This window comes from Ruania alba, from assembly GCF_900105765.1.
Classification (GTDB): domain Bacteria; phylum Actinomycetota; class Actinomycetes; order Actinomycetales; family Beutenbergiaceae; genus Ruania; species Ruania alba.
In genome coordinates this window covers 912,553-968,690 of record NZ_FNTX01000002.1, presented here as the reverse complement: position 1 = coordinate 968,690, position 56,138 = coordinate 912,553, and the positions used below count along the sequence as shown (strand labels likewise).

The 56,138-nt window shown below is 70.1% G+C and carries 57 protein-coding genes and 1 tRNA gene (1 of these 58 running past the window's edge); 23 read left to right on the top strand and 35 right to left on the bottom strand.

Going from position 1 to position 56,138, the window contains the following annotated elements; all coding sequences use genetic code 11:
- Window positions 1-23: 23 nt before the first annotated feature.
- The 3 genes from nrdI to BLU77_RS14890 all read right to left on the bottom strand — a co-directional run bounded on the left by nrdI (window position 24) and on the right by BLU77_RS14890 (window position 2,517).
- Window positions 24-425, bottom strand: a complete 402-nt coding sequence (nrdI, locus tag BLU77_RS14900; RefSeq protein ID WP_089773870.1) for a class Ib ribonucleoside-diphosphate reductase assembly flavoprotein NrdI — start codon at window positions 423-425, stop codon at window positions 24-26.
- Between the two features lie 85 nt (window positions 426-510).
- Window positions 511-768, bottom strand: a complete 258-nt coding sequence (gene nrdH, locus BLU77_RS14895) for a glutaredoxin-like protein NrdH (RefSeq protein ID WP_089773869.1) — start codon at window positions 766-768, stop codon at window positions 511-513.
- A 519-nt stretch (window positions 769-1,287) separates the two neighbouring features.
- Window positions 1,288-2,517 carry a CehA/McbA family metallohydrolase gene (locus BLU77_RS14890; protein ID WP_139177790.1) on the bottom strand — a complete coding sequence of 410 codons (1,230 nt, stop codon included), beginning with the start codon at window positions 2,515-2,517 and terminating at the stop codon, window positions 1,288-1,290.
- A 162-nt stretch (window positions 2,518-2,679) separates the two neighbouring features.
- Between BLU77_RS14890 and BLU77_RS14885 the strand changes: the two genes are divergently transcribed.
- Together BLU77_RS14885 and BLU77_RS14880 are read left to right on the top strand one after the other, a co-directional pair.
- Window positions 2,680-2,964: a ribbon-helix-helix domain-containing protein gene (locus BLU77_RS14885; RefSeq protein WP_089773867.1), complete on the top strand. Its 285-nt coding sequence runs from the start codon at window positions 2,680-2,682 to the stop codon at window positions 2,962-2,964.
- Window positions 2,961-3,275 (top strand): type II toxin-antitoxin system RelE/ParE family toxin, encoded by a 315-nt coding sequence (locus tag BLU77_RS14880; protein WP_089773866.1) that lies wholly within the window; start codon window positions 2,961-2,963, stop codon window positions 3,273-3,275. Before BLU77_RS14885 ends, BLU77_RS14880 begins: the two co-directional genes overlap by 4 nt.
- A 115-nt stretch (window positions 3,276-3,390) precedes the next feature.
- Here the strand turns inward: BLU77_RS14880 and BLU77_RS14875 are convergent, their stop codons facing one another.
- Both BLU77_RS14875 and BLU77_RS14870 read right to left on the bottom strand, forming a co-directional pair.
- A complete protein-coding gene (locus BLU77_RS14875; protein WP_245708884.1) occupies window positions 3,391-4,734 on the bottom strand; it encodes an MFS transporter in 1,344 nt (447 codons plus the stop codon).
- Window positions 4,735-4,846: 112 nt separating this feature from the next.
- Window positions 4,847-5,107, bottom strand: a complete 261-nt coding sequence (locus BLU77_RS14870; protein WP_089773865.1) for an SHOCT domain-containing protein — start codon at window positions 5,105-5,107, stop codon at window positions 4,847-4,849.
- Window positions 5,108-5,322: 215 nt separating this feature from the next.
- On the opposite strand from BLU77_RS14870, the gene BLU77_RS14865 reads away from it, so the two are divergent.
- Window positions 5,323-6,447: a sensor histidine kinase gene (locus BLU77_RS14865; protein ID WP_175477127.1), complete on the top strand. Its 1,125-nt coding sequence runs from the start codon at window positions 5,323-5,325 to the stop codon at window positions 6,445-6,447.
- The gene (locus BLU77_RS14860) at window positions 6,444-7,097 is read left to right on the top strand and encodes a response regulator (protein WP_089773863.1); all 654 of its coding nucleotides are present in this window, start codon (window positions 6,444-6,446) and stop codon (window positions 7,095-7,097) included. Before BLU77_RS14865 ends, BLU77_RS14860 begins: the two co-directional genes overlap by 4 nt.
- 89 nt (window positions 7,098-7,186) lie before the next feature.
- Here BLU77_RS14860 and BLU77_RS14855 read toward each other — a convergent pair whose 3' ends face one another.
- From BLU77_RS14855 to BLU77_RS14810, 11 genes are all read right to left on the bottom strand, one after another.
- Window positions 7,187-8,869 (bottom strand): FAD-binding oxidoreductase, encoded by a 1,683-nt coding sequence (locus BLU77_RS14855; protein WP_089773862.1) that lies wholly within the window; start codon window positions 8,867-8,869, stop codon window positions 7,187-7,189.
- On the bottom strand, window positions 8,866-9,621 hold the full coding sequence (locus BLU77_RS14850) for a lysophospholipid acyltransferase family protein (protein ID WP_089775844.1): 756 nt from the start codon (window positions 9,619-9,621) through the stop codon (window positions 8,866-8,868). The genes BLU77_RS14855 and BLU77_RS14850 overlap by 4 nt, the downstream gene beginning before the upstream one ends.
- A gap of 172 nt (window positions 9,622-9,793) precedes the next feature.
- Window positions 9,794-10,597 carry an SDR family NAD(P)-dependent oxidoreductase gene (locus tag BLU77_RS14845; RefSeq protein WP_089775842.1) on the bottom strand — a complete coding sequence of 268 codons (804 nt, stop codon included), beginning with the start codon at window positions 10,595-10,597 and terminating at the stop codon, window positions 9,794-9,796.
- Window positions 10,594-12,861, bottom strand: coding sequence for an HAD-IB family hydrolase (locus BLU77_RS14840; RefSeq protein WP_245708883.1), 2,268 nt, complete (start codon window positions 12,859-12,861; stop codon window positions 10,594-10,596). Before BLU77_RS14840 ends, BLU77_RS14845 begins: the two co-directional genes overlap by 4 nt.
- Window positions 12,862-12,899: 38 nt before the next feature.
- Window positions 12,900-13,694 carry a hypothetical protein gene (locus BLU77_RS22745; RefSeq protein ID WP_245708882.1) on the bottom strand — a complete coding sequence of 265 codons (795 nt, stop codon included), beginning with the start codon at window positions 13,692-13,694 and terminating at the stop codon, window positions 12,900-12,902.
- 109 nt (window positions 13,695-13,803) lie between these two features.
- Window positions 13,804-14,598, bottom strand: a complete 795-nt coding sequence (locus BLU77_RS14835) for a ferritin family protein (RefSeq protein WP_089773860.1) — start codon at window positions 14,596-14,598, stop codon at window positions 13,804-13,806.
- Between the two features lie 142 nt (window positions 14,599-14,740).
- Window positions 14,741-15,280, bottom strand: a complete 540-nt coding sequence (locus BLU77_RS14830) for a TetR-like C-terminal domain-containing protein (protein WP_175477126.1) — start codon at window positions 15,278-15,280, stop codon at window positions 14,741-14,743.
- A gap of 46 nt (window positions 15,281-15,326) precedes the next feature.
- On the bottom strand, window positions 15,327-15,593 hold the full coding sequence (locus tag BLU77_RS14825) for an HPr family phosphocarrier protein (protein ID WP_089773858.1): 267 nt from the start codon (window positions 15,591-15,593) through the stop codon (window positions 15,327-15,329).
- Between the two features lie 57 nt (window positions 15,594-15,650).
- Window positions 15,651-16,670, bottom strand: coding sequence for a PHP domain-containing protein (locus tag BLU77_RS14820; protein WP_245708881.1), 1,020 nt, complete (start codon window positions 16,668-16,670; stop codon window positions 15,651-15,653).
- Window positions 16,671-16,716: 46 nt separating this feature from the next.
- Window positions 16,717-17,187 carry a hypothetical protein gene (locus BLU77_RS14815; protein WP_089773856.1) on the bottom strand — a complete coding sequence of 157 codons (471 nt, stop codon included), beginning with the start codon at window positions 17,185-17,187 and terminating at the stop codon, window positions 16,717-16,719.
- Window positions 17,178-17,720: an RNA polymerase sigma factor gene (locus BLU77_RS14810; RefSeq protein WP_089773855.1), complete on the bottom strand. Its 543-nt coding sequence runs from the start codon at window positions 17,718-17,720 to the stop codon at window positions 17,178-17,180. The genes BLU77_RS14815 and BLU77_RS14810 overlap by 10 nt, the downstream gene beginning before the upstream one ends.
- Window positions 17,721-17,839: 119 nt before the next feature.
- On the opposite strand from BLU77_RS14810, the gene BLU77_RS14805 reads away from it, so the two are divergent.
- The 5 genes from BLU77_RS14805 to BLU77_RS14785 all read left to right on the top strand — a co-directional run bounded on the left by BLU77_RS14805 (window position 17,840) and on the right by BLU77_RS14785 (window position 20,404).
- On the top strand, window positions 17,840-18,316 hold the full coding sequence (locus BLU77_RS14805; RefSeq protein ID WP_089773854.1) for an Asp23/Gls24 family envelope stress response protein: 477 nt from the start codon (window positions 17,840-17,842) through the stop codon (window positions 18,314-18,316).
- A gap of 343 nt (window positions 18,317-18,659) precedes the next feature.
- On the top strand, window positions 18,660-18,836 hold the full coding sequence (locus tag BLU77_RS14800) for a DUF2273 domain-containing protein (protein ID WP_089773853.1): 177 nt from the start codon (window positions 18,660-18,662) through the stop codon (window positions 18,834-18,836).
- Entirely contained in the window at window positions 18,829-19,155 is a 327-nt protein-coding gene (locus BLU77_RS14795) for a hypothetical protein (protein ID WP_089773852.1), read from the top strand. Before BLU77_RS14800 ends, BLU77_RS14795 begins: the two co-directional genes overlap by 8 nt.
- A complete protein-coding gene (locus BLU77_RS14790) occupies window positions 19,152-19,829 on the top strand; it encodes a DUF6286 domain-containing protein (RefSeq protein ID WP_139177789.1) in 678 nt (225 codons plus the stop codon). Before BLU77_RS14795 ends, BLU77_RS14790 begins: the two co-directional genes overlap by 4 nt.
- Window positions 19,826-20,404, top strand: a complete 579-nt coding sequence (locus BLU77_RS14785; RefSeq protein ID WP_089773850.1) for a hypothetical protein — start codon at window positions 19,826-19,828, stop codon at window positions 20,402-20,404. Before BLU77_RS14790 ends, BLU77_RS14785 begins: the two co-directional genes overlap by 4 nt.
- A 12-nt stretch (window positions 20,405-20,416) precedes the next feature.
- On the opposite strand, the gene BLU77_RS14780 is transcribed toward BLU77_RS14785, so the two are convergent.
- Both BLU77_RS14780 and BLU77_RS14775 read right to left on the bottom strand, forming a co-directional pair.
- Window positions 20,417-21,232 carry an HAD family hydrolase gene (locus tag BLU77_RS14780; protein ID WP_089775840.1) on the bottom strand — a complete coding sequence of 272 codons (816 nt, stop codon included), beginning with the start codon at window positions 21,230-21,232 and terminating at the stop codon, window positions 20,417-20,419.
- A gap of 50 nt (window positions 21,233-21,282) precedes the next feature.
- A complete protein-coding gene (locus BLU77_RS14775) occupies window positions 21,283-22,125 on the bottom strand; it encodes a formate/nitrite transporter family protein (RefSeq protein ID WP_089775837.1) in 843 nt (280 codons plus the stop codon).
- Window positions 22,126-22,249: 124 nt separating this feature from the next.
- Here BLU77_RS14775 and BLU77_RS14770 point away from each other — a divergent pair, with 124 nt between their 5' ends.
- Genes BLU77_RS14770 through BLU77_RS14755 form a run of 4 tightly spaced genes read left to right on the top strand, consistent with a single transcriptional unit; the run spans window position 22,250 to window position 25,020 of the window.
- Complete coding sequence (locus BLU77_RS14770; RefSeq protein ID WP_089773849.1) at window positions 22,250-22,801, top strand: phosphoribosyltransferase; 552 nt, start codon at window positions 22,250-22,252, stop codon at window positions 22,799-22,801.
- Window positions 22,801-23,745: an NAD-dependent epimerase/dehydratase family protein gene (locus BLU77_RS14765; RefSeq protein WP_089773848.1), complete on the top strand. Its 945-nt coding sequence runs from the start codon at window positions 22,801-22,803 to the stop codon at window positions 23,743-23,745. Before BLU77_RS14770 ends, BLU77_RS14765 begins: the two co-directional genes overlap by 1 nt.
- The gene (locus BLU77_RS14760) at window positions 23,745-24,671 is read left to right on the top strand and encodes a phosphotransferase (protein WP_089773847.1); all 927 of its coding nucleotides are present in this window, start codon (window positions 23,745-23,747) and stop codon (window positions 24,669-24,671) included. Before BLU77_RS14765 ends, BLU77_RS14760 begins: the two co-directional genes overlap by 1 nt.
- A gap of 25 nt (window positions 24,672-24,696) precedes the next feature.
- Window positions 24,697-25,020: an EF-Tu/IF-2/RF-3 family GTPase gene (locus BLU77_RS14755; protein WP_089773846.1), complete on the top strand. Its 324-nt coding sequence runs from the start codon at window positions 24,697-24,699 to the stop codon at window positions 25,018-25,020.
- Window positions 25,021-25,029: 9 nt separating this feature from the next.
- On the opposite strand, the gene BLU77_RS14750 is transcribed toward BLU77_RS14755, so the two are convergent.
- From BLU77_RS14750 to BLU77_RS14740, 3 genes are all read right to left on the bottom strand, one after another.
- Window positions 25,030-25,791: an SDR family oxidoreductase gene (locus BLU77_RS14750; RefSeq protein WP_089773845.1), complete on the bottom strand. Its 762-nt coding sequence runs from the start codon at window positions 25,789-25,791 to the stop codon at window positions 25,030-25,032.
- A 175-nt stretch (window positions 25,792-25,966) separates the two neighbouring features.
- Complete coding sequence (locus BLU77_RS14745) at window positions 25,967-27,364, bottom strand: threonine/serine exporter family protein (protein WP_089773844.1); 1,398 nt, start codon at window positions 27,362-27,364, stop codon at window positions 25,967-25,969.
- A gap of 274 nt (window positions 27,365-27,638) precedes the next feature.
- Entirely contained in the window at window positions 27,639-28,241 is a 603-nt protein-coding gene (locus BLU77_RS14740; RefSeq protein WP_089773843.1) for a biotin transporter BioY, read from the bottom strand.
- A gap of 174 nt (window positions 28,242-28,415) precedes the next feature.
- Between BLU77_RS14740 and BLU77_RS14735 the strand changes: the two genes are divergently transcribed.
- A complete protein-coding gene (locus tag BLU77_RS14735; RefSeq protein WP_089773842.1) occupies window positions 28,416-29,396 on the top strand; it encodes a hypothetical protein in 981 nt (326 codons plus the stop codon).
- 17 nt (window positions 29,397-29,413) lie between these two features.
- On the opposite strand, the gene BLU77_RS14730 is transcribed toward BLU77_RS14735, so the two are convergent.
- The 9 genes from BLU77_RS14730 to BLU77_RS14690 form a co-directional block, all read right to left on the bottom strand.
- Window positions 29,414-30,535 (bottom strand): sialidase family protein, encoded by a 1,122-nt coding sequence (locus BLU77_RS14730; protein WP_089773841.1) that lies wholly within the window; start codon window positions 30,533-30,535, stop codon window positions 29,414-29,416.
- 10 nt (window positions 30,536-30,545) lie between these two features.
- Window positions 30,546-32,318: a beta-L-arabinofuranosidase domain-containing protein gene (locus tag BLU77_RS14725; protein WP_089773840.1), complete on the bottom strand. Its 1,773-nt coding sequence runs from the start codon at window positions 32,316-32,318 to the stop codon at window positions 30,546-30,548.
- A gap of 13 nt (window positions 32,319-32,331) precedes the next feature.
- Window positions 32,332-33,006 carry a YesL family protein gene (locus BLU77_RS14720; protein ID WP_089773839.1) on the bottom strand — a complete coding sequence of 225 codons (675 nt, stop codon included), beginning with the start codon at window positions 33,004-33,006 and terminating at the stop codon, window positions 32,332-32,334.
- On the bottom strand, window positions 33,006-33,914 hold the full coding sequence (locus tag BLU77_RS14715; protein ID WP_089775835.1) for a carbohydrate ABC transporter permease: 909 nt from the start codon (window positions 33,912-33,914) through the stop codon (window positions 33,006-33,008). Before BLU77_RS14715 ends, BLU77_RS14720 begins: the two co-directional genes overlap by 1 nt.
- Before the next feature lie 5 nt (window positions 33,915-33,919).
- A complete protein-coding gene (locus BLU77_RS14710; protein WP_245708880.1) occupies window positions 33,920-34,906 on the bottom strand; it encodes an ABC transporter permease in 987 nt (328 codons plus the stop codon).
- Window positions 34,907-34,995: 89 nt separating this feature from the next.
- Window positions 34,996-36,621, bottom strand: coding sequence for an extracellular solute-binding protein (locus tag BLU77_RS14705; RefSeq protein ID WP_089773837.1), 1,626 nt, complete (start codon window positions 36,619-36,621; stop codon window positions 34,996-34,998).
- Window positions 36,622-36,673: 52 nt separating this feature from the next.
- Complete coding sequence (locus BLU77_RS14700; RefSeq protein WP_245708879.1) at window positions 36,674-38,584, bottom strand: glycoside hydrolase family 127 protein; 1,911 nt, start codon at window positions 38,582-38,584, stop codon at window positions 36,674-36,676.
- Between the two features lie 507 nt (window positions 38,585-39,091).
- Window positions 39,092-40,102 carry a LacI family DNA-binding transcriptional regulator gene (locus BLU77_RS14695; RefSeq protein WP_089773836.1) on the bottom strand — a complete coding sequence of 337 codons (1,011 nt, stop codon included), beginning with the start codon at window positions 40,100-40,102 and terminating at the stop codon, window positions 39,092-39,094.
- Window positions 40,099-41,064, bottom strand: a complete 966-nt coding sequence (locus BLU77_RS14690; RefSeq protein ID WP_245708878.1) for a LacI family DNA-binding transcriptional regulator — start codon at window positions 41,062-41,064, stop codon at window positions 40,099-40,101. Before BLU77_RS14690 ends, BLU77_RS14695 begins: the two co-directional genes overlap by 4 nt.
- Window positions 41,065-41,220: 156 nt before the next feature.
- Here BLU77_RS14690 and BLU77_RS14685 point away from each other — a divergent pair, with 156 nt between their 5' ends.
- Window positions 41,221-42,687 (top strand): AAA family ATPase, encoded by a 1,467-nt coding sequence (locus tag BLU77_RS14685; protein WP_175477125.1) that lies wholly within the window; start codon window positions 41,221-41,223, stop codon window positions 42,685-42,687.
- A 39-nt stretch (window positions 42,688-42,726) separates the two neighbouring features.
- Window positions 42,727-43,842, top strand: a complete 1,116-nt coding sequence (gene rlmC / locus BLU77_RS14680; RefSeq protein WP_089773834.1) for a 23S rRNA (uracil(747)-C(5))-methyltransferase RlmC — start codon at window positions 42,727-42,729, stop codon at window positions 43,840-43,842.
- 126 nt (window positions 43,843-43,968) lie between these two features.
- Here the strand turns inward: rlmC and BLU77_RS14675 are convergent, their stop codons facing one another.
- The 5 genes from BLU77_RS14675 to BLU77_RS14655 form a co-directional block, all read right to left on the bottom strand.
- Window positions 43,969-44,379 carry a type II toxin-antitoxin system VapC family toxin gene (locus BLU77_RS14675; protein WP_175477124.1) on the bottom strand — a complete coding sequence of 137 codons (411 nt, stop codon included), beginning with the start codon at window positions 44,377-44,379 and terminating at the stop codon, window positions 43,969-43,971.
- A complete protein-coding gene (locus BLU77_RS14670; protein ID WP_139177787.1) occupies window positions 44,376-44,645 on the bottom strand; it encodes an antitoxin in 270 nt (89 codons plus the stop codon). The genes BLU77_RS14675 and BLU77_RS14670 overlap by 4 nt, the downstream gene beginning before the upstream one ends.
- 181 nt (window positions 44,646-44,826) lie before the next feature.
- A complete protein-coding gene (locus BLU77_RS14665) occupies window positions 44,827-45,684 on the bottom strand; it encodes a cytochrome c biogenesis CcdA family protein (RefSeq protein ID WP_217632469.1) in 858 nt (285 codons plus the stop codon).
- 8 nt (window positions 45,685-45,692) lie between these two features.
- Complete coding sequence (locus BLU77_RS14660) at window positions 45,693-46,319, bottom strand: redoxin domain-containing protein (protein ID WP_175477122.1); 627 nt, start codon at window positions 46,317-46,319, stop codon at window positions 45,693-45,695.
- 127 nt (window positions 46,320-46,446) lie between these two features.
- Window positions 46,447-46,530, bottom strand: a tRNA-Leu gene (locus tag BLU77_RS14655).
- 321 nt (window positions 46,531-46,851) lie between these two features.
- On the opposite strand from BLU77_RS14655, the gene BLU77_RS14650 reads away from it, so the two are divergent.
- From BLU77_RS14650 to pknB, 7 genes are all read left to right on the top strand, one after another.
- Window positions 46,852-47,559, top strand: coding sequence for an FHA domain-containing protein (locus BLU77_RS14650; RefSeq protein ID WP_089773830.1), 708 nt, complete (start codon window positions 46,852-46,854; stop codon window positions 47,557-47,559).
- Window positions 47,556-48,038, top strand: coding sequence for an FHA domain-containing protein FhaB/FipA (locus tag BLU77_RS14645; RefSeq protein ID WP_089773829.1), 483 nt, complete (start codon window positions 47,556-47,558; stop codon window positions 48,036-48,038). The genes BLU77_RS14650 and BLU77_RS14645 overlap by 4 nt, the downstream gene beginning before the upstream one ends.
- Window positions 48,039-48,044: 6 nt before the next feature.
- Complete coding sequence (locus BLU77_RS14640; RefSeq protein WP_089773828.1) at window positions 48,045-49,415, top strand: PP2C family protein-serine/threonine phosphatase; 1,371 nt, start codon at window positions 48,045-48,047, stop codon at window positions 49,413-49,415.
- Window positions 49,415-51,010 carry an FtsW/RodA/SpoVE family cell cycle protein gene (locus BLU77_RS14635; RefSeq protein ID WP_089773827.1) on the top strand — a complete coding sequence of 532 codons (1,596 nt, stop codon included), beginning with the start codon at window positions 49,415-49,417 and terminating at the stop codon, window positions 51,008-51,010. Before BLU77_RS14640 ends, BLU77_RS14635 begins: the two co-directional genes overlap by 1 nt.
- The gene (locus tag BLU77_RS14630) at window positions 51,007-52,464 is read left to right on the top strand and encodes a peptidoglycan D,D-transpeptidase FtsI family protein (RefSeq protein ID WP_089773826.1); all 1,458 of its coding nucleotides are present in this window, start codon (window positions 51,007-51,009) and stop codon (window positions 52,462-52,464) included. The genes BLU77_RS14635 and BLU77_RS14630 overlap by 4 nt, the downstream gene beginning before the upstream one ends.
- Entirely contained in the window at window positions 52,461-53,687 is a 1,227-nt protein-coding gene (locus BLU77_RS14625) for a serine/threonine-protein kinase (protein ID WP_089773825.1), read from the top strand. Before BLU77_RS14630 ends, BLU77_RS14625 begins: the two co-directional genes overlap by 4 nt.
- Window positions 53,688-54,176: 489 nt before the next feature.
- Window positions 54,177-56,138, top strand: partial view of a Stk1 family PASTA domain-containing Ser/Thr kinase gene (gene pknB, locus BLU77_RS14620; protein WP_089773824.1) — the 5' portion only. 6 nt of this gene lie beyond the right edge of the window; 1,962 of the gene's 1,968 nt are visible here — the first part of the coding sequence; the start codon lies at window positions 54,177-54,179; its stop codon lies off the right edge, out of view.

Here is a 56,138-nt window from a genome sequence, read left to right as displayed (position 1 = left end):
GTCGATCTCGGTCGCGTCGTCGATCACTGCCTGAGCCAAAACTGTCCCAATCCCTCGCGGACGCGCATGACGTCCTCAGTGGTTCCTAGTAGTTCGAAGTTGTAGAGGTGCGGCACCTGACACTTGCGGGCCACGATGTTGCCCGCGAGGCAGTAGCCCGAACCGAAGTTCGTGTTCCCTGCGGCCACCACCCCACGGATCAGTGAGCGGTTCTTCTCGTCGTTGAGGAACCGGATCACCTGCTTGGGTACTGCTCCTCTGCCGTTCCCACTGCCGTAGGTGGGCGTGAACAGCACGTACGGCTCGTCCACGTGCAGCGCATCCTCCCCGGGGCGCAGCGGGATCCGCCGCGCCGGAAGATCGAGCCGGTCGATGAACCGGCGCGTGTTCTCCGACGTCGAGGAGAAGTACACGATGCCCGTCACTGCTGTGACACTCCCACTGGGTGATACGTGCGGTTCGGCGATGCAGTGATGGCGGCCGAGCCGTTGCCCGGCCCCCATCGTCGGATCAGGCCAGTGCGGAGGAGGTCTGCGAGACCCCCACAGCCGCGAGCGCCTTGATCTTGTCCGGACGGAAGCCGGACCAGTGGTCCCCACCGGCGAACACCACGGGGGCCTGCTGGTAACCGAGCGCCTTCACCGACTCCAGGGCCTCGGCATCGGTGGAGATGTCCACCACCTCGTAGTCAAGACCGTGCTTCTTGAGCGCGCGGTACGTGGCGTCGCACTGCACACAAGCCGGCTTGCTGAAGACGGTGATAGTCATGATCGGCGTCCTTCCTCGTCATTTCTGTGCTCGTTCTCGGCGATGTCCCCCTGGACTTTCCGCCATGTAACTACATCCGTGTCATTCGTCGGAGCCGCTGCGTCGGCCTCGACGTCGTGCGACTAGAGAGACACTACACCTTGTGGTGGCTGATCCGTGAGACCCCTAGTGGTTGTGTTGGCGTGTCGGGTCACATGCGTGTCATCCACAGCCTGACGGCGTGTTGCTGTGGACTTCTGGGCCCCATCTGTGTACGACCTGGGGGTCACCCTGTGGGTAATCGGTGGCCGGTCCGAGTTGTCCACAGAACAGCCCCTCCCCATCCACACCCCCGACGGCGGAGCACGTGTCCGGGAGGTGACGAGTCCCCTGGTCTGTGCACACCCGGGTGGGGTTACCCACACCCGCCACACCTCGTATCGCTCTCCCCTGTCCGACTCTTCGTCCGACACAGGTTCGGCGGTCTGACTCTTCCGCCACGGCGTGTCGGACCGCCGACCGTGGTTCGCAACGGGCGTGTCACGGGCTGATCGCGAGGAGGCGACGATCCGGTGCCGTGAGTCGGAAGGGCCCGCGCCCTGCTCGCTCCCGCGGGATGCGGGCGAGGTCGCCGGTCACCAGCTGCTGGCGGCCGTCGATATCGGTGAGCACGGCGCCCTCGGCGCCGATGGCGACCAGTTCCTCGCCCACGCGCAGCAGCACCGCTGAGTCCGGGCCAGGGTGGGAGATCGCGGTGCGCCCGGCGGCCATCCCGGCCAGGATCGCCTCGGGCGCGGCCGACTCTGCCGCGACCCAGGTGGTGGGGGTACCCGGCAGGTAGCCGTGATCGGGATTGTGGTAGTCGCTGCCACCCAGGAGCACGGCGTCCTGCCGCCAGGTGGGCCACAGCCCCCAGGGTTCGGTGGAGCGCAGGTCCCGGAACCAGGTGATGTGCCACAGTTCGACGGCCTGCGGGAGTGAGGGGACCCGGTGCTGCCACGCCCACTCACCCTCGAGGGGGTGGTTGATGCTCACCAGGCCGCCACGGGCCTGCGCGTCGGCGATCCACTCGTCGGCAGGTCGGCGGAAATCGATCCATCCGACGTCGCCGAAGACGTTGGCATGCCCACGCGCGGTGGTCACCTCCTGCCCGGGCAGGAGCGTGAGGTCGAGTGCGGCGCCCAGGTCCGGGAGCAGTCCGTGGTGCGAGACCGTGTTGTGCTCGGTCACGGCCAGGAAGTCCAGTCCGGCCGTGACGGCGAGCGCGGCCAGCTCGGCCAGGGACTGCTCGCCGTCGGAGTGGGTGCTGTGGGCGTGCAGATCGCCCGCGTACCAGGTCAGGCCCGGCTCGGCAGGCAGCAGGCGGGTACTCCCCCAGGGTGCCGCCTCGCTGGGCGGCATCGGTGCGGGCTCAGGGTCGATCGGCGACTCCGCCGGACTGATCACCGTCACCGTGACCTCGATCGGGTCGGCGGGGAGCCGGTAGAGGCCGAGCTGGACGGACCACTCCCCCGGTTCCAGCTCGCCGGGCAGATATCCCGGCGTGGCGACGGTCGGGCCGATGACGAACCGGTCGCGTGCCCCGCCGGACCAGCCGCGCCAGCCTGCCGGGCCTTCGCAGCCCAGGTCGATGACGCCGGCCTCGGTGTCGTAGGCCAGGCGCACCTCGACGGTGTCGGCCCCGGGAGGCAGGTCGAAGGGAACGGTGGGATAGGGCGTCGCGATCAGGTCGGCCAGGCCGAGCCGGAGGCGATGGACGGTGCGAGGCACGCTCACCACCCTGCCACGAGGAGGCCCAGGCTGTCCGGGTCGCGATCCCGTGCGAGGGTCATCCGTCTGGCGATGACGAGCCACGTAGCCGGTAACCCCGCTATGGCTCATTTCTCTCTTGCGCTGCACGAGTAGGATTTAGTCATATCGAAAGGGTGCACTATGCGCACGACGAAGCAACTCAGCATCACACTTCCGAACACCATGGCCGACGCTCTCCGCGAACGCGTCGCCTCCGGCGCGTATGCCAGTGAGAGCGAGGTTGTCCGCGACGGTCTACGCGCCCTCTTCGCGCGTGACGAAGCCGTCGAGACGTGGCTGCGCACCGAGGTCACAGCTGCCTACGACGAGCTGCGGGCCGACCCGTCGCAGGCGATCAGTTCCGAGCAGATGCGCAGTCACCTCGCAGAACTCCACGCTCAGCGGCTGTCCGAAAGTGACACGTGACCCGCAGCATCGTCTACTCACCGCGAGCCAGACAGCAACTCACTGACCTCTACCGCTGGATTGCCGCGGCGTCAGGGTTCCCCGACCGTGCCGAAGGATACGTCTCTGCGATCGTCGACTACTGTGACGGCCTTGCGAGCTTTCCCTTCGTCGGTGTGGCCCGCGATGACCTCAGGCCGGGCATACGCACGATCGGGTTCCGCCGCCGCGTGGTCATCGCGTTCGCTGTGACCGAGGAGTCCGTCGAAATCCTCGGCGTCTATTACGGCGGCCGCGACTACGAAACCTTGCTGCGCACCGACACTGACTGACGCGAGTCACTACGCAGTCACGCTCGTGATGAGCGAGGCCCGGGCAAATGAAGGATCTCCTCGGTGGTGGCCGCCTCGCGCCCGAAGTCGTCGGCTGTCAGGACCAGAGACCGGGTCACTGCGCTGTCCCTGCCTCGGGGACCTTGATGAAGCGGGAGGCGACGGCGCCGATCACGGTCAGGGCGAACGGGTAGACGGTGAGGTAGATGCGGAATGCCTGGCCCGGATTGCTGCCCGGGTCGTCACCGGAGTTGTAGCCGAAGAACACTCCGAGCGAGGTGAGCGCGAGTCCGGTGATCACCCCGTTGAGGCGCCCGAAGAACCCGAACGCGGAGAGGAACAGGCCCTCGCGGTGCTCCCCGTGGGTGGCCGCGTCGCCGTCGAGCACCCGCGCGACGATCAGGTCGTTGGTGGCGAGCATGCCCGACCAGCCGAGACCGAGCACGGCGCCGGCGAGGATGCCGGTGACCAGGTCGGTGGCGAAGAACAGCGCGACGAATCCTGCGGCCAGCACCAGGAACGCGATCCGCCACATCCGTGGGGCGCCGAACCGGGCCACCAGGCGGGTCCACCCCAGCAGGGCGAGGGCCGTGACGGCGATCACGGCTCCCTGCAGGTAGAGGGCGTTGGCGACCGGAAGACCCAGGCTGTAGCGCACGTACAGCTGCACACCGCTGAGCACGAGGGCCATCGCGATGCCGTAGCAGGCTCCCACCAGACCGACCTGCCAGAACAGCGGGTTGCGCAGCACCGAGCCGATCGCGGGCAGGAAGCGCGGCCGCTCCCGGGTGGAGTAGCGCGGGTTCTCCCGGACCGACAGGGCCATGAAGACGATCACCACGACCGCGATCCCGCCGTAGATGATCGCGGTGGTGGTGAACCCCTCGGTGGTGGTCTCGGTGCCGAGCACCTGCGTGGTCAGCAACGGCGTCACGGCGAGAGAGATCACCAGAGCCACGAGCTGGAAGCCCTGCCGCAGCGAGTTGGCCACCGCCCGACGGCGTTCGGCCGGGAAGAGCTCGGGGAGCAGGGCGCCGTAGTTGGCGTTCAGGAGTGAGTCGAACGCCTCACACAGGATCGCGAAGACGGCGAACCACAGCACTACGCCGATGCCGTCCAGCGAGTCCGGTGCGGAGAAGAACGCCACCATGCAGGCGGCCAGCATCGGCCCGCCGACCAGGAGCCACGGCCGGCGGCGGCCGAACCGGGTGCGGGTGCGGTCGGAGAGGAAACCCAGGACGGGGTTGTCGATGGCGTCGATGATCGCGTAGACGACCATCACCGCCCCGTAGGCACGTACGTCCATCCCGAGGATGTCGACGTAGTACAGGATCATCGATCCCTTGATCAGGTTGATCGGGATCGAGGTGCCGAACATGCCGATGGCATAGCGCCACGGCGGAGTGGGGCGCACCGATGCACCGGTCGTGTGGGTCGCCGGGACCTCCGAGTGGGTCACATCTGCAGTCAAGGGCAATCCGCCGTCGTGGGCAAGGCCTTCCTGCTCGCCGAGCGCAACCTGGTGCGGCGTCTACGCGAAGAACGCCGCACAAGGTTGCGCCCGGCCGGGGTTAGGTGCGCTCGCGCAGCTCGGCGAGCATCCGGCGGTACTCGGTGGCGTCGATCTCGCCCTGGGCGAATCGCTCGGCGAGTACCCGTTCGCCGGCGCGGGCGCCGGCGGTGCGCATGTGCTTGCGCCGGCTCAGGATGACGGCGGTCGCGATCCCGCCGATGACGACGAGCCAGAACAGCGGAATGAGGAAGAAAGGGAACGGCGGGCCGTAGCCGCCGTGCCAGGGTCCGTCTGCGAAGACGTGTCCGATGAGCTCCATGAGGGGCCTCCTTGTTCGGTGGTGGGACGTCCTCCAGGCTTCTCCGCCGGCGAGCCGACGGCGTCCGCTCCGGGACGTGACTGTGGCTACGCCCTCGTGCGTAGCCGAGCGGTGGGCCACCCCGTTCGGTGGCGCCCGGACTACGACACCGGACGTAGCCGAGGATGCGACGGGGAGCGGAGGCAGGCGCCGGTGATCGGGGTGAGGATGGGCGCATGCGAGAACGGTGGCGTGCGCGCGAGATCGTGCCGGCCGCCCTGGGCGTGGGCGCGATCGGTCCGCTGACGCTGATGGCCCAGCGCTACTCCCCCGGGAGCCGCGATCTCGACGCCGGCGGCATCGCTCTGATCATCGTCGCTGCCGCCGTGCTGCTGCTGCGTCGGCGCCGGCCGGTCCTCACCCTCGCGGTCACGAGCGTCGCGGTGGCCGGCTACCTGGCGGTCGGGTATCACATCGGACCCATCCTGGCCGCGTTCTTCCTGGGCATCTACTCCGTGGGTCGGCACTGCCGACTGCGGATCGCGGCGATCGCCGCCGCGGGAGGGCTGCTGGTGCTCGCGAGCAGCGCGCTGGTGCGCGACAGTGTGACGCCCTCACTCTCCGGCCTCGGATTCCTCGGGGCGTGGACCGCCCTATGGCTGGCGATCGGCGTGGCGGTCCGCCAGCGTGGGCGCGCCGTGCAGCGGGACCGGGCGGCCGAGGTGCAGGCCCTGGTGGACACCGAACGCCTCCGCCTCTCCCGGGACGTGCACGACGTGGTCGGCCACGGGCTGGCGGCCATCAACCTGCAGGCCTCGGTGGCGCTGCGAGCCGCTGGCCGGGACGACGAGCGCGGGCGCGCACGGGTCCAGGAAGCGCTGAGCGCGATCGAGACGACGAGCTCGGCCGCGCTCGACGAGCTGCGCTCGGTGCTGGCCGGGATGCCGACGACTCCTGGCACGTCCCTGGCGCCGTCCCCTGGGCTGGACGGTCTCGCGGACCTGGTGGAGCGGATCAGTACACCGACACGGCCGGTGCGCCTGCACGTGGAGAAGGCGCCGGCCGCTCTGCCCGGCGCAGCGGACCTGGCCGCCTACCGGGTGGCGCAGGAGGCGCTCACGAATGCCGTGCGGCACGGAACCGGAGAGGTGGATGTGACCCTCGCGCAGACCGAGGGTGCCGTCCGGCTGACGGTGAGCAACGCCGTCGGGCCGGACTCCGACGACGGGACCGAGCGCACCGGGATGGGCCTGCCGGGCATGCAGGACCGGCTGGCAGCCGTGGACGGCACACTGACGACCAGCGTGGCCGACGGTAGATTCTGGCTCGTCGCCACGATCCCGACCCCGGAGGCGCCATGATCTCGGTACTCGTCGTCGACGACCAGGACCTGGTGCGTCGTGGCCTGACCGCCCTGCTGGAGGACGAGGACGACTTCGAGGTCGCCGGCGAGGCTGCAGATGGTCTGGACGCCGTGGCCGTGGCGCGGCGAGCGCGTCCGGACGTGGTGCTGATGGACATCCGGATGCCCGGAGTCGACGGCCTGGAGGCGACCCGGCGGATCGGCGCGGACCCGACGCTGAGCGCCACCCGGGTGATCGTGCTGACCACCTTCGAGACTGACGAGTACGTGCTCGAGGCGCTGCGCGCCGGGGCCGGCGGGTTCCTGCTCAAGGACGCGGGCGCCGAGGAGATCCTGCACGCGATCCGGCTGGTGCACGAGGGGCAGGCCCTGCTCGCACCGTCGGTGACCCGGCGGGTCGTGCGCGAGCTGCTCTCCACCCGGGCGCGGCCGCTCGCCCCGCACCCGCGGATCGACGACCTCACCAGCCGCGAGCGGGAGGTGGTGGCGCTGGTCGGGCGCGGGCTCTCGAACGCCGAGATCGCCGAGGAGCTCGTGCTCAGCCCGGCCACGGCGCGCACCCACGTGAGCCGGGCAATGATCAAGCTCGCCGCCCGCGACCGGGCGCAGCTCGTGGTGTTCGCCTACCAGTCCGGCCTGGTCGACTGACCCTCCGCCACACGCGCTGCCGAACGCAACGTTGTGCGGCGTCTACGCGAAGAACACCGCAGAACGTTGCGTTCGGCGAGGGGGTCGGGTTACCACTCCCGGTCGGGCGGGAGCAGGGTGCCCGGGTTGAGGTGCCGGCCCGGGTCGGCGGACTGCAGCAGCCCCACCATCAGGTCCACACCGGCCGGCGAGATGTCCTGCTCCATCCACGGGGCGTGGTCGGTACCGACGCCGTGGTGGTGGGAGAGCGTGCCGCCGTGGTCGATGAAGGACTGCTGGATCGCGGACTTGACCACGTCGTACTGCTCCAGCTGCGGGGAGTCCTCGCGCGGCGGGAACGCGAAGGTGAAGTACAGGCACGCCCCCGAGTGATACGAGTGCGAGAGGTGGCACATGATGAAGCCCTGCACGTCCAGCTCGGCGAACGCCTTCCGCGCGGCCCGCACCGTCGCCACGTATACCTCGCCCAGGCGGGACCACGGGGTCGCCGTCTCGGAGACGTCCCCGAGTGCCCCCCGGTCGAGCAGGAAGTCGCGCAGGTACGGGGTGTCGAACTTCTTCTGGTCGTACATCGAGCCCGGGCCCTTGCCCAGCTTGATGCCGCCGTGACGGCCCACGATCCGGCCCACCTCGGACTTGTCGGCCCGGACCTTCGCGGACCCGCCCTCGTAGCCGATGTAGGAGATGCAGACCTTGTTCAGGTCCCAGCCCCGGCGGCGGAGCAGCTCGAAGAGCCCCTCGCCTACCTTGGACGACAGGCCCTTGGACTCCTTGCGGGTGGCCAGGGAGAACGCCGTCTCGTTCGCGTCCGAGACGCGCGTGATGCTCGGCGTGGCGTCGGAGACCGAGATCTCCTGCATGGCGGCGATCCCCGCCGCCCAGTTCGGGAACAGGTAGGCGATCACCTCGCGGTTCTCCGGCAAACGGTGCACGTGCACCCACGCCTCGGTGATCACGCCGAGGCGCCCCTCGGAGCCGAGGATCATCTCCCGCACGCTCGGACCGGTGGAGGTGCTCGGCAACGGCCGCAGCTCGACCACCTTGCCCGGCAGCACCACCCGCATCCCGCGCGTGATGTCGGCGATATCTCCATACTTGTCGGACTGCATGCCCGAGGAGCGGGTCGCGATCCACCCGCCCAGGGTGGAGTGCTTGAACGAGTCCGGCTGGTGTCCCATGGTCCAGCCCTGCTCGGTGAGCTGGGCCTCCAGGTCCGGGCCCAGGCCACCGGCCTGCACCCGCGCCAGACCGGCATCGGAGTCGATCTCGAGTACCCGGTTCAGCCGGCCCAGGTCGAGCGAGACGACCGGGCGGTCCTCCCCCGCCTGCGGGGTCAGCGAGCCGGAGATGTTGGACCCGCCGCCGAACGGGATCAGCACACCGTCGGCTGCGACCACCTGATCGACGATCTGCTGCACCTCAGCCTCGTTGGCCGGGTAGACCACGACGTCCGGCAACCGCGGCAGGTCACCGGCGCGGACCCGCACCAGGTCCCGCAGGCCCTTGCCGTAGGTGTGCACCACCCGGTCCATGTCGTCGGTGGTGATGTGGTGGTCACCGACGATCCGGCGCAGGCTGCCGCCGAGGTCGTCGGGCAGCCGGGACGCGGGCACGTCTAGCTCCTCGAACGCCGGCGGGCTCCCGGCCGGTCCGGACACGTCGATCCCGAGCACATCGTGCACGAACGGGGCAAAGCCAGGCTTGTCGTCAGGGTTGAAGGCCACCCCTTCGACACCCCAACCCCACCACTTCTGGTGCACGACGTCGGTCATGAGATCCCTTCCTGCGCATCCGGCATGTCGTTCTCCGCCCGGCCGGTCTCTCCGGACTCGGCGCGGTCGTCCTCGGTCACCAGCACGTACGACGTCTGCATCGTGTGCATGGCACGTACCCGCGCCGTCAAGCGAGCGTTCAGATCGGCCAGCGCCTCCCGCGGGCGCACCCGCACGGGCTTACCGATCAGCACCTTCACCGGCATCCGCCCCGACTTGGGCCAGAACGTCCCCGGCGGCATCGCATCGTGCGCCCCCACCAGCGCCACCGGCACGATCGGCACCCGCAACGCACGTCCCAGCGCGGCGGCGCCCGGGGTGAAGTCGGCCATCTCCCCGGTCCGCGAACGTGTGCCCTCCGGGAAGATCAGCAGCGGCACCCCCTGCCGCAGCAGCGTCACCGACAAGCCGGCCGACTTGCCTCGCGACTTGCCGCGCTCCACCGGGTAGGAGTTGAAGAACAGCGACGTCAGCATGCTGCGCCACGTGGAGGAGTAGAAGTAGTCGGCCGCCACCGCGGTGGCGACGTTCTTGGTCACCGAGTACGGCAACGCAGTGATGCACAGCGGGGCGTCCAGGTGGCTGGAGTGGTTCGCCACCACGATGAACGGACCGTCCAGGTCGGCCACGTGCCGCTCCCCCTCCACGGTGACGCGCACGTTCGAGAAGATCACCGACCGCAGGATCAGCCGCTGCGCGAAGTACCGCGCCCAGCGGTGCAGGGGCGAGTGGTAGCGGGAGGTCTTGCTCATCCGTTCCCCCTCTGGTCTGAGCACTGCGGTGCCTCGCTCCGCCGCCACTCGTTCCTCGCGCCAGCTACGCGGGGGCTCCTCGTACTCAACTCTTCCGCCCGGTCTGAGCACTGCGGTGCCTCGCTCCGCCGCCACTCGTTCCTCGCGCCAGCTACGCGGGGGCTCCTCGTACTCATCCGCGCCCCTTCCTGATCCCCGCTGTCGCGCGTCGCACCACGGCCCGCGGGAAGTGGTCGGCACACCAGGAGAGAACCTTGAACCGTTTGGATGGTACCGACCAGGTGCGGCCACGCTCCAGGTCGGCCAGGCAATCAGCCACCAACCGGTCCGCGTTCAGCCACAGGAACTCCGGGATCGCGGAGGTCTTGATCTTGGCCCGCTCGTGGAACTCGGTCCGCACCCACCCCGGCATCAGAGTGAGCACCTGCACCCCGGTGCCCTCTAGCTCCAGGCTCAGGCTCTCCGACCAGGTCGCCACCCATGCCTTGATCGCGGAGTAGTTGCCCATCGCCACCTGGCTCGCCACCGAGGCGACGTTGACGATGATGCCGGTGCCGCGCTCCTCCATCGCCCGCCCGGCCGCCCCGCCGAGCACCAGGACCGCCCGAAGCATCACGTCGATCGCCTGCTCGTGCACGGTCACGTCCCGCAGGGTCAGCGGTGCGTGCAGACCGCTCCCGGCGTTGTTGACGAAGATGTCCACCGGCGCCGACTCGTCCTCGAGCCGGCGTGCGACGACGTCCACGTCCGACCGCACGGACAGGTCCGCCACGATCGTGTGCACGGCGATCCCGTGCGCGGCGCGCAACTCCTCGGCGCGTTCGTCCAGGCGCTGCCGGTTGCGGGCCACCAGCACCAGGTCGCACCCGCGGGCGGCGAGCGCCCGCGCGAAGGCGAGCCCGATCCCCGAAGTACCCCCGGTGATCAGCGCGGTCCCGGTGATCGGGACCGGGGTGGTGTGGGTGCTGCCCTTCATCGGCGGCCCCCCGTGACCGACCGCACCACCGGGGAGAGTCGACCCTCCGCCGTCGTGGTCCACGTGTGCACCGGCCAGCGCTTCTCCCGGGCGAACCGGTACAGGCTGGCGTCCGGGTTCACCACGTTCGCCTGACCCACCACCTCCAGCCACGGGCGATCGGCGTAGGTGTCCCCGTAGGCGTAGGAGCCGGCGAGGTCCATCCCCTCCTCGCGGGCGTACCGACGCAGCCACGAGGCGCGGGCCTCGTCCACCAGCGGGGAGGCAGCCAGGTGACCGGTCCACTTCCCGGCCGAGTCCTTCTCCATCTCCCCGGCCACGATCACGTCGAACATGTCCGCCAGCGGCTCCACGAAGACGTCGATCTGACCGCTCACCAGCACGGTGCGGTGCCCGGCGGCGCGGTGCAGCGCGATCCGCTCGGTGGCCTCGGCGAGCAGCCGGGCCCGCAGCGACGGCGTCACCTTCGTGGCGATGATCTCCCGCAGCTCCGCCTCGTCCACGCCGGCGTAGCGGCGCATGAAGGAACGGATGAAGTCACCACGGTCGCGCCACTCGGCCTGCAGGTACGTGCCCGAGGAGGCCACCATCCCGCCAAGACCCTTCAGCGCCGGCACCACACCCTTGGCGGCCAGCTCCACCCAGACGTAGTGCTCGATCAGGCTGGCCGCGGCCACCGTGCCGTGCAGGTCGAAGACGGCGAGCACGTCCTCGCGCTGCGGCAACGACTTCGCGCTGGTGCTCGGCGTGGACTTCGGGCGACGGGCACGCATCAGCCCGGGCACCTTCGGTACATGCACTTCTTGCATGTAGTACGTCCAGTCGATGGCGGTGACGTCGAACCCGTGCTCGTCACGCCGCTCGGCAGGCAGCGCCTCGTGCAACGCGTGCGTGTTGGTGTCGTCGAAGACCACCTCGGTCTGCGTGTACGCCTGGTACAGGTCGGTGAACTTGCGCAGCGTGCCCAGGTTCCGCTTCGCCTTGTACACCGAGGAGATCCAGCCGCGGGTGGTGTCGTTCGCCGGGAGCCGGCCCACCAGCGAGTCGGCCACGTCCACGGCCACCTCACGTCGCCGCAGCGACCGCTGCACTGCGGGACCGTTCGGGAACGTCCAGTTCGGCACCTGCACGAAGGAACCGTCGTCGTCAGTGAGCGGGTGCTCCTGGAAGTACCCGCGCAGCAGCCGCAGGATGGTGCCGAACCGCAACGGGTTCCGGCTGCCGGAGGCCACCTGGTAGTAGGCGGCGTCCTTCGGCTCCGGCGGGCTCGCCGCCGCGGCGAGGATCGCGTTCACCACGTGGTCCACCGGGATGACGTCCAGGACCGAGTCCGCGAGCGCCGGGAACTCCGGCAGCATGCCGCGCCCATAGGCGGCGATCAGCGGGTCGGCCACCTTGAACCCGTCGATCCAGCCCGGGAACGGGTGCTGCAAGGAGCTCTCGATGATGGTGGGGCGCACGATGGACAGACGGTGCCCGCCACCGGCCCACAGGTCCTCAGCCACCCGTTCGCCGAGGGCCTTGGTGAAGGTGTACACGTCGGGCCAGCCCACCGAGGTGGCGCGAGTGCGGCCGGCGTTGACCAGCTGAGTGTTCACCCATGCCTTGCGGGCTTCCTCAGCGGCCTGGGACACGGCCTGCGCACCGGCGCGACGGTGCGTGGCGCGCGCCTTAGCCAGGATCTTGTCCAGCACCTGCGGACGGCGGGAGGCCGCCTCGGCGGACTCGCGGGCGCGCAGCGCGCGGGTCATCTCGACTTCACGGTCCACCGAGTGGTCCAGGCTGCGTTCCTCGGCCAGCCCCTTGCGCAGCCCCGCCACATAGCAGGTGGACACGTGCACCACGTGCGGGTCGGCGCCGGTGGCCTCGAGTGCCTCGTACAGGCTCACCGGCCCACCGACGTTGGCGGCGAACGCCTCGTCGATGGGCAGGTCAAAGGAGACCGTGGAGGCGGAGTGCACCACGTGGGTGAGGTCCTTCGGCAGCGGGGGCACATCGCCGAGGTCACCGGGGATCACGGTGATGCGGCGGGCCGCCTCGGCGTCCGCGGCCTCAGCTCCCAGGCTCTCCCGCCAGGGTCCGAACACGGGCTTCTTGAGCAGCTTGGTCACCCGGTCCTGTGCCGTGAGTGCACCGCGCGGGCGCACCAGCAGCGCGATCCGCGTCGTCGGGTAGGCGGCGAGGAGTTTCTCCACCACGGCCTGGCCAACGAATCCAGTGGCACCCGTCACCAGGACATGGGCGTTCTTCAGAGGGTCCGACACCTCGGATACTGTACGCGGCCCGAGCGCTTCCTGTGGCCTCAGCGCAGGAATTGACCCAAGGCCGAGCGCAACGGGGCCGCCCCGGCGAGCCCGGGCAGGCTCGCGACACCCCGATCGACGGCGTGCACACCCTGGCGTGCCGACGGGTCGGCGAGCAGATGCACCACGGCCGGGCGGACCGCCGTCGGGCCTGCATAACGCACCCCCGGCCAGGTCCAGCGGCGCACGGTACGCAGGGCGCGCCGACGTGCTCCGGCGGAGGCCTCGAGCCTGGCCTGAGCCTCGTCCGCGTAGAACTCCAGGTGGCGGGCCTTCACCACCCCGACGGCGGCCGTCAGGTCCTGCAGGCGCGGTTCCAGCTGGCCGAGGCGCCGGTAGGCGAGGTCCATCACGGCCGTGCTGAGCCATCCGACGCTCATGTGTGCGGCCACCACGTCGGTGCCGAGCAGGTTGGTCCCGATCGCGTCCACCGTGGGGCGGGCGCGTTCGTCCCACGCCCGGCGCAACCGCCCGAACGAGGTGTCCGGTGGGTCGGCGAGGTCTTCCGGTGCGGCCCCGCCGGCGTCCAGGACCGCGCGCAGGGACTGCCCGATCCAGTACTGCTCGTAGGCCCACGTGGTGAGGAACGCCGTCACCCGGGCCTCGGCGTGCGTGGGGGTGACGAGCAGGTCGCGCATCAGGTCCAGCAGGGTCCGCTCGGTCGACCACACATGTGCCAGCGTGTGCAGCACCGGCCGGGGGAGGTCTGCCAGGGCGGTCAGGTCGAGGTCGGCGGGGCGCAGGTCGTCCGGGGCGGAGGCGTAGGCACGGACGTCGAAGGTTCTGCTGGTCATCGTGTGCTCACGCGGCACCTCATGCTGCGCTCCTTGTGCATGACCCCCTGCGGTGCCTCGCTCCGGTATACCTCGTCCCTCGGCATCCCTCCGCGGGGGCTCCGCGCGCTCATGCTGCAATCCCACGGGAGTCCAGCGAGTCCGCCACGATCGTCAGCCCATCCATCCCGGGCAGCTTCGCGATGTGGGAGTCGATCGCGCGGATCTCCTTGCGCCCCTCGGCACCGCCGAACAGGTGGCCCATCACGTGGGTGACCTCCTCGTCGGTGGCGATCCCCGAACCCACCGGCCGCCACGCCGTCGAGAGCGCCAGCCGGGCCAGCTTCTGCGCCTTCGGGTTGCCCTCCAAGCGCGTGCGCGCCTGGGTGGCGTAGAACGCCACGTGCCGGGCCTCCTGAGCAGCGATCCGCTTGAGCAGCACCGCGAGCGACGGATGCCCCTCGAGGGCGGCCAAGCGCTTGTACGCAGCGGCCGCGGTCCACTCGTTCACCGCACCCCAGATCATGTGCACGGCCACGAAGTCCTTGCCCACCACATTGGAGAGGAACGCCTGCTTCACCGGGGCGATCCGGTCCCGCCAGCCGAGCTTGACCCGCTTGGCCTTCAGCTCGTCGTAGCTGACCGTGATGCCGTGCAGCTCGAGCACGTGGGCGAGCGCCTCACCGTGCCAGAACTCCTCCCGGTTCCACATGGTCATGAAGGCGTTCACCTCACCCTCGCCACGCGACGGCGTCACCAGCATGTCCCGCAGGTAGCAGACCGTGTGGTACTCCACATCGCACATGTACCGGAGGGTGCGCAGGGACTCGGCGGGCAGCGGGTCGTGGGAGAAGACCTCGAGGTCGAGGTCCTCCCAGTTCACCGCCACGGAGTCGCGGGCGAAGCGATCGATGTTGAAGGCCATGGTTCCTGGTTCCGGTACGAAGTGGGCCCGAGGGCTATCGCTACACAGTGTGTAGCGATACGCCTAGCGTACGCCGCGGATCGGGTACTGGGCCAGTTGTCGCATCAGGTTCGGAGCACGTCATCGATCGGATGGCCGGACCTCAGTCCTCGCGCACCTCGAGCGCCTGCCGCATGAGCGCCACGATCGAATCGATCCACTCCTCGTCGAAATTGCCCGAGTGTGCGAACCGGGCAGCCACCGCCCCGAGCACGAGATCAGCCGCGGTCTCCACATCGGCGTCCGCGCGGATCTGGCCCGCCGCGACGCCGGCCCGCATCCGCGCGATCCCCAGCTCCATCCGGGGCCGGAGCAGCTTCTCCCGAATCAGTTCGACCAGGTCCGGGTCACCGCCGGTGATCAACCCGAGGAAGACCCCCACCCCCTGGTTCTCCTGGAAGGTGGTGATGAGGAGCTGCACCGCCTGGCGCATATCCGCCCACACGTCGTCGCTGGGCTGGAGCAGGTTCGACGCCGCGATCTCCTTCAGGGCCGACTCCAGCACAGCATCGGAATCCCGGTGCCGGCGGTAGATGGTGGTGCGAGCCACCCCGGAGGCAGCCGCCACCGCCTCCACGGTCACCGCGGCCGGGCCGTGCGCACGGAGCAACTCCATCGCAGCCTGGTGGATCTTGCGATCCACTTCCTCACCTCGTGCCATCACCCTTCGACGGTAGTGGGTGGCGACGTTACTGCGTGAGATCGCGGGAGAGTAAGTCCGCCAATTGCTCGAGCGCCTCCTCCGAGCCCGGACCGTCCGCGTGCAGCGTCACCTCGTCGCCGTGCCCGACGCCGAGGGTCATCACTCCGAGAATGCTCGTGGCATCCTGCGGGACGGATCCGTCCTTGGAGATCCGCACCTCCAGGCCGGAATCCTCCACGGCGCGGGTGAACACGGCCGCGGGGCGCGCGTGCAGTCCCACCGGGGAGGCGATCGTCGCGGTGCGAGTAGCCATGGATGTCCTTCGTCGGTGCGATCCGGGGCATCTAATCTAACCCGCCCACGCGCCCGCTCACGCACGCGCTCGTGTGAAGGCGAGCACGTCCTCGGCAGTGCCGGCGTTCACGATCCGATCCCGGGGGATGCCCAGCTCCGCCGCCCGGGCACAGCCGTGGTCCAGGAAGTCCAGCTGGCCGGGGGCATGCGCGTCGGAGTCGATCGTCACCATGCAGCCGGCGTCGAGCGCCAGCCGCAGCAGGTCGTCCGGTGGGTCCCGCCGCTCCGGCCGGGCGTTGATCTCCACCGCCACGTCGAACCGGTGGCACGCCGCGAACACCAGCTCGGCGTCGAAGTCCGACGGCGGACGCGTGCGTGGCCCTGCCACCTTCTGTCCGGTGCAGTGGCCCAGCACATCCACACGTGGGTTCGAGATCGCCCGCACCATCCTGCGGGTCATCGCCTCGGCGGGCATCCGTAATTTGGAGTGCACGCTCGCCACGACGACGTCGAGCTCGTCGAGGAGCTCGTCCTCGCCGTCCAGGCTGCCGTCCGGGAGGATATCCACCTCCACCCCGGTGAGGATGCGCAGCGGCGTCAGGTCGGCGTTCAGGGCGGCGACCTGGTCGAGCTGGGCGCGCAGACGCTCCGGGCTCAGCCCGTTCGCCACGGTGAGGCTGGGTGAGTGGTCGGTGAGAGCGATATAGGAGTGGCCCAGCGAGATCGCCGCGGCCGCCATCTCCTCCACCGGGCTCCCGCCGTCGGAGGCGTCGGAGTGGGTGTGCAGGTCCCCACGCAACCACCCACGGACCTGCGCACCACCTGCTGCCAGCGGGCCGGCCTGCTGCTCCAACTCCTCCAGGTAGGGGTTCGGCTCCCCACGGGCTGCTGCAGTGGCCACCTGCGCCGTCCGAGGGCCGACGTCCGGCAGCTGCGCCAGGGTGCCGGCGGCGATGCGCGCGTGCAGCTCACCCGCATCGGTGGCGGCGAGGCGACGCGCGGCGCGGCGGAACGCCTGCACGCGATGCGTGTCGGCGAGCTGGCGCTCCAGCAGGAATGCCACCCGTTCCAGGGCAGCCACGGCAGGGTCGGGCACGCTCAGAGACGCTACCGCCGGCTCCGGCCGGGCGCGAGAGGTGGGCTCATTCTGCGGGCCCGTCCTCCAGGTGCACGTCCTCCACGACGACGTCCACGACCACCTGGTCAGTGGTCACCCGCACCCCGAGCGCGGCCGTGGCAGTCGCTGCAGCCACGCGGCGCGCCTCAGCACTGACTGCGCTGATCTGCGTCCCGTACGCCACGCTCAAGGCGACCGTCACACCGTCCAGCCAGTCGCCGTCGTCGGTGCTGACATGAACGGAGAAGGCACGCGCGCCCGGCACTCGGTCCACCTCGGCGGCCACGCGGGCACTGAGCACCGTGCCGGCGAGCAGGAACGTCCCGCCGTCGTGCCGGCCGCGCACCTGCGGTGCCGCGCGCAGGGCGCGGGCCACCCGGTCGAGCACCCCGCGCTCGGCGCGTACCCATCCGTCGTCGGTGAGCTGGCGCAGCTCCCCGGCGGCTCGGGCGAGCAGGTCTGAGGGCGGCTCCAACTCCTCGGGCCTCATCTCCATGCCTCGAGCCTCCGTTCCAGGGCTTGTCTACCGCGGTAGATCGATCCCCGCACCGCATCCACCGTCATGCCCTGGATCTGTGCGATCCGGTCGTAGGAGAGGCCCTCCACCTCGTACAGGATCCAGCATGCGCGCTGCGCCAGCGGCAACTCGTCCAACGCCTGCTCCAGCTCCCCCATCATCGTCCCCGCGATCGCGCGTCGTTCCGGACCATGCTGGGGAGGCTCGCGCAGGGCGGCCTCGTCGAACTCCATGGTTAACTCACGCCCACGCACCCGCAACTGCCGACGCACTTTGTTCGCCATGATGGAGAACAACCAGGTCTTGACCGCCGCCTCGCCACGGAAGCGTTCCGCACCCTCCCACGCCGCGACGAAGGCATCCTGCACGCAGTCGCGAACCACATCCTCGTCCCGCAGCATGCGCAGCCCGAAGCGGTACATCGCCGGCCCGTGCCGACGCACGATCTCCTCGAACGCCTGCTTGTCCCCATTCCGGGTGCGCCGCATCAGTTCGGCATCCGGACTGTCCATCACTGTGCCAGCATACGAGTGATGCACATCACAGGTGTGGTTTCGTGAGGATCAATGCACCCGGGGCACCTACTCCACAACGACCACAACCGGTCTGCCCAATACGGAAAGGTACTTCCATGGCTGAGAAGTCCGGTACGACCAGCTCCCCGTCCACCGCTGTCGAGAAGCCCAAGGGCCCGCTCGACACCGATCTGGGATCCACCTCCATCGCCGATCAGGTGGTCAGCAAGATCGCCGGGCTCGCTGCGCGCGAGGTCACCGGCGTGCACGCCATCGGTGGCGGCGCCGCCCGTGCGTTCAGCGCCATCCGCGAGCGAATTCCCGGTGGTTCCACCAACTACAGCCAGGGCGTGCGGGTCGAGGTCGGCACCGTCGAGTGCGCCGTGGACGTGGAGTTCGTGGCCGAGTACGGCGTCGCGATCGCCGATGTTGCACAATCGGTGCGCGAGAACATCGCCTCCTCCATCCAGCGGATGACCGGCCTGAAGGTTGTCGAGGTGAACGTTGCCGTCACCGACGTCTACCTCCAGGGCGAGGAGTCCGACAACGAGCCCGCACCGGAGCCGGAGCATGCCGAGCCGCGCGTCAAGTGAGCACCGATGAACCACGATGAGGACCGCCGCACGCCCGCGACCTCGGCCGAGCTGGCCCAGAGTGCGCGTGCGGCGGCCCTCGCCGTCCCCGAGGTCATCGACCTGCACACCGGTCGGTTCTCCGAGGTACGGACCTATCTCCCCGGCACCACTATCGCCGGGGTCCGTCTAGTGAGCGGGGCCGTGCACGTGCACGTGGTGCTCCCGTTCGGAGCACAGATCCCCGAGGTGACAGGAAGGGTGCACGACGCCGTCACCGCCGCCACCGGGGTGCCCGTGCTGATCCATGTGGCGGACCTGGCCCCCCGAGAGACGACGATTCAGCCCACGAGGAGCACACACCATGAAAGCAACGACGACCGGCCTGATCGCGGGCCTGCTGCTGGCGATCGCCATCGTGACCGGCGGTTGGGTCGGCCTCCTGCTCGCCGTCGTGCTCGGCGGCCTCGGGCTCGCGCTCGGCGCACAGCTCGATGGAACCATCCACGTACGCGCCGTGTTCGGACAGCGGCGTGGCTGATGTGCCAGGCACGGTCACGCTCGAGACGCGCGTGATCGAGCGGCTCGCCGCTCGCGCGGCGGCCAACGCCGCTCGCGAGCCGCAGAACCAACCACGACCCCGGGCAAAGGCCCGCGCGGACGTGGCGGGTCGGCGTGCGCGCGTCCTGGTGGAGACAGCCGCGTTCTGGCCGGAGCCGGCCGCCACGGCCGGCGCGAGGATCGCGGCGCGGGTGCGGCAGGAGCTCGCCGACTTCGCCGGCGTCCAGGCCGACCAGGTGAACGTGGCCGTGGTGGACGTCCTCATGCCCGGACCGCCGACACCCCGGACGGTGCGATGACGGACGCAACCCTGAACCCGGACCGCTCCGGCACTCCGGCGCCCGGCGTGCCGAGCACGACGGGCGGGTACAGCCCACTACCGCCGGCCCGGCAGCCACGAACCCGCGCAGGGGTGCGAGTGGTGACGGCGGTCGGTGCGCTGGTGCTGGCGGCCGCGGCCACCGTGCTCGCCCAGCACGCCCTGGTGGCGTGGAACCTGGTGGGCGGCCAGTCCTGGCTGCTGTGGGTTCTGGAGCTGATCGAGGAACAGGGCTCCGACGGCGGCGTCCAGCTCACCTTCGGCGCCGTCTGCGTGGCCGCTGCGCTGCTGATCCTGATCGCCGTCTCACCTCGGCGGCGCACGGGATATCGCCTGAGTGCCACACCGGCGCTGTATCTGAACGGTCATGACGTGGCCCGCCTCAGCTCCACCGCGGCCCAGACCGTCGACGGCGTGCTGGACGCGCGCACCACCGTGACCGGACGACGCCTGCGGGTGGACGTCACCGCGACGGGACAGCACGGGATCGCCTCGGAGGTGGAGCTCGCCGCACGGAAGCAGCTGAGCCTGGTGGGCGGCGCCTTCCGCGTGAAGGCACAGGTGCGCACCCCGAACAGCACCTCGGCCGTCGGCATGGCCACGAACGAGACCGCACCGACCAGCAGCACGGACTCGACCGGAGGGACACGATGAAGCGGCACACCGGCTCCGTCGTCGCCCGTCTGGTCGCCCTCGCCATCGCCATCGTGATCGGTGTGGCCGGGCTGTTCCTGATCGGCGTGCACACCCCGTGGTGGCCGGCCAGCTGGCCCGCCCCCGCGCAGTCCTGGACCCTCGATCCGTTCCGCGAGGTCCTGGAGCAGCCGTGGGGGCCCGGTACCGCCGCGGCGCTGGCGCTCCTGCTGGCGCTCCTCGTCGTATGGTCGGCGATCCGGCCGTTCGGGCTGCTCCGGACCGACTCCCACCCGGTCACTCGCGATCAGGGACTGCACGTGGACGTCGAGCCTGCGGCGGTGGCCTCGGCCGCGGAGCAGGCGTGCTCGGCGGACCCGGACGTGATCAAGGCACGGCTGAGCTTCCACAAGCGTCGCCGTCAGGTGGTGCTCGAAGGCACGGTGACGGTGGCCGCCTCGGCCGATCTGGCCGTCGTGGCCGCGCACGTGGACCGCGTGGCGGCACAGGCACGGGACGTGCTCGGCATCCAGCGCACGGCCGGTCGGATCCGGCTGGCCATCACCCGGGAGACCGGGACCCGCCGGGTCTCCTGACCAAGGAACCGATCAGACGCGGGCGAGCACGTCCTCGATGACGGACGCGACGCCGTCGGCCGTGTTCGCTGCGGTGACCTCATCGGCAGCCGCCATGGTGACCGGTGCGGCATTGGCCACGGCCACGCCACGACCCGCCCAGGCGAGCATCTCGGCATCGTTGGGAGCGTCGCCGAAGGCGAGCACCTCGGCGGGCTCGATGCCGCGGTGGGTGCACAGCCGGGCGAGCCCCCACGCCTTGCTGACCCCCTCGGCGAGCACTTCGACGAAGGGCGCACCCGAGTGGGTGACCTCGAAACCCGGCAGGCCGAGGCCGCGGATGGTGCCGACCAGCTCGTCGTTGTCGACCTCCGGGTGACGCACCACCAGCTTCAGGCTGGGCTCGGCGAGCACGTCGGCAAGGGTCGCCTCGCCCATCTGCGACGGGTGACGCTTGTGATCGTTGAACTCGGCCACGTCGGCGTACCCGGCCTGTGCCACGAAGTCCTCACCGCCCCGTCGTACCGAGACGAACAGCGAACCCGGTGCCACCTCTAGCAGCGCCTCGGCGAGGGCGGTCTGGGCCGCCACGGAGAGGTAGGCCTCGAAGAGGGTCTCACCGGTGCTCAGGTGGTAGGCGCGGGCACCGTTGCCGCAGAGCGCCCAGCCGGTGAACCCGGCCATGTCAGCGATCTGTGCGAGGCCGATCGGCTGCCGTGCGGTGACCGGGACCACCTCGATCCCGGCCTCGCGTGCGGCGTCCAGCGCAGCGCGGGTGCGGGCGCTCACCGCGAGGTCGGCGTCCAGGAGGGTGCCGTCGAGATCGGTGGCGATGAGGCGTACGGGCATGACGGTCACGCTATCCGGACGAGACGGGCGAGTGGTCCCAGCGCAGGTGGTCAGCCGGCCTCGTGCTCGAGGGTCTCGAGCGAGACCTCCCCCGTCCGCACCGCGCGCAGGACCCGGTGGGTGCGGGCCAGCCGCGGCAGGGTGATGACGAGGAGCCCGCCGAGCATGTTGAGCGGGATGACCACGGCGAACCAGGCCAGGAACTCCGTCAGGGCGATCGGCGCTCCCGCGAACATCGCCGCGAAGATCACGATGGCGTTCAGCGCGCCGTGCAGCATCCCCAGCCCGATAACCAGCAGGCCGGTGGACAGGCAGATGAGAGCCACCACCACATCGTTGGACGTTCCCTGCTGCATCCGGGTGGACAGGGTGATGGTGGCACCGGCGAGCAGGGACAGGCCGATCATCGTTCCCACCGCGACAGGTTCGAGATAGCCGGTGGCGCTCTGGATCAGCGTGTCGTGATAGTTCGGCAGGGCCATGACCATCAACCAGGCGAAGGCGATGCCGCCGCCGAGGTTGCCCACCAGCGTGACCGCCCACAACCGGAGCAGCTGCCACCACGTGCCCTGGCCCGCCACGATCGCATTGATGGGCAGGAGGAACTCTTCGGTGAAGAGTTCGGAGTGGGCGAGCTTGAGTGCCAGCAGACCGACGCCGAAGGCCATCCCGGCCAGGATGTCTGAATCCGTGGCCTGCTTGACCAGGATCATCGCGAGGATGCCGAGCCCGATATCGATGCCGCCGAAGAGGCCGGTGACGATCAGCTCGACCCAGGTGCGATTGAGCCGTTTGGTCCCCTCAGTGACCGTCGTGGCGGCCTCGCTGAGAAGCTCCTCCTCGATATCGAGATCGGTCTCGCCCATCCGCTCACGCTGACGCTTCTGGTCCACCATGGGGTCACGCTAGCGGCTGCCCAGGTGTGCTGTCCCCCCATGCGCCCAACGCATCCGTCATCCACACCATCGCCCGCCCCGCCGCGCCTGACCGACATCTGGATGCCATAAAGTCGGGCCCATGAAGTCTGCCCCGCCGCCGCGCGAAGTCCTGCCCTGGAACCGTTTCGGAGACGCCAGCCGTGAGCTGGCCCAGGTGGTGGTCGACAGCGGCTGGATGCCCGATCTGGTGATCGCCGTGGCCCGCGGCGGGCTGATCCCGGCCGGCGCGATCGCCTACGCCCTCGGGGTGAAGGCGATGGGCACGATGAACGTCGAGTTCTACACCGACGTGGAGGAGACCCTCCCCGAACCGCAGGTGCTGCCACCCATGCTCGACACCTCAGTCCTCGCCGGGGCGAAGGTGCTCGTGGTCGACGACGTGGCCGACTCCGGACGCACCCTGGAGGTGGTGATGCGCCTGCTGCGCACCGGAACCACCCCCGGTGCCGGACCGCACACCGTGACCCCCGCTCCCGAGCACCTCCCCGCCGAAGCACGCAGCGCCGTGCTCTACACCAAGCCGCAGTCGGTGATCGAGCCGGACTACACCTGGCGCAGCACCGACCGGTGGATCGCCTTCCCCTGGTCCTCGCTCCCACCGGTGACCGCCACCGCGAACACCGAGGCCTGATGCCGGTGCACACGCCGCGGGTGGTGATCGCCGGCGGCACCGGATTCCTCGGCACGGCGCTGGCGGCCGAGGTCAGCCGCCGGGGCGCGGAAGCGGTGCTGCTCACCCGTACCCCACGACCAGACCTTCCCTACCGGCAGATCCGGTGGGACGCCGTCGGGCAGGGCGGTTGGACGGCCGAACTGGACGGCCCGGACGTGCGGGTGGCTAACCTCGCCGGCAAGCTCGTGGACTGCCGGCCCACCGCGGCGGCGATCGCCGCACTTCGTGACTCCCGGGTGCACGCCACCCGCGCCCTGGTCCGCGCTGCCACAGCCGCACGCGCACCGATCCAGCACTGGCTGCAGGCCAGCACGACGGCGATCTGGTCCGACGGCGGCCAGGCTCGCCTCACGGAGAGCTCACCCGTGCCCGAGGTTCCGCCCGGGCTGCCGCAGATGACCGGGGTGGCCGTCCCGTGGGAGGCCGCCGCCGCGGACGCACCGGCCGAGCACCTGCACGTGATGCGCATCTCGATCGTGCTGGGCGGTGACTCACCGGTGCTGCAACGGCTGATGCTGCCGGTCCGGATGGGTCTCGGCGGACCGGTCGGGTCGGGAGAGCAGTGGTTCTCCTGGATTCATCTGACCGACTGGTTGGAGCTCGCCTGCGCAGCCCTGGGGCTGAGCGAGGTGACGATTCCCGACGGCGTGCTGGTGGCGGCCGCTCCGCACCCGGTGCGGAACGCCGAGCTCATGGCAGCGATGCGGCGGCACGTGGGCCGGCCGGACTGGGCCCCGCGAACACCCGGGCCGCTGGTGCGGCTCGGATCGGTCGTGCTACGGACGGACCCGGCCCTTGCCCTGACCGGCCGGCACGTCACCTCGGAACTGCTCGACCACGACGCCTTCCGGTACCCGCACCTGGACGGCGCGATCGCGGCACTCGAGGAGACAACGCTCTGATGGCCGGAACCCCGCCCGCCGAGGTCGTGATCGACGAGGACCTGGTGCGCCGACTCCTCGCCGACCAGCATGCCGAGCTCGCCGAACGTCCGCTGCGCATCGTGGCCAACGGCTGGGACAACGTGATGATTCGCCTGGGCGCGAACCTGATGGTCCGCCTGCCCCGGCGGGCGGCGGCAGCGCCACTGATCGAGCACGAGCAGCTCGTGCTGCCCCGCCTCGCCCCGCGCCTGCCAGTGCCGGTGCCCGTCCCCGTCCGGGTGGGCCGCCCCACCGACTACTACCCGTGGTCGTGGTCGATCGTGCGCTGGGTGGACGGGCGTGCAGCCGCCCTTGACCCGCCGGCCGCCCGGGATGCCTGGGCTGCCCGGTTGGGGAAGTTCTTCGCCGCACTGCACCGGCCGGCCGATCCGGACGCTCCCGCGAACCCGGTCCGCGGGATCCCGCTGGCCGATCGCGCCGACGCGATCCGGGCCAGGCTCGCCGACCCGGCGGTCCCCCGGGGGGCCGAGCTGGCTTCGGTCTTCGAACGGCACGCTCACGTGCCCGCCTACACCGGGGCCCCGCTGTGGCTGCACGGCGACCCGCACCCGCTGAACCTGCTCACGCTGAAGCACCGGCTGGTCACCGTGCTTGACTTCGGAGACGTGACCGCCGGTGACCCCGCCGCCGATCTGGCGACGGCGTGGCTCACCTTCACCGCCCGTGGTCGCGCCGACCTCGTGGTCGCCTACGCGACAGCGAACCGGGACGGCGCAGGCCTGCCGGAAGGCTTCGGCACCGATGACGCCCTGTGGTCCCGCGCCCGCGCCTGGGCGGCCGGCCTCACCGGGGTATTCGCCGCCCACGCCGACAACAACCCACAGATGGCAGCGATCGCTGAGCACGCCACCGCCCAGCTGCTGGAGGCCCCGGACGCTCGCTGAGTCGGCGCTTGGTACCGTCACGGTCATGTTCTGGCGCAAGAAGCGGAAGACCGACCCGTTCGCCAACGGCCGACCCGAGTTCACCAGCGGAGCGCTCACGGTCAAGAGCGTGTTCGCCATCACCGGGCGCGGCACCGTGGCCACCGGCATCGTGGACTACGGCCGCCTGGTCACCGGCCAACCCGTGACCGTGACCCGGTACGGCCAGATGGTGGTCGCAGCCACGATCGACGGGGTGGAGCAGTTCCGCGCCACCACCGACGTGGCCGAAACCGGCGCGGAGGTGGGACTGTTGCTGCGAGGGGTGGAGCGGTCCCAGGTTCAGCCCGGCGACGTCATCACGGGCTGATCGGCGCCGTCAGTGCCCGGCGGCCACGGGCTGTCCGGCCAACCAGTCCGTGAAGGAGCGTCCGCCGATCCGCACGTCGGCGCCGGGCAGGTTGGATCGCTCCGCGAACGCCCGCAAGGTCCGCCCCAGGGTGGGCACTCGGACGCCGCGGGTGCGGGGCCGTCCGTCGTGCGCACGCACGGCGGTGACCGCATCGGTGACGGTGAGGACCTCGGGCCCGGCTAGATCGCGGGCCCGGACCGGGCCGGACGGTGGCGTGGCGAGCGCGTGGTCGACCAGCTCACGCGCGACCCAGCTCACGTCCACCGGTTGCGCGGCGAAGTCCAGCGCCAGGTGCGCCCGGCCCACCATCGATGCCCGTGCCATGGTGGCCACCAAGGGGTGGAACTGCGTCGCCCGGACCACGGTGGCGGGTACCTCGGCGGCCAGCACCAGCTCTTCGGCTCTGCTCTTCGCCCGGTAGTACGGGTACGGGTTCGCGTCACACCCGACGATGGAGACGTGCACCACGTGGGCTGGGCGCGGCATCGTGGCCACCGCAGCCAGCAACTGTTCCGTGCCGCTGATGTCCGTGCCACGCGGCCGCCACGGGTTGCTCGCGCAGTGCACGACGGCGTCCGCACCACTGAGTGCAGCACCCAAGCCCTGGCCGGTGGCGACGTTCACGCCCCACCTCCGGCTCGCCGGCACCGCCACGTGCCCCAGCTCCCGGACGCGGCGCACCACATGGCTACCGAGCTGCCCTGATCCCCCTGTCACCACGATGCGCACGCCAGGCCTCCTCAGCCGTTCGCCGGATCTCTCCCATGGTGATCCGCTGGCGGCGATGAACCAAGGCGCCACGCCGCCTGCGGTCGTCGAAGGTTGGCCCGATCGACTGTCATACGCAAGGTCGTGCGAAATGTTGCGCAGCTCTACGCATCAGCGTCGGTCGGGGCACGGGAACTCAGATGCGCGAACCGCGGGCCCGGGCAATCATTCGCCGCTGCCACTTGTCCGCCTCGGATGTCAGTGGTGTGGCGAGGAACTCCCCCAAGGTCACCCCGGCAGCCAACGCCAGGCCCACCGACGCGGCACGGACCAGCAGGTCGAGCCCTTCGATGATGAAGCCTCCGGAGTCGACGATGTTGTACATGGCGCCATACAGGGAGAGCCCGGGCAGGAACGGTGTGACACCGCAGACCGAGATCACCATCGTGGGCACGCTGACGCGCTCGCACACTGCACCGGCGAGCAGACCGACGGCGAGGGCTGCCACGAAGGCCGGCACGGCGGCGTCGGCAACCCCGGCGGAGCCCTCGGTCGCGGCATCGCCCAGCAAGGTGCCCAGCTCGTAGGCAGCAGCGGCAGCCGCGGAGATCCCGGCGACCAGGGCGACAGTTCGGATCCGGGTATAGCTGGCCACTGACCATGCGGCCGCGATCACCGCGCTGGCGAGCACACGAGTCAGCACGTGCACGTCGGCCTGCGCATTCAGGTCCCCGATGCTCAACGGCACCCCGAACCGGCGGCCCACCTCGAGCACGATACCGATCCCGACGACGAGACCCATCGTTCCCAGCACCACTTCGAAGGACCGCGCGGCCGCGGTGAGTGGGAAACCGGAGATGGCGTCCTCGGCGGCACCCACGAGGGAGAGCCCGGCGAGCAGCACCACGATCCCCGAGGCCACGATCAGGGACGGCGGCAGCAACGCCCGATCCCATGCCAGGAGATTCTGCCCCCATAGCAGCAGCACACCCACCACGGTCGCGATACCGGCACCGACCACCTGCTGGAACAGGTACGGCAAGCCTCGGTGACGCAGGAACCGCAGGGTCCGGTCGATCACCATGGTGGTCGCAGCGGAAACCAACGCCGCCGCCCAACCACCGCCGAGCAGCACCGCGAGCGCCGCCGCCATCAGTCCGAGAGCGAGCGTGACGACAGCCCTGCGGTACGGGTGCGGGGCCGTCAGGATCCGAGTGAGCCGGGTGTGCGCTTCTGCCAGCGAGGCCTTTCCCCCGTTGATCCGGCTGACCAGGCGGGAGATGTCGGTCAGGCGGCTGTAGTCGGAGGTGCGGGTGTGGATCACGCGTACCTTGGTGACCGGGTCGTCGTCCCGGTCGATCGTGGCAGTCAGCGAGATGAACGTGATGTCCACGGTCAGGTTCTTCACCCCGAGGCCGTCGGCGATCCGCAGCATCTCGGCGGTGGCATCCGCCACCGGAGCACCCGTCGAGATCATCGCCTCTCCGGCGCGGAGCACGAGATCAAGGACGGACCGTTCGTCCTCCGCCGACAGCTCCGAGGTGTGCCTCGAGCCGAGCAGCGGGACGCTGGGCGGACCCGAGTCGGCCACCATGCGGCGCGCCTGGTCTCGCAACGAGGGCCGACCGGAGAGCCGGCGCCCCGGAGCGTCGGGACGGGAGGGGCGCGTGCTGCGCGGCACTGTAGGTCGCAACGGTGGTACCGGGGCGGCCTCGGGGACCGAGTCGGTATCCACCTCTGGCGTCTCGGTGTCGAGCTCCAACGTCGTGGGAGCAGGTGCCGTCGCGGACGGGGCCAGCCGAGCCCCAGGGCCTCGCCCTGGACGCGGCCGGCGGCCTCGGCCGGGGCGCGCAGTCACACGGAGAATGTTACGGGTTCGGCACGTGAGTTTCGCGGCGTACCAGCCGCCACGCCGAGGGGAGCAACATCCCGGCGAGCGCACCCTTGATCAGGCCTCCCACGATGAAGGGAGTGAACCCGGCGGCGATCGCCTCGGCCGGACCGAGGCCTGCCGAGAGCGCGAGCCAGGGCACGCCGACGGCGAACACGGTCGCCTGACCGAGCAGACCGAGGCCGAGCATCCGCAGCGGGCTCCGGTCCCAGCCGCGTTCGGCGAGGCGCCCCATCACGGCCGCGGCCAGCAGGAACCCGGCCAGGTACCCGCCGGTCGGTCCGATCAGCGCGACGGCGCCGGATCCGCCGTCGGCGAAGACCGGCATCCCCACCGCACCCAGCAGCAGGTAGGCACCCATCGCCACCACACCTCGGCGTAGCCCCATCGTCGTTCCCACGAGCAGCACGGCCAGCGTCTGCCCGGTGACCGGCACCGGAGAGCCCGGCACCGGCAGGGACACCTGCGCGAGCAGGGCAGTGAGCACGACGGCGCCGCTCACCAGGGCCGCATCCCGCGCCCAGGTGCCCGTCCAGGGGCGCAGCAGATAATCACGTGGAGCGGCGGCAGCGATCGACATTCATCCTCCAGGTCTCGGCTATCTCCCCAGTGTCGCGAGCCGTGCGCCACAACGCGCTGTGGAGTTCGACAAAGCTGGACCACCGAACCGGTGCCGGACCCACTGTTGACCCGATGGGCAGAGCGACCCATACGTCCTTGTTGACGACGCGTACAGCATCGGGATGATGAACAGATGCGCACTTCTCGTCTGCTCGCCGCCGGGACCACGATCGCCGCTGCGGGAGCACTGGCTGCCTGCGATCCCGGGCCACCCGCTGACGGCTTGGGCGGGGCGCTGGAGTCAGTCCCCGCCACCGAGGACAACCTCCGGCTGATCGCGTGGACGGATGTGTCGGCGGTGACCGAGCTCGGCGGCTATGACGAGTACCCGCACCCGTTCGCCACGGCGGGGCTGGTGGGGTACGGCACGCTCGGGCAGCTCACCCGCCAGCTGGACCCGGCTTTGCTGCCGGACGGGGGGTCCGAGGGCGCAACGGCGCTGTGGGTGGGTGAGCCGCCATACACGGCGTTCCGGTTCGACGGGGTCGATGGGGAGGCGGTGGCCGGCTTCTTCGCCGAAGCCGACGGGGAATCGAGCGACCTGGCTGACGGCACGCTGCTGGTGCGGCGCGGTGACGCCGAGGTCGATCTCGAGGACGACCTGCTGCCACCACAGGTGCTCAGCCAGATGAACACGGTGTGGTTCGGTGAGCGGACCTTCGTCGGCTCGACCCACCAAACCATGGTGGCCGACCTGGTCGAGGGCACCGACGAGTCCGCCGCCGACGCCGAGGTCTACTCCGGGGTGACCGACTGCCTGGGCGATGTGGTCGCCGCCGAGCTGCATTCCGGCGATGACCCAGCACCGGCCACATCACTGGCCATCGGCTTCAGCGGCAGTACGGAGGAGCCGGTCGCCACACTGTGCTTGCGCGTCGACGACCCGGAGACGATGGTGGAAACGGTCACCGACCAGCTCACCTCCGGCAGCGACCCGTCCACGCAGCGCCCCTGGCAGGACATCCTCGGTGAGGGGGAGGTGACCGAGTCCGGCGACTGGGTGCAGGTCCAGTTCGTCGACCCGGAACAGCCGGACGCCATCTACCAGGCTCTCTACGGCGGAGCGCTCCCGGCCCTCATGGGTGCGGAGATCGAGGACCCGCGGCTGGGGTAGCAGCGACCAGGATGACCCTACGGCTGGTGCCGGCGCGCCACGGTCACGACCACGTCATGGCTGCCGGTGGCTGAGCGCACCGTCGTGGCGTGCACGAGGTCGCCGTCGGCGTTCCACCGCACCGACTGGGAGTAGCCGGACCCGTCGCCGGTGAGCGAACGCTCGGCCGGGGTGGGCAGCTCGAACGAGGTCCACGTGGCGCCCAGGTCGAGACTGTGCAGCGCCCGGTTGCCGGCCACCCCGTCGCGGAGGCTGTGCCGCCCGGTCGCGATCAGCTCCACCTGACCGCCCACCTCCCGCCAGGCGAGGTTCGGGGTACCGGAGATGCTGGTGCCGTCGGTGGCCACGAGCGGCAGGCCGATCGCGGCTGGATCGCCCCAGTCGAGACCGTCGCTGCTGGTGAGCAGATGGATCGGTACCTCGGGTGGTCCCACCACCTCGATCACGGCGCGATGGACGCCGTCGGGCATCTGGCCTGTGCCCACGAACATGCCAGGGCGATGGAACCTGTCCCCCACACCGGAGACCAGGTCCTTCTCCGACCACGTGCGCAGGTCGGTGCTGGAGCGGCGGGCGATCACCTGCAGCATCCCGCGTTCCTTCTCCCGCTCGTCGGCGAAGAAGCAGTGCAGTTCGCCGCCGATCACGTGTAGGTCGGGTTCCCAGACGGCGGTCGTGTCCGCGTCGCTGCGCGGGGAGTAGATCGCCGGACCGCCAGAATCTATCGTCGATTCGTACTGCCACGTGGCACCTGAGTCCGTGGAGGAGTAGAGCACCAGGTTGGTGCTGGACCCGTCCGCCGGGATCGCGTTCCCGGCGAGCAGCAGGCCCCCACGATGCAGGTGGCCGACGCTCTCCGGCACCTCGTACAGCATCGGTTGGTACCGGTGGCCGAACCCGTACTGCACGTCGGGAACGTCGGCCAGGTGCTCCCAGGTGTGCCCCCCGTCCAGACTGCGCCAGATCGGGAAGGAGGGTCCGCCGTCGTCGGCCACACCGAGGCGCAGCTCCCAGGTGAGGAAGATGGCCCCGGCGTTCGGACCGTCGGGGTCCGTGACCAGGAGGCGGGTGTACAGGGAGCCCATCTCCCCGACGGCGCCGCGGTGGACGGTGGTGGTGGCGAGCGGTTCGAGTTGCACAGGTCTCCTTCTACACGATCCGGGGGTTGTCGAGGTCGTGATAGACGCGATACGGGATGCGGTCCGGCACTTCGGAGAGCGGGGCCATCCGACCCAGGGGCAGCCGCGCGGTGCCCACCCCGACCGGCCGGTAGACCAGGGGGTCCTCGCGGGTGAACGCGGCCTCCAGGTCCACCATCTGCCACGGCGTGGGCAGCGAGATCGGCATGGTCCAGTCGGCGTTCTGCGCCAGCACCACCGGCCCGTGCGCGAACGCCACCCGGTGCGGGTGCCAGCGGTCCACCGGCAGCACCCGCAGCCGGGCGCCCAGGCGCACGATCACCTCATCCCCATCGGTCCAGTCGCGATCCACCTCCACCCAGCCGTGATTCCCGACGGCGGAGGTCACCTCCCCGTTCACCCTCACCTGGAAGTCCTCACTCCAGGGCGGGACCCGGAGCCTGAGGGTGAACCGGCACGGCTCGCCCGGGTTGCGCACAGTCAGGGTCGTGGTGTCCCCGGCCGGGAAGTCGGTGCGCTGGGTCAGGGTGAGCTCGCGTCCGTCCTGCTCCCACGTGAGGGTGGAGGGGACGTACAGGGCCACCGACACTCCGCCGTCGTGGGCGTGGTAGACCAGTTCCGGCAGGTGCGCCACGCACTGCAGGTACGTACCCGAGCAGCACGGCCAGTCGTCCCAGTGCGGCAGCTTGGTGGCGATGCCGAGCCGGTAGTCCTGGTAGTAGGGCGAGCGCCCACCCGGGCGCACCGGCGTGACGGCCCCGATCCCGGAGAACACGAGCTGTTCGACCCAGTCGGCATACCGGGCCTCCCCGGTGAATCGCAGCAGCGCGGTGCACAGCTTGAACGCCGCCCAGGTCCCGCAGACGATCTCGGCGGTATCGGTACGCCACTCCAGGCTGCGGCCGAGCGCCCCGTCCTCGGGCAGGGTGAACTCGCTCGGGCCGTACCCGCCGGTGGCGTAGGTCTGGGTGGTGGTGAAGTACTCGTGGGCGTTGCGCAGGATCTCGAGATAGTGCGGCTCCCCGGTCACCTCATAGGCGGCCGCCGCGGAGGCGAAGGTGTTCACGTGCGAGTAGGCGTGCAACCAGACGGGCACGTCCCACGGGCGCCCGGGCTCGGGTGCCTCGGCGAAGCGGTCCCAGTAGGAGTCGTAGTGCCACAGCCGGGCGAACTCCTCAGCAGCGGGGTCGGCGCCGGCGAGGTACCCGCGGTGCAGGTTCTCCGCGAGGGTGTACCACTCGATGGTGCGGGCGTGCGAGGTGGGCGTGATGATCCCGCCGGCGAAGTTCGCGGCGTGGGCGGCGGGCCGGTCCTGCTCCAGGGTGCGGGCTGCCCATGGAACGGTGCGGTCCAGCAGGTCCAGAGCCGGCTGGTGCCCGGCATAAAGCGCGGTGTCGACGAGCCCGCAGAGCAGCTTCTCGTACCCGTAGAGCGACATCCGGGTGTCACCGTCCGCCCCGACGGTCTCCGCGAAACCGTCCACCAGCTGCACGGCCCGCTCGGTCGCCTCCGGGATGCCCGCGGTCGCCCCGAGCCGGGCCAGGCCGGAGACCCACTGACCGAAGGTGGGCTGCGTGGTCACCCGGGACCACCCGGTCATCGGCTCACCGGGCGCCGGGAGCCCGGCCTGCTGCCGGAAACCGTGCAGCACATCCTCCGGCGGCATCCCCAGGTAGGTCTCGGCGGCGTCGGCGATCCGGTCTCCGAGATCGCCGTGCAGCTGGACCTGGCCGGTGTAGCCGAGAGACCGCAGCCGGGGAGCGACCGGGGACTCGCTGGTCATGGGAGCCTTTCCGTCAGTGGGCGGGAATGAGGGGTGATGCGGGTGCAGGCGCGGAAGCCGGGGCGGCGAGCACCCCGGTCCGCCACATGCAGGCAGTAGCGATAGCAGCAGGCGCGGCCACCCCGAAGACGGGGACCAGTCCGGGGACGAGGTAGTAGGCGTAGAGCACGAGCGCGGCACCCGCGGCGGTGAGCGCACCGATGGCGGGGCGGCCGGCCACCAGCACAAGGCTGCGGCGCAGCAGGCCGCGAGCGCCGTCGTCGAAGTGGGCCTGCAGCGGCCAGACGGTCACGGTGAGCACAGCGAGAACCACCCCGGCCACCGTGTGTGCCCCGGCCAGTGCGGGGCCCAGGTCGCCCAGGTCGAGCTGGGTGACCAGGACCCGGTCGATCAGCAGCACGGCCCAGATCACGCTCAACACTGCGCCGAGCCGGTTCGCGGAGCCGAACTCGGCCCGCCACAGCTCGGCGAACCGGGACCGCAGGCCGGCCAGCGTGGGCGGGTCATCGGGGTGCTGCTGGGCGTGGCGGGCGTCGTCGCGGAGGACCCCGTGCACGGCGGAGGTGGCGGGGAACAGGCCGAGGACGATCCCTCCGCGCAGCGTCCAGACCACCCAGAGCAGGTGCAGGCACAGCAGCCGCAGCCCGAGTCGGCCGATCCGCTGGTGCCAGTCGAGCAGGCGCTGCATCAGCCCTTCACCGACCCGATCATCACGCCCTTCTCGAAGTACCGCTGCAGGAAGGGGTAGAGCACGATCACCGGCAGCGTGGAGACCACGATCACGCCGTACTTGATCTGGTCGGCGTACTGCTGGGCGTAGCTGCCGCCGCCGGAACCACCCGATCCGCCGGCTCCGCCGGAGAAGGCCTGGTTGGAGATGAGGATGTCGCGCAGCACGATCTGCAACGGTTGCTTGTCGTAGTCGCGCACGAACACCAGACCGGTGAAGAAGTCGTTCCAGTGCTGCACGAGGTAGTACAGGCCGATCACCGAGATGATCGCCATGGACAGCGGCAGCGCCATCTTGAGGAAGAACTGGAAGTAGTTCGACCCGTCGATCGTGGCCGCCTCGTAAAGCTCCTCGGGCAGGGAGTTCTCGAAGAACGCCCGGGCGATGATCAGGTTGTAGACGTTCACCGCGGTCGGGAGGATGAACACCAGCCAGTTGTCCAGCAGGTTCAGGTCCCGCAGCAGCAGGTACATCGGGATCAGCCCGCCGTTGAAGAACATCGTGAAGGCGAAGAAGAACATCAGCACCTTCCGCGGGCGGAATTCGCGCCGGGAGAGGGCGTACGCGGCCGGCAGGGTCACCAGCAGGTTCACCGCCGTGCCCACCACGGTGTAGAGGATCGTGTTCCGGTAGCCGGTCCAGATTCGCTCGTCGGCCAGGATCTGTTCGTACCCGAACCAGGAGATCCCCTGCGGGATGAACCACACGCGCCCGGTGGCCACCATCGTCGGATCCGAGACGGATGCGATCACCACGAAGTAGATCGGGTACAACGTCACGAACAGCACCAGCGCGCACGTGAGGACCAACCCGACCGTGAACGCGAGGTCGCCGGGGGTGCGGTACTTGAGGGCGGAAAGTCGCATGAGGCTCACCACAGACTCGTGTTGGAGACGCGCTTGGCGACCTGGTTCGTGACCACCAGGAAGGTGAAGTTGATCAGCGTGTTGAACAACCCGATCGCCGTGCCGTAGCTGAACTGGTTGGACAGGATGCCGATCTTGTACACGTAGGTGGCGAGCACCTCTGAGACCCCCAGGTTCAAGGGGTTCTGCATCAGGAAGATCTTCTCGAAGCCGGTGCTCAGTACCGTGCCCATGTTCAGGATGAACAGCACGATCATCGTGGGCACCAGCGCGGGGATGTCGATGTGGCGGATGATCGTGACCCGCCCCGCCCCGTCGATCCGGGCGGCCTCGTACAGTTGGGTGTCCACGCTGGCCAGCGCCGCGAGATAGATGATGCTGTTCCACCCGGCGTGCTGCCACACCTCGGAGATCACGTAGACCGGCACGAACGCTCCGGCGTCACCAAGGAAGTTCGTGCCGCTGAAGCCGATCATCTCGGCCACCCGGGTGATCAGACCCGAGGACGGGGAGAGGAACACCTGCAGCATCCCGACGATCACCACGATCGAGATGAAGTGCGGCAGGTAGGTGGCCGTCTGCAGGAACTTCTTCCGACGGCGTCCGATCACCTGGTTCACCATCAGCGCCAGCGCGATCGGGGCCACGAAGCCCACCACCAGGGTGGTCACGCTGATCACCACGGTGTTGCGGATCAGCATCCAGAACTGCGGGCTCTCGAAGAACTGGTGGAAGTACTTCAGCCCGACCCACTCGCCACCGGTGAGCCCGGCAGCGAAGTCGAACTCCCGGAACGCCAGCTGCAGCCCGTACATCGGCACATAGGCGAACAGGACCACAAAGCCGATGGCGGGAAGGGCCATCACCCACAGTTGCCAATAGCGATGCATGTGCCGGCGCAGCATCGCGATCCCTCTCGGTGGCGTGCGGGTCGGGCCCCGCGAGGGCACCACGCCCGGCGCCCGTACGGGCCCCGTCCTCGTCGCGGTCACGGTGATCTCCTTCGATCAGCGGGGGCGGGCGGTGCGGTCGGACTGCTCATCGGCCCGCACCGCCCACACCCCGTCGTTGGACTGTTTGCTCACCCCTGCGAGGCGGCGAACTCGTCGTAGTAGCTCTGATGGATCTCGATGTTCTGCGTCAGGCCGGAGCCCTCCACCTCGGCCACGTAGGCGTCCCACTCGTCCTCCACGCCGCCCTCGGTGATCCAGGTGGCCCATCGCTGCATCGCGATCCCGAACACAGCGGTGTTGTTGAGCGAGAGCTGGTTCAGGTCCTCTTCGCTCATCCGGATCAGCGCACCGGGGAAGATGTCGGTGGTGGGGTCCACGTTCTCGACGGCGTCGGCGAGCGGCTCGTACTGCTCCACCGCTTCCTGCAGGTCCGAGGGGAGAGTCACCTCGATGTCGTCGCGGATCCAGCCGGGGCTGTTGTCGGCGAGCGTGGTGGTCCACTTCCAGGAGGACGGGTCGGTCTCACCGTCGGCGGGCGGCAGCACCTCGTAGCTGCCCTCACCGGTGCTTTCGACGTTCTCCCCGAGATCGCCCCACAAGGACTGCACGGAGATGTCCTGGTCGTAGAAGCCGTTGATCACAGCGAGGGCGGCCTCACGGTTGTCGCTCTGAGCCGACATGGTGATCGAGTTGACCCCGTAGTTGAGGCCGTACGCGTCATAGGACCACGTCAGCTCGCTCGGGTCCATCGAGGCGTCGCCCATGAGCGGTGACATCGCGCTGTACTGGTCGGCCAGTTGGGCGCCCACGCGGTCCGAACCGGTCCATCCCCAGGTGAATCCCACCCGGGCGTCGTCCCCGTCGCCACGCGCCACGGACTGGTACGCGGAGTAGTCCTGGGTCATCACGTCCTGGCTGATCAGGCCGTCGGCGTAGAGCTCGTGCAGGAAGGCGATCAGGTCGCGGTACCGCTCGTCGTTCAGGAAGTTGCCCACCTGCCCGTCCTCGACAAAGTAGCCCTGGCCGCCGCCGTCGGAGATCGGCATGCCGAGGCTGCCGAGCAGCACGGTGGGTTGGAAGAAGCCGAAGCCGGTGTCACCGGCCGGGGCCCAGTCCATCGGGATCTCATCGTTCGGGTCGCCGTTGCCGTTCGCGTCCTCCTCCTTAAACGCCAGCAGCACCTCGTGCAGCTCATCCCAGGTGGTCGGCTCCTCCAGGCCGAGGGTGTCCAACCACTGCTGGTTGATGAACTGCCGGGTGGCGGTGTCCGGCCAGAACCGCCGATAGCTGGGCAGACCGTAGATCTCGCCGTCGGTGCTGGTAGCCATCTGCTCGGTCTCGGGCAGCGCCTCGAACATGGCGGCCACGTTCGGCAGCGCGTCCATGTCGTCGCTGAGGTCCTCGAACAGGCCGGTGAAGGTGGCCTGGTCGGCGTTCGTGATCGAGTTCACGCCGACGATGAGATCGGGGATGTCCCCGGCGGCAAGCATCGTGGACTTCTTCTGGTCCCAGTCGGCGGAGACCTCTTCCCATTCGATGGTCACCCCGGCTGTCTCCTCCAGGTCGCCGACCCAGGCCATGTCGGCCATCGACCCGGTGAGCGGGTGCTTGAGCACGAGCACCTGGAGGGTGCCTCCCCCGCCGCCGCCCTCGTTCCCATCGCTGCCGCCGGAGCAGGCGGTGAGCGCGAGCGCACCGGCGGTCGCTGCGGCCACGGCGGGTGCGTAACGCCACCTCTTCGTGATGTGGTTCATGACTCCTCCTCGAGTCCGTGCACGACCGTGCGGCCGCGCCAGTTCTTCAGGTTCAGACGACCGGGATCCATACCCGCATCGCCGTGCTGCCCCGGTTGCCCCATGAGGCGAACGGAACGGCGGTGATCTCCACCTCGGTGGTTTCCGTGGACTGCCCGGGGGCCGGGTACAACTCGTCAGTGGCAGCCCGGACGGTGCCATGCAGCCCCACCCGCACCTGCCCGCCCTGCTCCTGCCTGCTCAGCACGGCACCATCGGCGACGAGCACGTCGTCCAACGCGACGCCGTCGGGCAGGTCCACCTGCTCCACGCAGTACACCCGGGGGCCCACCTCGATCGCCCGGGCCCCGCGCAGTGCGTCCGTGCGGTGGTGCGCCCGGGTCCAGCGTGGGGTCAGGTCCAGGGCGAGGGTGGCCTCTCCGCTGAGATCCAGGCGCAGGTAGCCGTCCTCGTCCGGGGTGACCGGATCGCCGTCGAGCGTGGTGCCCGAGGACCAGCTCGGCACCCGCACGGCGATCCGAAGACCAGCCGATCCCGACACGGCCAGGGTGACCTGTCCGTCGTCGGGGTAGCGGGTGGCCACGCGCAGCGTGCCCCCGCCCAGGTGCGCCGGCACATCGATCTCGGCATCGGCGAACAGGTGGAGCGCCAGCTCCTCAGCCGTGGCCGAGGCCACGTACGACCCGAGCTGAGCCACCAGGCGGGCCAGGTTCGGCGGGCAGCAGGCGCAGGAGTACCAGGGCTGCCGGTCCCGGGGGGCGTTCTCCTCGCTGAACCGGTCCGGGCGCAGCTGCAGCGGGTTGGCGTAGAAGAACCGGGTGCAGGTGGAGTCCACCGCGGCGGCGAGGGCGTTGTGCAGCTCGCGCTCGATGGTCTCGGCGTAGGCGGCGACCGGGCGTTCGGCGGCGAGCAGCATCCGCCAGGTCCAGTGCACATCGGCGATGGTGGCGCAGGTCTCGGCGTAGGCGCGGTCCGAGGGCAGCTCGTAGTCGTCGCCGAAGGCCTCGTCCCGGTGCCGGGAACCGAACGCCCCGGTGAGGTACATCTTGCGGTGGTGGACGCTGGCCCACTGTGCGTGCATCGCCTCGAGCAGGGTGGCGTCCCCGGTCTCCAGGTGCACGTCGGTGGCCCCGGCGTTCAGGTACAGCTGGCGCACAGCATGCCCGACGGCGTCCCTCGCCTCCCGGACGGGGGCGTGGTCCTGGAAGTAGGTGGCGCCCAGGCCGCCGACCTTGAGCAGCCCGGTACCGCGCAGGTCGATCATCCGCTCGGCGAGGGTGAGGTAGCGGCGCTCGCCGGTGTGCCGGTACAGCTCGACCAGGGCGGTCTCGATCTCCGGGTGGCCGCAGATGCCCTCCTCGCGGCCGGGGCCGAACCGGCGGTCGAGCAGGTCGGCGAAGCGGCGGGCGAGGGTGAGCAGATCGTCGCGGCCGGCGGCGCGGGAGAGGGCGACGGCGGCCTGGATCATGTGCCCGGCCACGTACATCTCGTGCGTCCACTCGAGCTCGGCGAACTTCTTCTCCGGGTGCGGCCCTTGGATCCAGCTCATCACGTACCCGGAGGGCTCCTGCACCCGTGCGACCAGGGCGATCACGTCGTCGAGCCAGGCGTCCCACTCGGTGGTGCCGGTGCGGGCGATCTCCCAGGCGACGGCCTCGATGGTCTTGTAGAGGTCGGAGTCGGCGAAGACGAAGCCGCGGTAGCCGGCGCCGGACTCGCCGATCACGCGGCGGAAGTTGTCCAGCACCCCGGAGCTCTCCAGGTTCGCGATGCAGTGACCGATGGTGGCCCCGGCGTTGCGCTGCTGCCAGGCGCCGAGGGTGCCCTCGGGGCTGAGGCGGACGGACCGCATATCGAGCGGGCTGCGGCGAGCGGTGCCTGCCCGGGGGATGGCCGGCGCCACCGCGACCGCGTGGCCGGAGGCGGGGGAGGTGGGCGTCGGTGCCACCTGCTGCTGGGTCACATCTGCTCCTTCGCGGGGGTGAACTGCGGACGACAGTAGGCGCCATCATTCAGCGTTGTCAACAGCAGGACAGAATGGGATGTGAGCGTTCACTTCCGCGGTAGGTGCCACTGTCCGTCGGTCCGCCCCGCTCCGAGCGACGACCAGTGGCACCCAGGCGCACCGACTGGTCGCGAGGTGCCACTGTCCGTCGCCCCGGGGCGCATGGTGCCACTGTCCGTCGCCCCGGGGCGCGAGGTGCCACCCCCTGTCGACCCCCGGGCCGCATGGCGACAACGAGCGGCACCCAGGCGTCCCGGCCACCCCGCGAGGTGCCGCCGGTCGTCGCTCCCCGATCGCGCAGGCGACAACGAGTGGCGCCTCGCCGACCCGGCCCCACCGAGGTGCCACCATCGGTCGCTCCGCCGGTCCCCACCGAAGTGCCACCGGTCGTCGCTCCCCGGCGCGGATGGCGACGACGAGCGGCACCCAGGCGCGGGGCGGTGGATCAGCGGCGAGGACAGTGGGTCAGCGGCGGGCACCAGAGGAGGCGCGGGGCACCAGATGCGCGCCGGTGAGGTGGGCCCGAGGTGGGACCTCCAATCCGGACAGACGCTCGACCAGCATCCGCACCGCGACGGCCACCATCTCCTCCTGCTCCGGGCTGACCGACGTCAGCGGAGGCACGGTGAAGGCGGCCTCATCGGTATCATCGAAGCCCGTCACCGCGACATCCTCAGGCACCCGAATACCGTGACTGCGCAATGCACGCATCGCCCCCACGGCGACCGCATCGTTGATGCCGACCACCGCGTCGAAGTCGGCCCCGGACCGCAGCAAACCGGTCATGGCTTCGTAGCCGGAAACCCGCCGGTCCCAGTCCGAGCCGGCCACCATGAGCGCCGGATCGGGCTCCATCCCCCGGGCGCGGTGCGCTGCCACGAATGCCTCGTACCGCGCACCCTCGGGGCTGCCACTCCCGGTGGAGTTCCACACCAGCGCCAAACGCTGCCGCCCCGAGTCGAGCAGGTGCCGGGTGACCGCCTCGAACCCAGCACTCTCGCCCATCACCACCGCGTCAACCAGACCGGAGGGGCCGCCGCCGACCTGGACCACCGGCCGACTCGGTGCCTGGCCGCCCAGCAGCTCGGTGGAGAGGTGGTGCGGGCAGATGATGACCCCGTCGGCGTCGGCGGTGGTCACCCCGTGCACGGCATCCTTCTCGGCCTGCGCGTCCGGAGCGATGCGCAGCGTCGAGCTGAAGCCGGCCTCTCCGAGGGCCACGATCAGGCGTTCGGCGATCTCGGCGAAGTACGGCTGGTATAACTTGGGCACCACCACGGCGATGCGGCCGCTACGCCCGGAGACAAGGCCACGGCCGGCCTGGTTCACCTGGTAGCCGACAGACTGCACGGCCGCCCGCACCCGCACGCGCGTCCCCTCGGCCACGTGCGGCCGGTCGAGGAGCACGTTCGAGACGGTCTTCGCCGAGACGCCCGCCACGGCGGCAACGTCATCGAGGGTGGGCTTGCCGTTCATCGTGGGCTCGCCCCCATCGTGGACTCACGCCGGATCAGGGCCACCGGCATCGCCACCTCACTCGCGTCGCCGGATTCTGGAACCGATTTACGCAGACGTATGCGCGCCAGATCGACCGCCGCCCTCGCCACGGCCGCCCGGTCAGGGTCGAGGGTCGTCAGGGACGGGGTCGCGAACCTGCCGTCCTCCAGATCGCCGAAGCCGGTCACCGCGATCCGGCCCGGCACCTCCACCCCTGCCGCATGCAACCCGGCGAGCGCGCCGAGGGCGATTTCGTCCGTGCCGCACACCAGCGCCTCCACCTGCGGTTGGTCGACGATCGCTCGTTGGGCGGCCCGGTAGCCGGCACCCCGATCCTCGCCGTCCAGCACGAGGGTCGGGATCGCCGCGGCCTCGGGATGCTGGTCGAGCGGACCGGGGCCGAGCCGCACGATGCGGGTGCGTCCCATCAGCCTCAGGTGGCGCAGCACCAGATCCGCAGCCTGCGTGCGGTCGACGTAGACGCGGTCATGGCCCGCAGTAGACGCACCGGAGGTGAGGTCGACGCGGACGAGAGGGCCGTCGTCGGCGGTGGTGGTGGGCAGCTCGGGGGCGTCCACCGCCAGCAGCGCATCGAAGGTGCGACCACGGGAGGCGAGGACCTCGCGAAGGCGAGTTACGTCGTCGTGAATGGGCTCGACGGCGGAGTGCAGGCCGTGCCGGTCCACCTCGGTGACCAGGGCCTCGACGACCGCAGCGAGCAAGGGCCGGCGCAGCTCGGCGACCATGATGCCGATCACGCCGGTCTTTCCGGTGCGCAGGGTGCGTGCGGAGGCGTTCGGCCGCCAGTTCAGTGCTGTGATCGCGGCACGGACCTGCGCCTGGGTCTCGGGACGGATGTGTGGTTCGCCGTTGACCACACGCGAGACAGTCTTCACCGAGACGCCTGCGCGCTCGGCGACGTCCCGCATGGTGACTCGCATGAGCGACAAGCCTAGGCCCATGCCACTCCGACCGGCGCATGCCACACCAACCCTCCCCTTTAATCCTGGGCATGGCACACCAACCCTCCCCCTTAATGCGGGATGTGACACACAAACCCTCCCCCTTAATGCGGGATGGTGCGCTACCATCGGCGTATGCGCGACGATGAGATCCGCCAGAAGTTGGTGTCATCTAACCCGTGGTGGGCGGCTGCGAGCCTGGGAAAGGACGCCACGGCATGGAGTACGCGGCACCCGGCTCTCAAAGGCCTGGCTTCCTACGATGTCGGCTATCGCGCGCCAGTTCTCGACGACGTTGCCACGGGCCCGGTGACCGACCGGCTGGTCGTGCTGACCGGACCCCGCCGGATCGGCAAATCCGTCGCCGTGCTCCAGACTGTCGCGAGCCTGTGCGCACGCGACGATATCGACCCGCGCCAAGTCATCCACGTGCCCTGCGACGGAATGAACCTACGCGACCTGCGCCGAGTCCTGGTCGTTGCACGCGCACAGACCGCAGCGATCGACCGCGACGAGCTTCGGCTCCGGGTCTGGCTGTTCGACGAGATCACCTCGATCAGGGGCTGGTCTGCGCTATTCAAGGGCGAACGCGACAACACCGACTTCGGTTTCGACACCGTCGTGGTCACAGGTTCACGGTGGGACAAGACCGAGGACATCACCGGCAACCTGATCGCTGGGCGGTCTGGATCGGAGACCAGGCGGCGGCGCATGCTGCTCCCGATGTCGTTCCGGGAGTTCCTCGGCGTCAGTCGCTACGACCTGCCACAGCCCGCGGCCGGTCATCCAGCATCACTGCAGTCCCAGGAGGCTCGGCGCAGCCTGGAGGAACTGTCATTCCTGGTCGACGACTACGACCTGGCATGGCAGGACTACATGAGTGTGGGGGGCTTTCCCCGTGCCGTCTCCGAGCACATCCGCAACGGCTTGGTCTCAGACCAGTACCTACAAGACCTCGAAGGCTGGCTCCAGCGCGACGTCGATCCGGACGCCGGCGAGGAATCGATCCCGCTCCTGCTCGAGGCGCTGGCGACGCGCGCCACCAGCCCCCTGGCCGTCAACCCCACAGCGATCGAGCTCGGCCGAAGCCGCGAAGCGTTGGACACGCGCCTGCATCGCATGGTCGCATCGTTCGCGGTGCTCCGCTGCCCCCAACGGGACGACCACGGCCGGCTGGTGCCGCGCACGCAATCCAAGCACTATCTGGTGGATCCGCTGCTGGCGTGGATGCCCTCCCGGCTCCGGGCGGGCGCCCTTCCGCCGGCAATGACCGCGCTGACCGAGCAGACGATCGGGGTCCACCTCGCCCGGGCGATCGAGCGGCTGGGCAACGGCCGGTGGATCGCCGGCGACACCATCGGGTACGGCAGGACGAGCAACGACAAAGAGATCGATCTGACTCCCGTCTCGCTCCCGTCACCGGACGGAACGGTGATGAGCGTTGCGCTGGAGTCGAAGTGGGTCTCCCAAGGGTGGAGGGGCGAAGGCCGCATCCTCACGGGCAAGTACGGGCGTGGCATCCTGGCCACGAAGTCGGTCCTGGACGTCAGTGGTCCCGTGTGGGCAGTCCCGGCTCCAATGCTCGCGCTCATGCTTGTATGACCTCTGCAACGCAGCGCGTGGGCCGCGTACCCTCGCCGTGTGCGCTGCGACTACTACGAGGCCGAGCAGTGTCGTTCCTGCACGCTCCTGGAGGTCCCGTACACCAACCAGCTCGCGCGCAAGCATGCCCGCGCTCGAGAAGCCCTCGACGACGTCCCCACAGTCTGGGAGGAACCGCTCGCGTCGGCGCAGGCCGGGTTCCGGAACAAGGCGAAGATGGTCATCGGCGGGACTGTCGAGGAGCCGCGGCTCGGAATCCTGCGACCGGGCGGCGCCGTGCAGGATCTTCGCGAGTGCCCGTTGCACGAGCCGGCGGTAGCCGGCGCGCTGCCCGTCCTGGCGGAGTTCGTGACGGCGGCCCGTCTGGTGCCCTATGACGTCGCCACCCGCCGGGGCGAGCTGAAGTATGTGCTGGTGACCGGGTCGCCGTCGGGCGAGCTGCTGGTGCGGTTCGTCCTGCGCTCGACCGAGTCGGTGCCCCGCATCCGCAAGCATCTGGCGTGGCTCACCGAGCGGCTACCGCACCTGGCCGTGGTGTCGGTGAACCTGCACCCCACGCACAGCGCGGTTCTCGAGGGTGAGGAAGAGATCGTGCTCACCGAGCGGGCGTTGCTGCCGATGAGAGTCGGGGATGTGGAGATGTACCTGCGACCGCAGGGCTTCTTCCAGACCAACTCGCAGATTGCCGCGGCGCTCTACCGGCTCGCAGCCGAATGGACGGCGGGGCTGCCCTACCGCGCCGCCTGGGACCTGTACTGCGGGGTGGGTGGATTCGCGCTGCACCTGGCGCGCCCGGGCACCGAGGTGATCGGTGTCGAGTCCAGTGCCGAAGCGGTCGCTGCCGCGACGGCGAGCGCCGCCGAGACCGGGGTCGGGGCCCGGTTCGAGGCCGGTGACGCGACGACCTTCGCTCTCAACTCCCGGGAGGCGCCGGATCTGGTGGTGGTGAACCCCCCACGCCGGGGCATCGGGGCGGACCTAGCCGGCTGGTTGGAATCGTCGGGCGTGCCGCACGTGCTCTACTCCAGTTGCCACGTGGATTCCCTCGCGCGCGATCTCGCCGCGATGCCCTCGCTACGCCCCGTCAGAGCCCAGGTGCTGGACATGTTCCCGCACACCGAGCACTTCGAGACGCTGGTGCTGCTGAAGCGGTGACCTCACGAACGACGCGGCGATCGCGTTCGCGTTCGCGTTCGACAGAGACTCCCCCGCATGGAGCCAGGCTCCGTCCCGCCGTTGTCCATGCCTGGTAGGTAGTTTGGCGGTCGGGGCGCCCGCACCTCAGGCAGCCAGCTCCGGTGCCAGTCGTCGCAGCCCTGCGATGCCGTCGAAGTCACCATCCGGACTGATGATGGAGTCCAGCCCGTGGCAGTCGGCAGTGGCGGCGTGGACGGCATCGCGCCCTCGTAGGGTCGTCGCCTCGACGAGGCTCAGCGCTCGCTCGAGGACTGTTGTATCGAGAGGGTGCAGCACACAGAGTCCGCCAGCGGCGCGCGCCTGCCGGAGCGCGGAGGCGCGGTCGGTCCGGCGCATGCGATGGTGCAGCAGCTCCTGGACCATCTCGACGCTCGCATGCAACTCGATCTCGCCTGCGGTCGCGCGGGCCACGACGGCCTGGCACGCCTCGCGTCGATCATGCGCGGCACCCAGGGCATAGGCGAACACTGCGGTATCGACCAGGTACGGCGTCACGGGAGTTTGACGTCCAGATCGCGCATCAAGGCAGCTTTCGACTCCGCCCAATCCGGTTCGGTGGCGTCGTCGCTATCGCCGAACTCCGCCATGAGCTGACGCCCTGCCTCGGCTCGGGAATCGCGGTTCACCAGGAAGTGCTCGTCGATCGCCTTGCGCACGACCGACGCCACCGAGGAGCCAGCAGCGGCAGCCTCGGCCTCGAGCCGCCGGAACCGCTCGTCGTCGACCAGCACTTGCATGCGCCGCTCCAACTTCGATCCCACGCCTCCAGCATACACCTGCACATCATCATGTGCAGGTGGAGCTCTTGAAGGCGACACCGATCAAACACGTTGCCGAGCCATGGGAATCCACCTGCGGCACTCGAATCCCCCTCCAGCCGCCCGCAGCATGGTTCGGTGGCGGAAAGGGGGATTCCTACGCGGCCCCGAGTCAGTCGCGGAGTCAGTCGCGCACGGGTGCGCTACGCCGTCGGCGGAGGAAGGTGACCGCGAGGAGTACCACCAGGGCCACGCCCAGGCCGACCACCCCGAGTGTCCCGGCCGCGTCGGCGAGCCAGCGCTGCACGCCCGCTGCAGCTTCCACGATCGGGTCAGAACCGGCGTCACCGTGCAGCACCCGCAGCTCCCAGATGCCGTACCAGGCCACGTAGGCACCGGCCAGTGCGAGCACCGCCCCGGCGATCCGGGGCAGACCGCCACCCATCCGCCGCATCGAGTTGATCAGTCCGCGGCGGGCCAGGGCCGTGGCGGTCGCGGCCACCGCCACGGTCAGCCCCATGCCGAGTGCGTAGAGCACGAAGAGGACGAGGCCGGCCGCGGCGGAGTCGGAGCGGAACGCGGTGACCACCACGGCCAGGAACGGGGCGATCGTGCAGCCGATGGAGGCCACCGCGTACGAGGCGCCGAAGCCGATCATGGAGGGCCAGGTGGCAGTGACCGGCTTCGGCGCCGCTCCCTTCCGGCGGGGCAACCGGAAGCTGGGGAGGGCGCGGCCCAGGGCCACCCAGATCCCCACCGCGAGCAGAGCCAGGCCCAGCACCGCGGTGAAGATGGGCAGATACGCCTGGATCCCAGAGGCCACCGGGGCGATGACCAGCCCGAACGTCACGAAGACGGCCGAGAATCCGATCGTCAGGGCCAGGCTGGCGCGCAACGCCCGGAGCACCGCCCCGCGCCGGGTGGGTGGCGCGTCCTTGATCACGAACAGCGACAGATAGGCCGGCAGCAGCGCGAATCCGCACGGGTTCACCGCCGCCACGAGGCCTGCTCCGAGCGCCAGCGCGATCGCGGAGGCGTCCACCCCGGCGATCATGCGTCGGCGAGCTCGGCGACTGTGGCGTTCAGGTCTTCGTCGGAGAGGGTGCCTTCGTCCACGATCTCACCGTCGGAGTCGAGCACCACGAACGAGCTCTGCTGGGTGATGCCGAAGTGACTCCACACCTCGCCCTCGTCGTCAACGAGGTGCTGCACGTTCGGGATGTCACCGGCGAGGTCGGCAATCGCCTCGGAGGTGTCGAGACCACCGACACCGACGACGGCCACCTCACCGGCGTACTGCTCACCGAGGGAGGTCATGTTCGGGATCTGCGCCTGGCAGGTGGGGCACCACGGCGCCCAGAACCAGAGGACGGCGGGACTGCCGGCGAGGCTGGCGCCGTCGAACTCGTCTCCGTCGAGCGTGGTGGCGGTGAAGGCGAGTGTCTCCGGGGTGTCCATGGACTCGGCGTCCATCTCGTCGCCGGACATCTCCTCGTCCATCGGCTCCTCGGACATCTCCTCGTCCATCTCGTCGGAAGCCATGTCCTCCTCGGTCATCTCCTCCGACGAAGTCATGTCCTCCTCCATCGACTCCTCGGAGTCTCCTGCCGAGCCGCACCCGGCGAGGAGCAGTCCGGCAGCGGTCACGGACGCGGCGATAGTCAGTCTGGTTCGCATGCATTCCATCATCCGCACAGACGGCCGACGGCGTGGACGTAGACGGTTACGAAGTGCAGACACCCGCACGTCCCGCACATGACGACGGCGAGACCCCGATGACCTGGGATCTCGCCGTTTCGCTCGGTGCGCGAGGGGGGAGTTGAACCCCCACGCCCTTTCGGGCACACGGACCTGAACCGTGCGCGTCTGCCTATTCCGCCACTCGCGCGAGCCGGTAGTTCTGGGCCCACGAGGGGCCTGAACACCGACGATTAGGCTACACGATCCGCAGCACCGTCGGCGAATCCGGCGATCGTGGCGCCCGCCACAGTTCGTAGGCACGTCTGGTCCGGCGAGCGTCTCGTCCCGGGGGCGTGGGCGGGGCCCGATCAGACACATGTCCGGGCAAGACGCGGCACGCCTGACCCCGCGGGCGCGCGGAACAGCATACGATTCCAAGGAACAACGGTGTCCGCTGCCGGCTCCGGCCGCGCGCGCACGGCGGTCATCGCGCAGGGTGGACCCACCGAGACCAGTGAGGAGGTGCGCTGTGGGAGTTCTCGACCGCTTCGAGAAGGGAGTCGAGCGCGTCGTGAACAATGCGTTCGCGAAGGCCTTTCGTTCCGAGCTCAAGCCCGTGGAGATCGCCAGCGCCATCCGCCGGGACATGGACGAGCGCACCGCTGCACTCTCCCGAGGCCGCACGGTGGTGCCGAACACCTTCACCGTGGAGCTCGCCCGGAAGGATTACGAGCAGATGCTCGACTGGGGCGAGGAGGCGATGGCCGAGGAGATGATCACCGCCGCCACCGATCACGCCACCAGCCAGCACTACGTCTTCGTAGGCCCCGTGGACGTGCAGTTCGACGAAGCCGAGGACCTCGAACCCGGGCGGTTCCGGGTTCGCTCCTCCTCCAAGCGCGGTGCGGTGGCGCCGGCCACGACCGACCAGCCCAGCCGCAGGCACCCGATCCTCGACATCGACGGCCAGCGCTATCTACTCACCGGGCCGGTCACGGTGATCGGCCGGGGCTCGGAGGCCGACATCATCGTCGACGACACCGGCGTCTCCCGCCGCCACCTGGAGATCCGGATCACCGCCGACGGTGTGGTGGCCACCGATCTGGGCTCCACGAACGGCACGTACGTGGAAGGTCACCACACCGATGCCGCCACCCTCGTGGACGGCAACACACTGACGATCGGCCGCACCCGGATCATGTTCTGGTCCGGCGTGCCCGAGGGCGATACCCGGTGAGCGAACTGATCGTCACCCTGCTCCGGGTGGGCTACCTCGCACTGCTCTGGCTGCTGGTGCTCTCGGCGATCGGCGTGCTCCGCCGCGACGTCTTCGGCACGCGCGTGCTCGCCCGTGGGTCGGTACTGGGTACCTCCAAGCGCCGCCCCGCACCCGCCCCCGCCCCGGCGCAGCAGCGCCCGAAGGGCACGCCCTCCCAGCTGCGGGTGACCGCGGGCCCGCTGAACGGCACCACCCTCCAGCTCGGCAGCACCGCCGTGCTGATCGGTCGAGCACCGGGGTGCACCCTCGTGCTGGAGGACGACTACTCCTCGGGCCGCCACGCGCGCATCTTTCCCGGCGAGGGCCGCTGGTGGGTCGAGGATCTCGGCTCCCGCAACGGCACCTACCTCGGGTCCACGCGGGTGGGAGAAGCAGTACCGGTCGGAGTGGGCACCCCGATCCGGATCGGACAGACCGTCATCGAGCTGCAGCGGTAGCCCGGCGTGTCCGTCGCACTCCGATACGCGGCCCGCTCCGACGTCGGGCTGGTCCGCAACGTGAACCAGGACTCCGGGTACGCCGGACCGCAGTTGCTCGTGCTCGCCGACGGGATGGGCGGCCCCGCCGGCGGGGACATCGCCTCCTCGGTGGCGGTGGCGCACCTGGCGTCCCTCGACGGTGAGGCGCACGGCGGCGACGACCTGCTCGAGCAACTCCGCCACGCCGTCAGCGCCGCCAGCCGGGACCTCGTGGACTATTCCTCCCGGCAGCCGGAACTGCATGGTCTCGGCACCACCGTGATCGCCCTGCTGCGCTCCGGTCGCAAGCTGGCCATGGTGCACGTCGGCGACTCGCGCGCCTACCTGCTCCGGGATCAGGAACTGGTTCAGGTGACCGAGGACCACACCCTCGTGCAGCACCTCGTGGCCACCGGGCAGCTCACCGAGGCCGAGGCCGAGGCGCACCCGCAACGGTCGGTGGTGCTGCGGGTGCTCAGCGACGACCCGTCCGCCCCCACCCTGGACGAGTCGGTGCGCGAGGCCCGCGTGGGCGACCGCTGGCTGCTCTGCTCGGACGGGCTCTCCTCCTACGTCTCCACCGAGACCATCGCCGAGACGCTGCGCGCCGAAGCTGATCCGGGCCGTTGCGCCGACCAGCTCATCGACCTCGCGCTGCGGGCCGGAGGCCCGGACAACATCACCATCGTGCTCGCCGACGTGGTCGACACCACCGACCTGCCCGAGATGGCCCCCCAGATCGTGGGTGCGGCAGCGGTGGACCGCGAGCGACCCACCCGGGGCGGATCCGGTGCGGCTGCCCGGGCCGCGGCGCTGACCCGATCCCCGGAGGAGGATGAGGGCACCGACGCCGCCGGTCGCACCGAACGTGACGCCCTCGCCGAGATCGACCCGCCCGAGCCGACCATGCGCAAGGTGCTGCGCTGGGGCATCTCCGCCCTCGTCGTGGTGGCACTGCTCGCCGGGGCGGTGACGATCGGCTACCGCTGGTCCCAGACCCAGTACTACGTGGGCACCGACGGCACCCAGGTGGTGATCTACCAGGGCATCCCCCAGGAGCTCGGTCCGATCGCCCTCTCCGAGGTGCACGAGGTGACCGACCTGGCGATGACCGACCTCCCCACCTTCGCCCGCTCCCGGGTCACCAGCCACATCGCCGCCACCAACCTGGCCGATGCCGAGGAGATCGTGGCGGGGCTGCGTGAGCAGGCCCAGCCCTCCGAGCCGACCGACGAACCCACCGACACCCCGAGCGAGGACCCCAGCGCGCCGGAGACCGAACGGCCGTCCGAGGACGCCACCGCCGGCCCCGCGTCGATCGACTCGCTCATCGTCCTGACGGCGGTGGGCACCTGATGGCCACCGTCGCACCCAGCCGCATCCGCACCGGGCGCGCCGCCGAAGTATGGCTGTTCCTCCTCGCCCTGGCCCTGGGCCTGGGTGGGTACGCCCTGGTCGGCCTGAACACCGGGGAGGCGCTGCCGGAGAACTTCGGTTCCTACGCCCTCACCCTGGTGGTCATCGCCGTGGTACTGCACCTCGTGGTGCGCTGGCGGGCCCGGTATGCGGACCCACTGCTGCTGCCCTTGGTGCTGGCGCTGAACGGTATCGGCCTGGCGATGATCCACCGCATCGACATCGGCCTCGCCTCGCGTGGTCTCGCGGCCGGGTTCGGCCCCCGCCAGCTGATCTGGACCATGCTCGGGGCGGCACTCGCCGTCGGGGTGATCGTGGCGCTCCGGGACCACCGGATCCTGCGCCGGTTCACGTTCACGGCGATGGTGGCCGGCATCGTCTTGCTGGTACTGCCGATGGTGCCGGGACTGGGCTCCCGGATCAACGGCGCCCAGCTGTGGATCCAGGTGGGGTCCTACTCGCTCCAGCCCGCCGAGCTGGCGAAGATCCTGCTGGCGATCTTCTTCGCCGGCTACCTGGTCACGAACCGGGACGTGCTGACCCTGGCCGGCCCGAAGGTGCTCGGCCTGCAGCTCCCGCGGCTGCGAGACCTGGGCCCGCTGGTGGTGGCCTGGGCCGCCTGTATCGGCGTGCTCGTCGTCGAGCGCGACCTCGGCACCTCGCTGCTGTTCTTCGGCCTGTTCGTGGCGATGGTCTACGTGGCCACCGAACGCGCGAGCTGGATCATCATCGGCCTGCTCATGTTCGCCGCCGGTGCCCTGCTGGCGATCGCGCTGTTCCCGCACGTGGCGGACCGGTTCGACATCTGGCTGAACGCGCTGGACCCGGAGATCTACAACCGGGAGTTCGGCGGCTCCGGGCAGGTGGTGCGCGGCCTGTTCGGGCTCGCGCTCGGCGGCCTGATGGGCACCGGCTGGGGCGAGGGCTTCCCGCACCTGGTCTCCTACGCCAACTCCGACTTCATCATCGCCGCCCTCGGCGAGGAGCTGGGCCTGACCGGGCTGATCGCCATCCTGATGGTCTACCTGGTGCTCGCCCAGCGCGGGATCCGGATGGCGATCGGAGTGCGGGACGGCTTCGGCAAGCTGCTCGCCTCCGGGCTCGCGTTCACGATCGCGTTCCAGTGCTTCGTGGTGGTCGGCGGAGTCACCCGACTGATCCCGCTCACCGGCCTGACGATGCCGTTCATGGCCGCCGGCGGGTCCTCCCTGGTGGCGAACTGGATCGTGATCGGCCTGCTGGTGCGGATCTCGGACTCCTCCCGGCGCCCCGCCGGTGAAGGCCGCGGTGAGGTGGTCTCGGAAGATACCGCGGTGGTCGCGCTGAGTGCGCTCTCCGAGGCCTCCGACGGCGGCCCTCGCCGTGGTAGGAAGCGCACCGGTGCCGAGGATGCCCGGTCCGACGCGCCTGGCCCGGCCGAGGACCGCACGGCGAGCGCCCGGGAAGGGGCGGGCACCGCGAACGACCAGGGTGCCGGATCAGACGACGGGGACGACCCCGGCGCCCAGCACACCGAGGTGGTGGAACGCCCATGAACACTCCGCTGCGGCGCCTGTCGGTGCTGGTGATCGTGATGTTCTTCGCCCTGATGGGCGGTGCCACCTGGGTGCAGTTCTTCCAGGCGTCCGAGCTGAACGCGGACTCCAGGAACGTGCGCACCTTGTACCGGGACTACGGGCGCGACCGTGGCCCGATCGTGGTGGACGGGGAGCCGATCGCAGCGTCGGAACCGGTGGACGACCCGTTCGGCTTCCAACGCGTCTACCCGAACGGGCCGTTGTACGCCCCGGTGACCGGCTGGTACGGGCTGTACCAGCTCACCGGGCTGGAACGCTCGGCGCACACGGTGCTGAACGGCACCGACGACTCCCTGCTGCTCTCCCGGATCCGGACCTTGTTCACCGGCGCCGAGCAGGGCGGGGGCACCGTGGAGCTGACCATCGACCCGGCCGCACAGCAAGCCGCCTGGGACGCCCTGGACGGGCGCCGTGGCGCTGCGGTCGCACTCGACCCGGAGACTGGCGCGATCCTCGCGATGGTCTCCCGCCCCAGCTACGACCCGAACGTGCTCGCCGGTCACTCCACCGCTGAGGTGAGCGAGGCCTACACCGCGCTGGTGGAGGACGAGGGTGACCCACTGTTCAACCGCACCATCGGCGGCAATCTGTACGCACCGGGCTCCACCTTCAAGCTGATCGACCTCGCGATGCTCCTGGAGAGCGGCGAGTACCAGCCCGACACCGAGATCGAGGCGCCCACCGAGTATCTGCTACCGGGCACCCAGGACACCAGGCTGCGCAACCCCGGCGGGGGGACCTGCGGTGGCGAGACGGTCACCTTGGAGTACGCCCTGCAGGAATCGTGCAACACCCCGTTCGCGATGCTGGCCGTGGAGCACGGCGCCGAGGCGTTGCGTACACAGGCCGAAGCGTTCGGTTTCGGAGAGCCGCTCACGGTGCCGATGGGCGTGACCCCCAGCCAGTTCCCCGCCGACCCGGACCCGGCGCAGACGGCGATGAGCGCGATCGGGCAGTTCGACGTGCGGGTCACCCCGTTGCAGATGGCGATGGTCTCGGCGGCCGTGGCCAATGACGGACAGGTGATGCGGCCGCACCTGATCGCCACCGAGCGCGGCCCGGACCTGCAGGTCACCTCCCGCGCCGAGCCGGAGGTGTTCGCCGAGCCGATCTCGGCCAGCACGGCCGCCACGATGACCGACCTGATGGTGAACGTGGTGGCCAACGGCACCGGTGCGCCCGGGCAGATCGCCGGGGTGGACGTCGCCGGCAAGACCGGGACGGCGGAGACCGGGTCCGAGGAGGACGTCGCCCCGGACGCCTGGTTCACCGCGTTCGCTCCGGCGGAGGACCCGCAGGTGGTGGTCGCCGTGGTGGTCGAGGACGGCGGTGCGTTCGGCGACGAAGGCACCGGTGCCTCGGTCGCCGCACCCGTGGCACGGCAGATCATGCAGGCGGTGCTCGAGGAATGACACCCACGGCAGGCCTACTGCTGGGCGGGCGGTACGAGCTCACCGAGCGGCTCGCGACCGGCGGTATGGGCGAGGTGTGGGTGGCCACCGACCTACACCTGCGCCGGAACGTGGCCGCCAAGGTGCTGCGCGCCGAGTTCGCCGGCGATACCCACTTCCTGGACCGGTTGCGCACCGAGGCGCGTAACTCCGCCGCCCTCTCGCACCAGAACATCGCCGCGATGTACGACTACGGCGAGCAGCGCGGTTCGGGCTACCTGATCATGGAACTGGTGCTCGGAGAGTCCCTGGAGGACCTGCTGCGCCGCGAGCGCACCCTGGAACCCACCCAGGTGCTGCCCGTGCTCGCCCAGACGGCCCGGGCGCTGCACACCGCCCACATGGCCGGCGTGGTGCACCGGGACGTGAAGCCGTCGAACATCCTGCTCACCCGGGACGGGTACGTGAAGATCACCGACTTCGGGATCTCCCTCGGTGCGAACCAGGCGCCGATGACGGCCGCCGGGATGGTGATGGGCACCGCCCAGTACCTCCCACCGGAACAGGCGATGGGTCGCGCAGCCACCGGCGCCGGAGACATCTACGCCCTCGGAGTGGTCGCCTTCGAGGCCCTGGTCGGGCGGCGCCCGTTCACCGGCGGGTCGCAGGTCGACATCGCGTTCGCGCACGTGAACCAGCAGGTCCCGGGCCTGCCCTCGCACCTGGACGAACGAGTGCGGGAGGTGGTGCTGCAGATGCTCTCCAAGGACCCGGAGCAGCGCCCGCGGTCGGCCGCCTCGCTGGCCCGCACCTTGGAGGCGCTGAGCGACCAGCTCCGGGCAGGCACCGAGGGATATCGCACCGACGACGACCCGCCGGCCACCAGCGTGGCGGCGCCCGTGCGCGCACCCGCCCCACTCGCGCCCACCCCGGTGGCGGACTCGGTCACTGACTCCTCCACCGCGCCCGCCACACCGACCAAAACACCACCCCAGCGGGGGCGAGCGAACCCCCGGCACCGCAACGGCGGGCGCAACAACGGCAACGGGCGCGGCAACCAGGGATGCAGCAGCCGAGGGTGCCGAACGCTCCGATGGCGCCCAGCATCGCGCCGCGACCGCCGGGCAGGGCGTACCGGCCACGAGCACCGGGGAGCACCGCCGCACGCTGGCCGAAGCCGCCCGGCGCGGCCCGGTCCGCGACGACCCGCCGGCCCGCTCCGACAGTTCGGACTCCGCGGATGACGACGGCGACGACGGCGACGACGGCGACGACGGCGACCACCAGCTCGCCCCCGCTGGCGGCCGCTCTCCGACACCGGTGCACTGCCGATAGTGGACGGCCCTGCCAGGGCGCCGGACAGTCCCGGGCGAACCAGCACTGCCGGGGCAGGCACCGGGCGCCCTGGTGCCTCGCCCCGGGGCGAGGCCGACGACCAGGCGGGAGGGCCGCCGTCGGGTGCTACCCCGAGCCGACGGGACCTACGGGCGCAACCACCGGCAGGCAGCAGGAAGCCCCCGCAACATCGGCCCAGCACGGTGGCCGGCCGGCTCGGTCCCAGGGGGCGGTGGGTCGCTCTCATCGTGGCCGCTCTGGCGCTGACCGCACTTCTTGTGGTGTTGTTCAGTACGCTGGGCGCTGCAGCATCGCCGTCTGCGGCCTCCGTGGCCACCCTCGCGTGGCCCGCGCGCCCGGCGAATTCCCGTGCATCCGAGAGAGTAAAGGAACGCTAAGTGGTCAACGACGTTCCCCGGGTGCTGTCCGGACGCTACGAGATCGGTGAACCGATCGGTCGTGGCGGCATGGCCGAGGTCTACATCGGCAAAGACAACCGTCTCGGCCGCTCCGTGGCGATCAAGGTGCTGCGCGCCGACCTCGCCCGCGACCCCAGCTTCCACACCCGGTTCCGCCGAGAGGCGCAGTCAGCAGCCTCGCTGAACCACCCCGCGATCGTGTCCGTGTACGACACCGGTGAGGAGACGACCACCAGTGCCGACGGTGCCGAGGTGGCCATCCCGTTCATCGTGATGGAGTACGTCGAGGGGCACACGGTGCGGGACCTGCTCCGCGACGGCGCGGCGCTGCCTCTGGACGAAGCGGTGGAGATCACCCAGGGGGTGCTCTCCGCTCTGGAGTACTCCCACCACGCCGGGATCGTGCACCGCGACATCAAGCCCGCGAACGTGATGCTCACCCCCACCGGTGCGGTGAAGGTGATGGACTTCGGCATCGCCCGTGCGATGGCCGACTCTTCCGCCACGATGACCCAGACGCAGGCCGTGGTGGGCACCGCGCAATACCTCTCCCCCGAGCAGGCGCGCGGGGAGCTCGTGGACACCCGCTCGGACCTGTACTCCACCGGGTGCCTACTGTACGAGCTGCTCACCGGGCAACCGCCGTTCACCGGCGATTCCGCCGTCTCGGTGGCGTATCAGCACGTCAGCGAGGAGGCCCGGCCGCCGAGCGAGATGGCCTCGGACGTGCCGGAGGCGCTGGACCGGATCACCATGAAGGCGCTCACCAAGGACCGTGAGCAGCGCTACGCCACCGCGGCGGAGTTCCGGGCCGACCTGGAAGCGGCGATCAATGACGGCGTGGTGCGGGCACCGGCCGTGGGAGCGGCTGCGGCTGGAGCTGCTGCCGCCGGCGCGACCCAGGTGCTTGGTGGTGTGGGGGCCGGCGACCCGGCGCCCACCCGCCGCGAGACGCAGGCGGCCAGCACCGCGGACGACGAGGAACCGAAGTCGAACAAGGCACTGATCTGGATCCTGGCGGTGGTCGGGGTGATCGCCGCCGTCGCGATCGTGCTGCTGCTGCTCAATCGACCCGAAGGCGCACCCGAACCGCCGCCGCAGGTGGCGGTGCCCAACCTGACCGAGATGACCGAGGAAGAAGTACGGGAGACCCTCGCCGATACGGTGCCCGTGGACGAGGACGGCGCCCCCTTGCCCGATGCCGAGGGCTTGGAGATCTCGATCCAGGACCCCGAGCCCAGCGACGAGGTCGAGGAAGGCCTGGCGCTGCGGTGGTCACCGGAGACGGACACGATGGTGGACCCGGGCAGCGCGGTCCAGGTGGTGTTCTCGGCCGGACCGGACTCGGTGGAGATCCCGGACGTCTCCGGTATGACGCAGGAGCGGGCGCGGCAAGCGCTCGTGGACGCCGGTTTCGACGCCGCGAACATCTCCACCACCACCGAGAACAGTCCGGACCACGACGAGGACGAGGCGATCCGCACCGACCCGGAGGCAGGCACGTCCGCCAGTCCGGACCAACAGATCGTGATCGTGCTCGGCACCGGGAACGTCGAGCTGGAGGATCTCACCGGCGCCGATGCCGAGGAGGCCAGGAACATCCTCGACGAGCTGAACCTGAACTACGCCATCACCGAGCGCGAGGTCGAAGAAGGCGACATCGGGGTGGTGCTCAGCCAGGACCGCAGCGGCGTCATCCCGATCGGCACCACCGTCCAGCTCGAGGTGTCCATCCCCGCGCCGGAGCCCACCGAGGAGCCGACCACCGATGAACCGACGGACGAGCCGACCGACGAGCCCACGGACGACCCGACCGAGTCACCGTCCGGTGATGCTGAAGGTGGCGCGGACTCCTCCGGTGGGGGCGGCGGAAACGGTGGCAACGCGGACACCGAGAATGGCGACGCCCTGGCTGACCTGCTCGGCGGCGGCGACGGCAGC

Coding starts and splice junctions, on each gene's coding strand:
- BLU77_RS14885 (WP_089773867.1), top strand. CDS start 2,680: ATGCGCACGACGAAGCAACTCAGCATCACACTTCCGAACACCATGGCC.
- BLU77_RS14720 (WP_089773839.1), bottom strand. CDS start 33,006: ATGCAGCGCCTGCTCGACTGGCACCAGCGGATCGGCCGACTCGGGCTG.
- BLU77_RS14725 (WP_089773840.1), bottom strand. CDS start 32,318: ATGACCAGCGAGTCCCCGGTCGCTCCCCGGCTGCGGTCTCTCGGCTAC.
- BLU77_RS14705 (WP_089773837.1), bottom strand. CDS start 36,621: ATGAACCACATCACGAAGAGGTGGCGTTACGCACCCGCCGTGGCCGCA.
- BLU77_RS14800 (WP_089773853.1), top strand. CDS start 18,660: ATGAAAGCAACGACGACCGGCCTGATCGCGGGCCTGCTGCTGGCGATC.
- BLU77_RS14815 (WP_089773856.1), bottom strand. CDS start 17,187: ATGGAGATGAGGCCCGAGGAGTTGGAGCCGCCCTCAGACCTGCTCGCC.
- BLU77_RS14865 (WP_175477127.1), top strand. CDS start 5,323: ATGCGAGAACGGTGGCGTGCGCGCGAGATCGTGCCGGCCGCCCTGGGC.
- BLU77_RS14715 (WP_089775835.1), bottom strand. CDS start 33,914: ATGCGACTTTCCGCCCTCAAGTACCGCACCCCCGGCGACCTCGCGTTC.
- BLU77_RS14735 (WP_089773842.1), top strand. CDS start 28,416: ATGCGCACTTCTCGTCTGCTCGCCGCCGGGACCACGATCGCCGCTGCG.
- BLU77_RS14760 (WP_089773847.1), top strand. CDS start 23,745: ATGGCCGGAACCCCGCCCGCCGAGGTCGTGATCGACGAGGACCTGGTG.
- BLU77_RS22745 (WP_245708882.1), bottom strand. CDS start 13,694: ATGACCAGCAGAACCTTCGACGTCCGTGCCTACGCCTCCGCCCCGGAC.
- BLU77_RS14785 (WP_089773850.1), top strand. CDS start 19,826: ATGAAGCGGCACACCGGCTCCGTCGTCGCCCGTCTGGTCGCCCTCGCC.
- BLU77_RS14625 (WP_089773825.1), top strand. CDS start 52,461: ATGACACCCACGGCAGGCCTACTGCTGGGCGGGCGGTACGAGCTCACC.
- BLU77_RS14860 (WP_089773863.1), top strand. CDS start 6,444: ATGATCTCGGTACTCGTCGTCGACGACCAGGACCTGGTGCGTCGTGGC.
- BLU77_RS14755 (WP_089773846.1), top strand. CDS start 24,697: ATGTTCTGGCGCAAGAAGCGGAAGACCGACCCGTTCGCCAACGGCCGA.
- BLU77_RS14855 (WP_089773862.1), bottom strand. CDS start 8,869: ATGACCGACGTCGTGCACCAGAAGTGGTGGGGTTGGGGTGTCGAAGGG.
- BLU77_RS14790 (WP_139177789.1), top strand. CDS start 19,152: ATGACGGACGCAACCCTGAACCCGGACCGCTCCGGCACTCCGGCGCCC.
- BLU77_RS14805 (WP_089773854.1), top strand. CDS start 17,840: ATGGCTGAGAAGTCCGGTACGACCAGCTCCCCGTCCACCGCTGTCGAG.
- BLU77_RS14660 (WP_175477122.1), bottom strand. CDS start 46,319: ATGCGAACCAGACTGACTATCGCCGCGTCCGTGACCGCTGCCGGACTG.
- BLU77_RS14745 (WP_089773844.1), bottom strand. CDS start 27,364: ATGGTGGCCGACTCGGGTCCGCCCAGCGTCCCGCTGCTCGGCTCGAGG.
- BLU77_RS14825 (WP_089773858.1), bottom strand. CDS start 15,593: ATGGCTACTCGCACCGCGACGATCGCCTCCCCGGTGGGACTGCACGCG.
- BLU77_RS14780 (WP_089775840.1), bottom strand. CDS start 21,232: ATGCCCGTACGCCTCATCGCCACCGATCTCGACGGCACCCTCCTGGAC.
- BLU77_RS14850 (WP_089775844.1), bottom strand. CDS start 9,621: ATGAGCAAGACCTCCCGCTACCACTCGCCCCTGCACCGCTGGGCGCGG.
- BLU77_RS14630 (WP_089773826.1), top strand. CDS start 51,007: ATGAACACTCCGCTGCGGCGCCTGTCGGTGCTGGTGATCGTGATGTTC.
- BLU77_RS14770 (WP_089773849.1), top strand. CDS start 22,250: ATGAAGTCTGCCCCGCCGCCGCGCGAAGTCCTGCCCTGGAACCGTTTC.
- BLU77_RS14695 (WP_089773836.1), bottom strand. CDS start 40,102: ATGAACGGCAAGCCCACCCTCGATGACGTTGCCGCCGTGGCGGGCGTC.
- BLU77_RS14845 (WP_089775842.1), bottom strand. CDS start 10,597: ATGAAGGGCAGCACCCACACCACCCCGGTCCCGATCACCGGGACCGCG.
- BLU77_RS14740 (WP_089773843.1), bottom strand. CDS start 28,241: ATGTCGATCGCTGCCGCCGCTCCACGTGATTATCTGCTGCGCCCCTGG.
- BLU77_RS14810 (WP_089773855.1), bottom strand. CDS start 17,720: ATGGACAGTCCGGATGCCGAACTGATGCGGCGCACCCGGAATGGGGAC.
- BLU77_RS14690 (WP_245708878.1), bottom strand. CDS start 41,064: ATGCGAGTCACCATGCGGGACGTCGCCGAGCGCGCAGGCGTCTCGGTG.
- BLU77_RS14685 (WP_175477125.1), top strand. CDS start 41,221: ATGCGCGACGATGAGATCCGCCAGAAGTTGGTGTCATCTAACCCGTGG.
- BLU77_RS14635 (WP_089773827.1), top strand. CDS start 49,415: ATGGCCACCGTCGCACCCAGCCGCATCCGCACCGGGCGCGCCGCCGAA.
- BLU77_RS14835 (WP_089773860.1), bottom strand. CDS start 14,598: ATGGCCTTCAACATCGATCGCTTCGCCCGCGACTCCGTGGCGGTGAAC.
- BLU77_RS14870 (WP_089773865.1), bottom strand. CDS start 5,107: ATGGAGCTCATCGGACACGTCTTCGCAGACGGACCCTGGCACGGCGGC.
- nrdH (WP_089773869.1), bottom strand. CDS start 768: ATGACTATCACCGTCTTCAGCAAGCCGGCTTGTGTGCAGTGCGACGCC.
- BLU77_RS14765 (WP_089773848.1), top strand. CDS start 22,801: ATGCCGGTGCACACGCCGCGGGTGGTGATCGCCGGCGGCACCGGATTC.